The 57,671-nt window shown below is 43.7% G+C and carries 43 protein-coding genes; 33 read left to right on the plus strand and 10 right to left on the minus strand.

The genetic code is table 11. The features are described 5' to 3' along the window. Positions 1–805: glutamate synthase subunit beta (locus ACI882_RS12330; RefSeq protein ID WP_411748506.1), on the minus strand; the 805-nt coding region annotated here is incomplete at its 3' end. 11 nt (positions 806–816) lie between these two features. After that, the gene (gene gltB, locus ACI882_RS12335) at positions 817–5,433 is read right to left on the minus strand and encodes a glutamate synthase large subunit (protein ID WP_411744874.1); all 4,617 of its coding nucleotides are present in this window, start codon (positions 5,431–5,433) and stop codon (positions 817–819) included. 490 nt (positions 5,434–5,923) lie between these two features. Here gltB and ACI882_RS12340 point away from each other — a divergent pair, with 490 nt between their 5' ends. Beyond that, positions 5,924–7,279, plus strand: a complete 1,356-nt coding sequence (locus tag ACI882_RS12340) for a hypothetical protein (protein WP_411748507.1) — start codon at positions 5,924–5,926, stop codon at positions 7,277–7,279. A gap of 55 nt (positions 7,280–7,334) precedes the next feature. Here ACI882_RS12340 and ACI882_RS12345 read toward each other — a convergent pair whose 3' ends face one another. After that, positions 7,335–8,327, minus strand: coding sequence for an AraC family transcriptional regulator (locus ACI882_RS12345; RefSeq protein ID WP_411745983.1), 993 nt, complete (start codon positions 8,325–8,327; stop codon positions 7,335–7,337). A 139-nt stretch (positions 8,328–8,466) separates the two neighbouring features. On the opposite strand from ACI882_RS12345, the gene ACI882_RS12350 reads away from it, so the two are divergent. The 18 genes from ACI882_RS12350 (at position 8,467) to ACI882_RS12435 (ending at position 26,335) form a co-directional block, all read left to right on the plus strand. Further along, the gene (locus tag ACI882_RS12350; RefSeq protein ID WP_411745984.1) at positions 8,467–9,828 is read left to right on the plus strand and encodes a flavin-containing monooxygenase; all 1,362 of its coding nucleotides are present in this window, start codon (positions 8,467–8,469) and stop codon (positions 9,826–9,828) included. Next, positions 9,825–10,757, plus strand: a complete 933-nt coding sequence (locus ACI882_RS12355) for a bile acid:sodium symporter family protein (RefSeq protein WP_411745985.1) — start codon at positions 9,825–9,827, stop codon at positions 10,755–10,757. Before ACI882_RS12350 ends, ACI882_RS12355 begins: the two co-directional genes overlap by 4 nt. Further along, positions 10,754–11,674, plus strand: a complete 921-nt coding sequence (locus ACI882_RS12360; RefSeq protein ID WP_411746852.1) for an SDR family oxidoreductase — start codon at positions 10,754–10,756, stop codon at positions 11,672–11,674. The genes ACI882_RS12355 and ACI882_RS12360 overlap by 4 nt, the downstream gene beginning before the upstream one ends. A gap of 5 nt (positions 11,675–11,679) precedes the next feature. Further along, positions 11,680–12,552, plus strand: coding sequence for an SDR family NAD(P)-dependent oxidoreductase (locus ACI882_RS12365; RefSeq protein ID WP_411745170.1), 873 nt, complete (start codon positions 11,680–11,682; stop codon positions 12,550–12,552). After that, complete coding sequence (locus ACI882_RS12370; protein ID WP_411745171.1) at positions 12,545–13,288, plus strand: sulfite exporter TauE/SafE family protein; 744 nt, start codon at positions 12,545–12,547, stop codon at positions 13,286–13,288. Before ACI882_RS12365 ends, ACI882_RS12370 begins: the two co-directional genes overlap by 8 nt. Positions 13,289–13,421: 133 nt before the next feature. Continuing rightward, entirely contained in the window at positions 13,422–13,730 is a 309-nt protein-coding gene (locus ACI882_RS12375; RefSeq protein WP_411745172.1) for a hypothetical protein, read from the plus strand. A 457-nt stretch (positions 13,731–14,187) separates the two neighbouring features. Then, complete coding sequence (locus ACI882_RS12380; RefSeq protein ID WP_411745173.1) at positions 14,188–14,754, plus strand: hypothetical protein; 567 nt, start codon at positions 14,188–14,190, stop codon at positions 14,752–14,754. Positions 14,755–15,906: 1,152 nt separating this feature from the next. Beyond that, positions 15,907–16,500 (plus strand): hypothetical protein, encoded by a 594-nt coding sequence (locus ACI882_RS12385; protein WP_411745174.1) that lies wholly within the window; start codon positions 15,907–15,909, stop codon positions 16,498–16,500. Positions 16,501–16,725: 225 nt separating this feature from the next. Continuing rightward, the gene (locus ACI882_RS12390; RefSeq protein WP_411745175.1) at positions 16,726–16,995 is read left to right on the plus strand and encodes a hypothetical protein; all 270 of its coding nucleotides are present in this window, start codon (positions 16,726–16,728) and stop codon (positions 16,993–16,995) included. Positions 16,996–17,459: 464 nt separating this feature from the next. Beyond that, positions 17,460–18,311 (plus strand): ABC transporter ATP-binding protein, encoded by an 852-nt coding sequence (locus tag ACI882_RS12395; protein ID WP_411745176.1) that lies wholly within the window; start codon positions 17,460–17,462, stop codon positions 18,309–18,311. Continuing rightward, positions 18,308–19,351, plus strand: a complete 1,044-nt coding sequence (locus ACI882_RS12400) for a FecCD family ABC transporter permease (protein WP_411745177.1) — start codon at positions 18,308–18,310, stop codon at positions 19,349–19,351. The genes ACI882_RS12395 and ACI882_RS12400 overlap by 4 nt, the downstream gene beginning before the upstream one ends. A 1-nt stretch (position 19,352) precedes the next feature. Continuing rightward, on the plus strand, positions 19,353–20,426 hold the full coding sequence (locus ACI882_RS12405) for a FecCD family ABC transporter permease (protein ID WP_411745178.1): 1,074 nt from the start codon (positions 19,353–19,355) through the stop codon (positions 20,424–20,426). 15 nt (positions 20,427–20,441) lie between these two features. Further along, the gene (locus ACI882_RS12410) at positions 20,442–21,341 is read left to right on the plus strand and encodes a sucrase ferredoxin (protein WP_411745179.1); all 900 of its coding nucleotides are present in this window, start codon (positions 20,442–20,444) and stop codon (positions 21,339–21,341) included. Positions 21,342–21,400: 59 nt separating this feature from the next. Then, complete coding sequence (locus tag ACI882_RS12415) at positions 21,401–22,243, plus strand: hypothetical protein (protein ID WP_411746796.1); 843 nt, start codon at positions 21,401–21,403, stop codon at positions 22,241–22,243. 12 nt (positions 22,244–22,255) lie between these two features. Continuing rightward, positions 22,256–23,212, plus strand: a complete 957-nt coding sequence (locus ACI882_RS12420; protein WP_411745150.1) for an ABC transporter substrate-binding protein — start codon at positions 22,256–22,258, stop codon at positions 23,210–23,212. A gap of 65 nt (positions 23,213–23,277) precedes the next feature. Then, entirely contained in the window at positions 23,278–24,243 is a 966-nt protein-coding gene (locus ACI882_RS12425) for an ABC transporter substrate-binding protein (RefSeq protein WP_411745149.1), read from the plus strand. Between the two features lie 87 nt (positions 24,244–24,330). Then, entirely contained in the window at positions 24,331–25,293 is a 963-nt protein-coding gene (locus tag ACI882_RS12430) for an iron-siderophore ABC transporter substrate-binding protein (RefSeq protein WP_411745148.1), read from the plus strand. Between the two features lie 85 nt (positions 25,294–25,378). After that, positions 25,379–26,335: an ABC transporter substrate-binding protein gene (locus ACI882_RS12435; RefSeq protein ID WP_411745147.1), complete on the plus strand. Its 957-nt coding sequence runs from the start codon at positions 25,379–25,381 to the stop codon at positions 26,333–26,335. Positions 26,336–26,365: 30 nt separating this feature from the next. On the opposite strand, the gene ACI882_RS12440 is transcribed toward ACI882_RS12435, so the two are convergent. Beyond that, positions 26,366–27,844 carry a pyridoxal phosphate-dependent decarboxylase family protein gene (locus ACI882_RS12440; protein ID WP_411745146.1) on the minus strand — a complete coding sequence of 493 codons (1,479 nt, stop codon included), beginning with the start codon at positions 27,842–27,844 and terminating at the stop codon, positions 26,366–26,368. A 236-nt stretch (positions 27,845–28,080) separates the two neighbouring features. Between ACI882_RS12440 and ACI882_RS12445 the strand changes: the two genes are divergently transcribed. From ACI882_RS12445 to ACI882_RS12465, 5 genes are all read left to right on the plus strand, one after another. Further along, positions 28,081–30,489 (plus strand): GH36-type glycosyl hydrolase domain-containing protein, encoded by a 2,409-nt coding sequence (locus ACI882_RS12445; protein ID WP_411745145.1) that lies wholly within the window; start codon positions 28,081–28,083, stop codon positions 30,487–30,489. A gap of 176 nt (positions 30,490–30,665) precedes the next feature. Beyond that, positions 30,666–31,892, plus strand: coding sequence for an AGE family epimerase/isomerase (locus ACI882_RS12450; protein ID WP_411745144.1), 1,227 nt, complete (start codon positions 30,666–30,668; stop codon positions 31,890–31,892). Positions 31,893–31,934: 42 nt separating this feature from the next. Next, positions 31,935–34,391 (plus strand): GH36-type glycosyl hydrolase domain-containing protein, encoded by a 2,457-nt coding sequence (locus ACI882_RS12455; RefSeq protein WP_411746361.1) that lies wholly within the window; start codon positions 31,935–31,937, stop codon positions 34,389–34,391. A gap of 112 nt (positions 34,392–34,503) precedes the next feature. Beyond that, on the plus strand, positions 34,504–36,588 hold the full coding sequence (locus ACI882_RS12460; RefSeq protein WP_411745279.1) for a methyl-accepting chemotaxis protein: 2,085 nt from the start codon (positions 34,504–34,506) through the stop codon (positions 36,586–36,588). A gap of 176 nt (positions 36,589–36,764) precedes the next feature. Next, positions 36,765–37,766, plus strand: a complete 1,002-nt coding sequence (locus ACI882_RS12465) for a LacI family DNA-binding transcriptional regulator (protein ID WP_411745280.1) — start codon at positions 36,765–36,767, stop codon at positions 37,764–37,766. A 52-nt stretch (positions 37,767–37,818) separates the two neighbouring features. On the opposite strand, the gene ACI882_RS12470 is transcribed toward ACI882_RS12465, so the two are convergent. Both ACI882_RS12470 and ACI882_RS12475 read right to left on the minus strand, forming a co-directional pair. Continuing rightward, a complete protein-coding gene (locus tag ACI882_RS12470; RefSeq protein WP_411745281.1) occupies positions 37,819–39,444 on the minus strand; it encodes an ABC transporter substrate-binding protein in 1,626 nt (541 codons plus the stop codon). Between the two features lie 69 nt (positions 39,445–39,513). Beyond that, the gene (locus ACI882_RS12475; RefSeq protein ID WP_411746360.1) at positions 39,514–41,721 is read right to left on the minus strand and encodes a glycoside hydrolase family 9 protein; all 2,208 of its coding nucleotides are present in this window, start codon (positions 41,719–41,721) and stop codon (positions 39,514–39,516) included. 300 nt (positions 41,722–42,021) lie between these two features. On the opposite strand from ACI882_RS12475, the gene ACI882_RS12480 reads away from it, so the two are divergent. The 4 genes from ACI882_RS12480 (at position 42,022) to ACI882_RS12495 (ending at position 46,627) form a co-directional block, all read left to right on the plus strand. Beyond that, positions 42,022–43,230, plus strand: coding sequence for an extracellular solute-binding protein (locus ACI882_RS12480; RefSeq protein WP_411745152.1), 1,209 nt, complete (start codon positions 42,022–42,024; stop codon positions 43,228–43,230). Positions 43,231–43,407: 177 nt separating this feature from the next. Beyond that, entirely contained in the window at positions 43,408–44,400 is a 993-nt protein-coding gene (locus ACI882_RS12485) for a carbohydrate ABC transporter permease (RefSeq protein WP_411745153.1), read from the plus strand. Between the two features lies 1 nt (position 44,401). Continuing rightward, on the plus strand, positions 44,402–45,256 hold the full coding sequence (locus tag ACI882_RS12490; protein ID WP_411745154.1) for a carbohydrate ABC transporter permease: 855 nt from the start codon (positions 44,402–44,404) through the stop codon (positions 45,254–45,256). 30 nt (positions 45,257–45,286) lie between these two features. Continuing rightward, entirely contained in the window at positions 45,287–46,627 is a 1,341-nt protein-coding gene (locus ACI882_RS12495) for a GH1 family beta-glucosidase (protein ID WP_411745155.1), read from the plus strand. A gap of 51 nt (positions 46,628–46,678) precedes the next feature. On the opposite strand, the gene ACI882_RS12500 is transcribed toward ACI882_RS12495, so the two are convergent. After that, entirely contained in the window at positions 46,679–47,542 is an 864-nt protein-coding gene (locus tag ACI882_RS12500) for a PA4780 family RIO1-like protein kinase (RefSeq protein ID WP_411745156.1), read from the minus strand. A 149-nt stretch (positions 47,543–47,691) separates the two neighbouring features. Next, positions 47,692–49,398, minus strand: a complete 1,707-nt coding sequence (locus ACI882_RS12505; protein ID WP_411745157.1) for a DUF3592 domain-containing protein — start codon at positions 49,396–49,398, stop codon at positions 47,692–47,694. A 167-nt stretch (positions 49,399–49,565) separates the two neighbouring features. Between ACI882_RS12505 and ACI882_RS12510 the strand changes: the two genes are divergently transcribed. Beyond that, the gene (locus ACI882_RS12510; RefSeq protein WP_411745158.1) at positions 49,566–50,240 is read left to right on the plus strand and encodes a YoaK family protein; all 675 of its coding nucleotides are present in this window, start codon (positions 49,566–49,568) and stop codon (positions 50,238–50,240) included. 67 nt (positions 50,241–50,307) lie between these two features. Here the strand turns inward: ACI882_RS12510 and guaD are convergent, their stop codons facing one another. Further along, positions 50,308–51,594: a guanine deaminase gene (gene guaD, locus ACI882_RS12515; protein ID WP_411745159.1), complete on the minus strand. Its 1,287-nt coding sequence runs from the start codon at positions 51,592–51,594 to the stop codon at positions 50,308–50,310. A gap of 751 nt (positions 51,595–52,345) precedes the next feature. On the opposite strand from guaD, the gene ACI882_RS12520 reads away from it, so the two are divergent. The 4 genes from ACI882_RS12520 to ACI882_RS12535 are packed head-to-tail and all read left to right on the plus strand — an operon-like array spanning position 52,346 to position 56,995. Further along, positions 52,346–53,890, plus strand: coding sequence for an ABC transporter ATP-binding protein (locus ACI882_RS12520; RefSeq protein WP_411745132.1), 1,545 nt, complete (start codon positions 52,346–52,348; stop codon positions 53,888–53,890). Further along, complete coding sequence (locus ACI882_RS12525) at positions 53,887–54,984, plus strand: ABC transporter permease (RefSeq protein WP_411745131.1); 1,098 nt, start codon at positions 53,887–53,889, stop codon at positions 54,982–54,984. The genes ACI882_RS12520 and ACI882_RS12525 overlap by 4 nt, the downstream gene beginning before the upstream one ends. Beyond that, on the plus strand, positions 54,984–55,910 hold the full coding sequence (locus ACI882_RS12530) for an ABC transporter permease (RefSeq protein ID WP_411745130.1): 927 nt from the start codon (positions 54,984–54,986) through the stop codon (positions 55,908–55,910). Before ACI882_RS12525 ends, ACI882_RS12530 begins: the two co-directional genes overlap by 1 nt. Positions 55,911–55,930: 20 nt before the next feature. Then, positions 55,931–56,995, plus strand: a complete 1,065-nt coding sequence (locus ACI882_RS12535; RefSeq protein WP_411745129.1) for a BMP family ABC transporter substrate-binding protein — start codon at positions 55,931–55,933, stop codon at positions 56,993–56,995. A gap of 50 nt (positions 56,996–57,045) precedes the next feature. Here ACI882_RS12535 and ACI882_RS12540 read toward each other — a convergent pair whose 3' ends face one another. Continuing rightward, a complete protein-coding gene (locus tag ACI882_RS12540; RefSeq protein WP_411745128.1) occupies positions 57,046–57,606 on the minus strand; it encodes a phosphoribosyltransferase in 561 nt (186 codons plus the stop codon). Positions 57,607–57,671: the final 65 nt, after the last annotated feature.

Below are 57,671 nucleotides of genomic sequence, written 5' to 3' on the forward strand. Positions count from 1 at the left end.
CCATGGCGAAATGCACGCCTTTCGCATTACGCCCCAGCACAGGTAAGTCACGCGGAACGGTAGCGCCTGTTGCAATAACCACTGAATCGAATTCATCTGCTAAACGCTGCATCGAAATGTCTTTGCCGACTTCCGTATGGGTGACAAAGTTGATGCCTTCTTCAGCCATAATTTGGACACGGCGCTCAACGACTTCTTTTTGCAATTTCATGTTTGGAATACCGTACATTAACAAGCCGCCAATTCGGTCTGCTCGTTCGTATAGGGTAACCAGATGACCGGCACTGTTTAGCTGAGCAGCGGCGGCTAATCCTGCTGGACCAGAACCGATGACGGCCACGGTTTGTCCTGTCCGTTGTTTCGGTGGGTTTGCAACGACCCAGCCTTCTGCAAAACCACGTTCAATAATAGAAACTTCATGGTGCTTAATAGTCACGGGATCTGCGTTAATGCCGAGCACACAGGAACCTTCACATGGCGCGGGACATACACGGCCGGTGAACTCTGGAAAATTATTGGTTTTGTGTAAACGCAGCAAGGCTTCTTTCCAGCGACCACGGTAAATTAAATCATTCCATTCTGGAATCAGGTTATTCACAGGGCAACCTGCAACCGCAGGCGCGTATTGTGATTTACCTGACATACAAAAAGGCACACCGCAGTCCATACAACGCGATGCTTGTTCTTTAATGTCTGCTTCAGACATGTGCTCATGCACTTCTTGCCAATCAATTAACCGCTCTTTTGCGTCACGATCTTCAGGTAGCTGACGTGCAACATCGATAAAACCTGTTGGATTTCCCATCGTTTCTCCCCTTATGCTGTCGCTTTCGCTGTTGGTTTAGGTGCCTTTAAATGCTCGATGTGCATATCGAACGCCGCTGACGAGACTTCGTCTTCGGTTTGGTATTTACCTGACTCACGTGCGGTTTGCATGAACTGCTGAATACGTTTGTAATCCACCGGCATCACTTTCACAAATTGCGTCAGCGCGGTTTGCCAATCGGCTAGTAATGTTTCGGCAACATCGGAACCCGTTGCGGCCAAATGTGCCGCCACTAGAGTTTTAAGTTTTGCGGCATCTTCTGTTTCAACGGTTTCTATTTCGACCATTTCCATATTGCACTTGCCGGCAAATATATTATCCGGGTCGAGTACATAAGCCTCACCACCGGACATTCCCGCGGCGAAGTTCCGGCCCGTGGGTCCGAGGATAACCGCACAACCGCCTGTCATGTATTCACAACCGTGATCACCAACACCTTCAACAATCGCCGTTACACCTGAATTTCGCACACAGAATCGTTCACCCGCTCGACCACGAATAAAGGCCGAACCACTGGTTCCCCCAAAGAATGCGACGTTACCAATGAGAATATTTTCACTCGGCTTAAAAGGCGCTTTTTTATCTGGATAAACCACTAACTTACCGCCCGATAATCCCTTTCCGAAGTAATCGTTGGCATCGCCTTCTAATTCAAAACTAACGCCCTTTGCCGTAAAGGCAGCAAAGCTTTGCCCGGCAGAGCCATGAAACTTCACGTTAATCGTATCTTCAGGTAAGCCCTCAGCGTGATAGCGTTTGGAGATTTCATTTGAAATCATGGCACCGACAGAACGATCCACGTTACGTATGTCATAAGCAAGCGAAACTGGCGTGGCGTGTTCAAGTGCATCGGCCGCGTCTTTAATCATTTGGCGATCAATAATGTCGTCAATTAAATGCTTCTGACCTACAGACTGATACAGAGTATCTTCTTCGTTTAGCTGTTCCGCTTTAAATAAAACCGGGGCCAAGTCTACTGTCTTGAATTTCCAATGATCAACATCACTACGCGGCGTTAGGCATTGCGATTGGCCGACCATTTCATTGATCGATTTAAATCCGAGCTCGGCCATTATTTGACGTAAGCCTTCAGCCATCATGGTGAAGAAGTTAACAACATTTTCAACTTTGCCTTGGTAGCGATCACGTAAGCGTTTATCTTGAGTTGCAATACCCGCAGGGCAGGTATTCAAATGACACTTGCGCATCATGATGCAACCTTCAACAATTAATGCCGCGGTGGCTACGCCCCACTCTTCAGCACCTAACAAGGTAGCGATGGCAATATCGCGTGGGGTTTTCATTTGGCCATCGGCTTGAACGGTAATGCGCGAACGTAACCCATTTTGCACTAAGGTTTGATGCGTTTCAGATAAACCCAATTCCCATGGTAAGCCTGCGTGTTTAATTGAGCTGATCGGTGATGCACCCGTACCGCCGTCGTGTCCGGCGATCAACACCACATCGGCATAGGCTTTACAGACACCAGAGGCGATGGTACCGACACCGGCTTCTGAGACGAGTTTCACATTGACTCGTGCATCTCGGTTGGCGTTTTTTAAATCAAAGATGAGCTGCGCTAAATCTTCAATAGAATAAATATCGTGATGCGGTGGTGGCGAAATTAAACCCACGCCGGGTGTTGAACCACGCGTACGTCCAATCCAACCATCCACTTTATGACCCGGTAACTGCCCGCCTTCACCCGGCTTTGCGCCCTGCGCCATTTTAATTTGCAATTCTTCAGCGTTGGTTAAGTAGTGACTGGTCACACCAAAACGACCAGAAGCTACCTGTTTAATTTTAGACAGCATATTGTCGCCGTTTTCTAGCGGCGTGAAACGAATCGGGTCTTCGCCGCCTTCGCCAGAATTAGACTTCCCACCAATGCGATTCATAGCGATGGCTAAGGTGGTGTGCGCTTCCCATGAAATTGAACCAAATGACATAGCCCCAGTGGCGAAACGTTTGAAAATGTCCTCCACTGGCTCAACCTCTTCGAGCGGTACCGAAGGTCGATCAGACTTAAACTTCAATAACCCTCGTAGGGTGTACAATTCTTTCGACTGATCATCCACATTTCGGCAATATTCTTTAAACTGCTCGGTGCTGTTTTGCTCAGTAGCGTGCTGCAACAAGCGAATCGTCGTCGGGTTAAATAAATGGCGCTCTCCATCATGCCGCCAAGCGTATTCACCACTCGATTGCATCGCAGGCTCCATGAAAATACGATCTTCTAACGGATAACCCTCTTGATGTTTCTTTAATGCTTCCGTGGCAATTTCGTCTAAACCAATACCACCTATACGCGTCACCGTTCCGGTAAAGTATTTATCGACGACGTCTTGCGCAATTCCTAAAGCTTCAAATATTTGCGCACCTTGATACGACTGTAGGGTTGAAATACCCATCTTTGAAAATATTTTTAGTAGGCCAGAGTTCACTGCTTTTGCGAAACGATAAAATACCTCGGCGTTCGTTAAGCTTTCATCAATAGCGCCTTCATTACGTAACTCCATTAATGTTTCTATCGCGAGGTAAGGGTTAACCGCAGAAGCGCCATACCCCAATACCGTTGCAAAATGGTGTGTTTCGCGAACATCGCCAAACTCACCCACAATGTCGCAATCGGCTCGCATACCCATTCGAATTAAGTGGTGATGTACGGCTGCTGTAGCAAGCACAGAAGGAATAGCTGCATGATCGGAGTCGACGTCGCGGTCACTGAGTAACAGAATTTGATAACCACTTTCAACAGCGTCTACGGCATAGCGACAAATTCGCTCAACCGCTCGCTCTAGCTCTCCTGGTTTACCTGTAGCTCTAAACGTTGTTGGCACTGTCTTAGTTTGGAAATGCGCATGATCAATGTAACGCAGTTTCATTAACTGTTCGTTATCAAGAACGGGATGCTTAATTTCCAATTTATGACAATGTTTAGGTGACTCTTCTAACAGGTTTAAATCACCGCCAATGTAGGTGCGTAGAGACATCACCATTTCTTCACGAATAGGATCAATAGGTGGGTTCGTTACTTGCGCAAACAACTGCTTAAAATAATGCGATAAATGCTGTGAACGATCAGATAATATAGCAAAAGGTGTGTCGGTACCCATCGAACCGAGAGGTTCTTTTGTGGTGCCAACCATATCGGCCAGAATTAAATTTAAATCTTCGGTATTGTATCCAAACGCGCGTTGACGCTTTTTCAAATTATCCAGATACGGGTGCTCAACTTTTACCTCAGGCGTTGGCAATTCATCTAAGACTATTTTCTCTTGATTAACCCATTCCATATAATTCTGACTTGAGCAGATATCGTATTTCACTTCTTCATCAGAAAGAATTCGACCTTGTTTCAAATCACAGATAAATATTTTACCTGGCTGTAAACGGCCTTTTTCAACCACCTTCGCTTGATCAACAATGAGCGCGCCTGTTTCAGAACCCATCACCACCATGCCATCGTCGGTGACTAAATAACGCGATGGGCGTAAGCCATTACGGTCTAAGGTAGCACCGATCATATTGCCATCGGTAAAGGAAATAGACGCTGGGCCATCCCAAGGTTCCATAATGCAGGCATAATATTCATAAAAGGCGCGTTTAACGGCATCCATATCATCTTGTGTTTGCCATGCTTCTGGCACCACCATCATCATCGCTTGCGCTAATGGCCGACCTGACAGGACCAGTAGCTCAACCATCATATCGAGATTGGCTGAGTCAGACATGTCGCGGTCATAAACCGGTAACAACATATCCATTTCTTCACTGGTGAAGTTAATTGATTCAAACAATGACTGCCGTGCTGCTAACCAGTTAATGTTGCCTTTCACCGTATTAATTTCGCCGTTGTGTGATAAGTAACGAAACGGCTGCGCTCGACGCCAATGCGGGAAGGTATTGGTTGCAAAACGACTATGAAACATAGCCAGTGCTGAAACGGTGCGCTCATCTTGCAAATCTAAATAATATTCACGAACTTGCGCGGTGGTTAACTGACCTTTATATACAAGGGTGCGTGAAGACATGGACGCCACATAAAAATCTTCTCCAATTTCAGTGACCGTTTCATAAATAATATGGGTAGTGTAGTTACGTAGAACGTAGAGTTTACGCTCAAACTGTTGCTGTGTTTTACAGCTAGTGTTGGATACAAAGACTTGTTCAATTTGTGGTTCTTGGGCAGCGGCAGCTTTGCCGATCATGCTGTTATCTGTCGGCACCACACGATAGCCCAGCAGCGTTAAGCCTAGTTTACTGATGTTACGTTCTAATATAGCGCGACATTCCTCTCGCTTAGCATCATCGGCAGGGAAGAAAAACATACCGACACCGTACTCACCGTAAGCAGGCAGCATGATGTCTTGTTTGGCCATATCGTCAGATAGAATTTCATGAGGAATTTGTATCAATACTCCCGCGCCATCACCACTGTTTACATCGACCCCGGTACCACCGCGATGCTCCATGGTGGTCAACATGGTCAATGCATTCTGAATGACATCATGCGATTTACGACCTTTTAGATTAGCCACAAATCCGATACCACAGGCATCACTTTCAAATTCAGGGCGATATAAACCCTTATACTGATTTTTCATGTTTTTCTTCCAATCTGATTCTTACCTATCCATATAAAAACTGGATGTCTGGTCTGGGAGATGCGTCGCATTTATGAAAAGACAACGTTATTTCTCGAAACTGAGATATTAAGGATTCATAAGCTCGTGGCAACGTTCTATTTGGGGTTTACCCGACTCATATCACTAAAAAGTGAGCTATTTTTTACGTAAGTGGGCGAAAAAAAACATAACCGTCAAGTCAGCAACAACCCGCTACTGCCCTAACACCCACTAAAAATGGGCGCTTTTTGTTTTTTGAAAATGCCAGTTAAAGGTGTAAGCCCCAAGTAACAATTCAGTAATTTGCTTGGCATTCTTTAAGTGATAATTTTGCTAAACAATATTGCCATATTTGCAGATACCCATAAAAGCGGTTAAATTCGCCCCTGACTAGAAAAATGAACTCTATTTACAGTCGTATGACTTTCAAAACATCACAAAATACATAACCCCTCAATGAGAGAATTCCATGTTTAAAAAAGTACTGCTCACAATAATAGTTGGCTTAATGACAACGACGTTGTCGGCCTTCGAAGCCGACCAACTAAATAGAGTCAATCTTGTTAACAACACAGACTCTGAGCTTTGGTATGTATTTATCTCCCCTGGAGACAGTGAATGGTGGGGCCTTGATGCGCTTATTTCTGAAGGCACGTTCAAAGATGGCGATGTTCTGAGCTTCAACATACTCTACCCGGACGATGAAAATTACTTCGATATTATGGCCATTGATGGAGAAGGTAATGCCTTTGTCCTTTTCGATTTATTGATTAAAGATGGCGAAGAAGCCAATATCACTCTCGACGCAAGTATGCTTGATGAAGATATGGACGAACTTTCATTTACTCAAGTTAACATCGAGAACACCACCGACAACGAGATGCAATATGTCTTCATTTCATCCAATGACTCAGCAATGTGGGGGATTGATTTCCTCGGTGTCGAGCAAAATTTAGGTGCCTATGAAACGCTGAATTTTCTTGCCCCTATAGTAGAAGGCATTGTCACTTATGACATTATGGCTATTTATGAAGATGATAATGAATACACTGAATCATTTGACATAGACTATGACGAATTAGATAACGACAGCGTTTACACTCACGCGATATACATCGATAGTGATTACTATGATGATAGCGATGACTACGACGACTCATACTTTGATACCAGTGAATTAAATAACATCAGTATTGTTAATAACACTGGAACAGAAATTGTTCATGTTTTCGTCTCTCCTGGAGACAGTGGCGTGTGGGGCCTTGATGCCCTCGGTTCAGAAATCACCTTCGCAGACGAAGAAACATTGAGCTTCGACTTACTGTATTCAGACTACGCAAATCACTTTGATATTATGGCCGTTGATGGAGATGGTAATGCCTTCGTTCTTCTCGATAAGCTGATTAGCGATGGCGAAGAAGCGAATGTTATTCTCGACGCCAGCATGCTTGAAGAAGATAAAAATGATATGACATTTGCTGAAATCAAGATTGAAAACCCGACCGTCAATGAAATGCTGTATGTCTTCATATCGCCTAGCGATTCAGAAAGCTGGGGTATTGATTTCATGGGCACCGAGCAAACATTGGGGGCTCATAGTTCGCTGAACTGGGCTGTTCCTCTGTTAGATGATGACTCGATTTATGACGTTATGATCATCGACGACGAACGCAACAGACACATTGGTGAGCTAAAAATAGGCTGGGAATTCGATGAAGACAGTCTTTACACCTACACGATCGGCGAGGAGTTATCAGAAGATGAGTTTGAATATTTTGAAGCACCAAGTAGACCTCGAGGTTCAAGACCTAGAAGAGGAGATTAAAATAACTGTTTAAAATTTAAAGGCTTAATTTAAATAGTTTTAACCAAACTGAAGGCTACTGCTGCTGGGCTTTAAACTGCGTCGGCGAGAGCCCTGTCCAGCGTTTGAAGGCTTTAGAGAATGCACTTTCGTCGCTAAACCCTAAAGTAATAGCGATGGCGTACAAGGGCGAATCTGTTAAGAACATACTCTTTGCAATAATACTGCGCACGTCGTCAGCAACACTGCGATAAGTACAACCTTCATGCGATAAAAGCCGGTTTAAATGCCGACCGCTAACGTGCATAGCATCGGCCACCTGGTCCTTTGACCAATCAGGGTGCTTATTCAATATCATCGAGACTTTTTTGGAGACTTCGTCTAATTTAAATTGTTTCAATTTATCATCGGCTAACTGTCGCATTTGTTGATTAACCAACGTGTTAGCTTGCATCAAGGGTGTTTCAAGATGTTCGCGGCTAAACACGATGGAATCTACTGCTTGGTCAAAATAAACCGGGCAACCTAATTGCTGGTAACGCAAGGCGTCACCTATGACTGGGTGTGCAACATTAACCGCTATCGGGTGCGCATGACCACCGGTTAAATATCGACTGAGAGTAACCAGAGCTGAAAGAACCGTTTCAACTCGCTCCTCCCTAACAGCCTTATAAAATGGCGAGTAAATAAGTTGCACACCCTTAGGCGTTTCTGTCGATAAAAACTCACCGCCCTCACTGACTAGGGGGTTGTATGTAATCAATGCATCTAGAGCATCTTCTAGGGTATCGCAGCTTAATAACAAAAAACCGATCAAATCTAAGCTACCTGGCTGGATAGTCAGGCCAATCTCTAGTCCAAAGCCGGGCTTAGTGTTTTCGGCCACCAGTGATGTCCAGATTTCGTCTTGAACAGCCATAGGAATGCGGTCTTCACCTTGGTAGTGACTTACCCTTTCAAGCACTGCGTTGGGTATGGCAATGCCCTGCACTTCCATTGCTCGTATGACCGCGCGGGTGAAGTGTTGTGTGATGGTTGGCTTATTGCCATTACTCTCTTGTCGAATCATCTGTCTCTTAATAACCAATCATGGTCTCAAATAACCAATTAGTAATAGGATAGTATAGGTATAGTGGCTGGACACAAGAATAACAATAATCATTTCTATTATGAGCACCACGCCGTGCCCATGATGTTTAGGAGAGAGTATGTCAATACAACACTCAATAGAACGACCCTATGCCGTTATTGGTGCGGGGCCAATGGGCTTATGTACTGCAAAACAACTGTCACAACTAGGCTTGCCTTGGATTGGCTTTGAGCTCAATAAAGGCGTAGGCGGGCTCTGGGACATAGAGAACCCTCACAGCACCATGTATAAATCGGCTCATTTGATCTCATCAAAGCGTAAAACAGAGTTTGCAGACTTCCCAATGGCTGAAGATGTGCCAACTTACCCAAGCCACCACCACTTAAAAGCCTATTTTAATGATTATGCCGATCATTTTAACCTAAAGGCAAACTACCGCTTTAACACCAAGGTATTGGAAATAACCAAACAAGCTGACGATCATTGGATAATTAAAACCTGTGACGCCAATGATGCGAATAGCATTCAAAGTTTTGATTGCGCAGGTGTACTTATTGCCAATGGTACCTTACACCAGCCAAGACGCATTGAATCACCCGGTGAATTTGCGGGCGAACGCATTCACAGTGCTCATTACAAATCGGCTGATATTTTTGCAGACAAACGCGTGCTGATTGTTGGGTGCGGCAACAGCGGTTGTGACATTGCTGTTGACGCTGTGCATCGAGCTAAATCGGTTGCGATGTCAGTGCGCAGAGGTTATTACTTTTTACCTAAGTTTGTTTTGGGGCGGGCGATTGATACGCTCGGTGGCGCTGTTAAGTTACCGATGAAGTTAAAACAAATAGTCGATGGCTTAATCATCAAAGCCTTAATTGGTAAACCATCGGATTACGGGCTGCCTAACCCAGATTACAAGCTGTATGAAAGCCACCCTGTTGTGAACTCAATCTTTTTGCATCACATTGGGCATGGTGATATTGCCCCAGTCGGCGATATTAAAACTGTGAGTGGCAACACCGTAACGTTCAAAGATGGCAACGAAGCTGAGTTTGATCTCATTGTGGAAGCCACCGGCTATGATTTGCATTATCCCTTTATAGACCCAGCCTATATTAATTGGCAAGGCGCTGCACCGTCATTGTTTTTAAATGCCTTTAGCCCTGTTGAATCAAATATCTTCGTGATGGGCATGGTCGAAGCTGCAGGCCTTGGCTGGCAAGGTCGGGATGAGCAAGCTAAGTTAGTCGCCCAATACCTTTTTCATAAAAAAGCACAGAACAAAATTGCCGACACCTTTGATCAGGAAATCAAAGAGCATTACCAAGAACGCTTCTCAGGCGGCCTACGGTATCTACAACTCGACAGAATGGCCTACTATGTACATAAAGAAACCTATTTAGCGCAGTTAAGTAAGTATCAAAAGCTGCTAGAAGTAGACGACATTCAATTAAATAATGTGGAAGTAGCCAAGGTATGATTGATTCAATAGAGAATGTACAAATCGCCTTTAACCCCGCCAGCCTAATTGCGTTAAACGGTATACTTGCATTAATGATGTTTGGTGTTTCTTTGTCACTCACCACCAATGACTTTGTGCGCATAGCAAAGAACCCTATTGCACCTATTGTTGGTTTGGTCGCTCAATTTATTTTACTGCCTGCACTGACTACACTGCTAGTTTGGTGGTGGGATATTCATCCGCAACTTGCCTTGGGGATGATTTTAGTAGCTTCTTGCCCAGGGGGAACATTTTCAAATTTAATGACCTACTTGGCAAAAGGAAATGTTGCGGTTTCGGTTTCTATGACCGCGGTATCCAGTTTAGCTGCTACCGTTATGACGCCTTTTAACTTTTTCTTTTATGGAAACCTCAACCCACATACTTCTGACTTGATAACGGAAATAGCCATTTCACCAATGAGTGTGTTTTTATTGACCTTTTTAGTATTAGGCGTACCGCTAATTTTAGGTATGCTTGTTGGCAGTAAGTTCCCTAACTTCAAGACCAAAAGTGAACGGCCGTTTAGAATATTATCATTAGTCGTATTACTGGCTTTCTCTGCCATTGCTTTTGGCAGCAATATGGAGGTTTTCTTAACCTATATGGCGAGCTTTGCCGGTTTAGTCATGTTGCACAATGCATTGGCTTTGTTGATAGGCGGCGGTGCTGCACGGCTTGTTAGGTTAAACCGACCTGACCGTAAAGCCGTTACCTTAGAAGTCGGCATTCAAAACTCGGCAATGGGTTTATCTATTTTATTTACCTTCTTTCCAGAATATGGCGGCATGCTAGTCATTACCGCCTTCTGGGGCGTTTGGCACTTGATAAGTGGCTTAGCCTTATCTTTTTATTGGTCCAAAACCTCTCACCGAGATTTTCCTTCTGCGAAGGAAAAAACACTATGAAAGTACTAATAACAGGCGCTTCTGGCTACATTGGTCAACTAGCGGGTGCTCAACTTACGAAACAAAATATCAAAACGATAGGGCTCGACATTCATGTGCGTGAAGACAGTCCATTCCCTATTTTTAAAATGGACATTTTAAACCCTGAACTAAGTACCTGGCTGAAAGAAAACCAAATTAGCCATGTTGTCCACTTAGCTTCGCTATTGCAGACAACAGGTGATAGACAACGCGACTTTGAAATAGATGTCGGTGGCACACAAAATGTTTTAGATGCTTGCATTGCAGCTAACGTTAAACACATAACTGTTACTAGCAGTGGCGCTGCCTACGGGTATTACAAAGATAACCCAGAGTGGTTAACTGAGAGTGATACGATTCGCGGCAACTATGAATTTCCATACTCTTGGAATAAGCGCAAAGTAGAAGAGATGCTGGCGGAGTACGGCAACAAGCACCCAGAATTAAAACAACTGATACTTCGCCCCGGCACAGTACTGGGAGCAAAAACACGCAACCTAATCACCAATTTATTTATGAAAAAACGCATCATGGCGATTCAGGGCTCAGACTCACCCTTTGTGTTTATTTGGGATCAAGACGTCGCCGCTATTGTCACCAAAGGTGTCATGGAAACAAAAGTCGGTAAATTTAATTTAGCAGGTACCGGTGCCTTAACCATTGGAGCTATTGCTAAAAAATTAAATAAACCACTATTAATGCTTCCTGCTTGGCTGATAAAAACAGCTTTGTTTTTCGGTCACAAAGTTGGGGCGACACAGTACGGTCCTGAACAAATTGATTTTCTACGCTATCGCCCTGTGCTTGATAACTCCGCTCTGATTAATGAGTTTGGTTACCTGCCTGAGAAAACCAGCGAAGAAGTGTTTGACTTGTTTGTCGATAACCTAAAGTGAAACCAATGCCAAGCGTAAATAAAAATACAGATAACCATGTAGCCGTCGTGACGGGCGCAGCAGCGGGGTTAGGCTGGGCTTTGGTTCAGCGGTTGCTTCAAGATAGCTGGCAGGTCTTGCTGATTGATAGGGATGAGCAGTTGTTGCACTCTCGGTTAGAAGAATGCGAGCAGAGCAGAGCAAATATTCATATTCTTGCCGTTGACCTATTAGAGCCCGATGCAATCTTTAAAGTAAAATCAGCCGTAGCAAATACCTTCGGAACCATAAACTTACTCATAAACAACGCCGGTATTACCCACCGATCTCTGATAGACATTACTGACACTGAAGTGTTCAAGCGCGTAATGGATCTAGATTACCGAGTGCCCGTTGAACTAACGCTGGCATTAAAGCCATTGATCTGCGAAAAACAACCAGGACAACAATCGGGTGTTATCAATATTGGTTCTATGGCCGGGTGGATGCCCGTCGTAGGTCGGGCAGGATATTGTGCTGCAAAATCTGCATTGAGCCAGTTTTTTGAAACATACCGAGCCGAACAGCTGTCAACCGACCCGCATATTTTAATGGTCTACCCGAGCTTTCTAGCGACAGACATTGAAAAGAATGCACTTGGCCATGATGGCAAACAAGCGCAACACCAACGAACGTCCGTCGGTCATATTACCAGTGCAGAATCGATGGCGGACCTAATTATTATAGCGTTCACCTTACAAAAACCTAGGTTATTCCCAGATAAGTTTACCGCAGCATCGGCAATGCTTTATCGGCTTAGTCCAAGCTTTTTTATGAAGCTAATGAAAAATAAATTTTCGGATGAATTATCAAATGGTAGAGCACAGATAACTTTAATGAATGGAGCAAAGCATGATTGAGTCGATCTATTGGCTAGCCCTTGCCATCGCTCTAGCATGGACCATTGAAGCAGCGACCGGCTTTGGAAGTATTGTTATTGCCCTTTCAATAGCAGCCTTATTTTTACCCATTGAGCAAGTAGTCCCAATTTTGGTGGTGTTGAATATCACAATGACAATCCCGATGGTCATTAAATATCGCGATCAGATAGATTGGCCTATTTTGCTTAAATCTATTTTACCCTTGATGAGTGCGGGTGCCATTACTGCTTTGTTGCTGGCACCCTATGTTGATGGCCGTTGGTTGCCTATTGGCTTTGCTTTGTTGGTACTGTGGTTCTCTTCTCGTTCATTGCTTATGCTATTAAAAACGTCTACCTCTCCTAAGCCGAATCGACCCTGGCAAACTAAAAGCTTGATTTTTTTAGCCGGTATTACACATGGTCTGTATGCCTCAGGTGGTCCTTTGCTGGTTTATAGCTTGAGCGGTAGTCGTTTAAGTAAGAGCCAATTTAGGACCACATTGATAACCGTTTGGGCAAGCTTAAACACCCTAATGGCCATCTGGTTTATAGCAACCGATACCATGACCAAATCAACTTGGGTCTCCATTTTGGTATTAATACCTATTGTGTTCATCGGTGCGCGATTAGGGGCTTGGTTGCACCACAAAGTGGATGAGCAGAAATTTAAGTTAATGGTGGCCGTTCTATTGGTGTTGACTTCAATTTTGCTAATCATTAAACAAGTATCGTGATTCGACCTTCGCAATCCACAACCTCTAGCTTGAGTTAAAAAAACCGCAGCCTACCATGGGTACGCACTTGGGCTAAGTTCAATTCAGCAGCGACCAAGCCGATACAACATCAACCAATGTTGAGTCGAGCAGCTTGTCAGCAAATAATAATATAGGCCTGAACGCGGCGGGCAATACTGAAATAATTGGCTCCAACCTATCCGCCGATGCAGATCAAAACTATAGTGGCGATGTAAACATTTCCGCTGGTGAAGATGTTCTCATTGCTGAAAGTTATGAAAGCGTTAACTCCGCAACATCAAACACGGAAGGCACCGCTACTCTTTCTGTGTCAGTGACGAACCAAGTGGTGGAAGTCGCTAAAGCCTATGAAAACTTAGAGGCCGCCGACGAACAGTTTAAAGAGATTAAAGAAGACTACCGTCAAAACCTTTGGCCGTGAAGTCACGCATGCCCAAATTACCCAAGGCACCCTGAATGATCGAGGCGATGACGGGCTGAATGAAGGCTATGCACACCTCGTGGGAGACTCCCCAGAAAGCAATTACGGTTTTAGTTTCAGTAACAATGATTTCGGGTCCTTAAATACAGGTAACACTAATAACCATGTCGGCAACACAAGCTAAGAACTGCTGCAAGCAATACCGCTGACTTTAGAGAAAGTGTGGCCGCCAACCCAGACGCAGTTGATTACTGATAAACCTTTACAATTACACCGAACTAATTACAGGGCCAAACGGGGAGCATTTAGTCGTGTTGTTTCAAGTGGACCTAATGATAAAGGACAGTCAATAGTGATATTTCTAGTGACAATGATTTTAACTATGGCACTATAATTTACTATTTCGGGGAGATGATTCACTCTTCGTAACCAAAATCTACTAAAAATGGACATTACATTGACAAAATTAGCATTAGCAACAATTTTTCTAACTCTTTTGGCGGCTTCCACTTATGGTTTCAACCTAGCTTCGGACAACCCTGATACTCTGATCGGTAGCAATTCTAAAAGCTATGTCTTGAATGGAATTAGTCTCGATCTAACTCTAAAGCAAGTAAAGAAACTAGTTAAAAAAAATGACTCAATGAGGCTAGTCAAAGACAAGTACAACAAGAATTTGTATCACATTTATAGTGACATTGACGAAGGGAGTAAGAACATTGCGGCCATTTCTTTGCTTTGGGAAAATACCCGAGAAGAGATGATTAATATTTCAATTTTTCCAGAATATAAAGGAAAGTTAAATTATAACTTTGAACGATCTCTTACTTTAGATGCCGTTAATAATCGATCCTTTATAACAAAATTCTTTGGTAATGAAAGTAGACGGGAAGTAACTTTAGACTTGCCAGAGTTAGAGATGAAACACACATCAATTTATTATGATGACATTGGGGTTAAGGTTGTATTTAGACAAACATCAAAGGGTAATTCGGTAGTTTTGGGTCTTTATCGCACTAAATAAATAGCAAGGTGAGCGACTATGACATAAGGGTTGAATCTGGAGCTGATAACGACCAAAGCAACAGCGCTAACAACTTTGTGACAAATGGAAGCTTGCGTGTCAACATCGATCACCTTAATGCCTCTTCTGAGCAAAATACCTGCCGCTTCATCGCCCAATCCCTACAAATAGGTTTTGTCACTTCTTTAAGCTTCACTTGGGGCAGCGCTACAAGGCAATGGCGTTAGTTCCCTAACGCTAAATGACCCGAATTCCCCAGCTGAACAAAAAACAGTTGGCTGTTGAAGCTTGCATAAGGACTTATGCCTAAGTTTGCTACTTAAACATAGCCACCAGCGAAAACCTAAGCGGCAGTGCACAAGACAATGTCGGCACCACAGGCGTAAAGTTCGTCATAAGCACTGCAAACGATCAAAGCGCTACCCTCGGCTCCCTTGGTAGTGGTTCAGTTTCTGACCTATCAAATGCCACCAATGAAACCGACAGTACTAGCGATTTAAACCGCGATGCTGAAAACACCAACCTTGATTTATACAGCACGGAAACGGGGACTAGCGTGTCGGGTACCTTGAAGTGATTGCAAGTACGTTGAATTAGCGGAGTCGTTACAAAAATCAGATTTAACACCTGAGCAGAAAGAGACCATACTCAACCAAATTACCGATGCGGTCTTGGCCAACAATGCCCAGTTTGCAAACCTAGACAAATCAAAAGGGGATCCGCTCTTAGTAGCAGACCAAATGGAGCCTTAGCACTTGAATTTGCCAAGTGTCAAACAGACGACTGCCGGGTTCAAGTAGATAAAAAATATAAAGAAAAAAAGCGACGCCAATGTCGCCTTCATTCTCGAACAATGCGCCTATGCAGGCGCATCCACAGGCAATTGTTCGAGTGTTGTTAACGAACAAAACAATGCCATCGTCGATCTGCAAACGGGCGAGACTTATGAGCAAATCGCCGCACAAAGTGCTGAAGAACTCACGGATGCAGAATGGGATGCAGTAAGCGACGTTCTCAATAAATACCACGAAATTGACGTAGGAGACGCAACACTTAGGGGGCAACTGGCCTCAGGTGCGCTTGTAGAAGAAATAGCCGCCAGCTACAATATATCGCCACCGCTCAAGCAAACACTATTAAATAGAGATAAAAATGAAACCTTTTGCTGTCACCCTACTAATTTCAATACTATCAAGTGCAGTCGCTTATGCTGACGAATCACCAAAAGAAGCAATACAAAACTCGAGCCAAAATTCAACTGTTGAACAGGGTAAATGGTCGAGGCCGATCAGAGTTCAAAGTGAATGGGAGCAATACCAGACATACGCTTTACCAGCAGGATTCCTAAGCAATATGGGGTTTGGGCAGAAAGCTACCTGTGCGATAGCTCTTATGAAGAGCATGTCGATTCGAGACCAAAGTTATCAAGACTTCGTCGATAATAAAGAATTAGTAGAGAAGCATAACGCCGTTTTAAGGGCTGTTATTGACGATGGTTTATCCATTCTCAGGAACTCACATTCCTATTTGACTGATCAAGAGTTAAAAGAAATGGTCTACCAAAATCTAATGCAAACTGAAGCTAGCTTAAATGCAACACTGTCTTTTTTAACGTTGGCAGCCAAGGGTCAAGTAGAGAATAAAAATAAGCAGCCAGCAATCGGGATTGCTACTGCTGAAGATTATAAAAAACTTTATGTGAATATTAATTGCGCGGACATTCTTCAATATGACTTAGCTAAGTAAATAGGTTCGTTGCATTGAATATCTCGTTGAAACTAATACTATTTCGCATAGTTGTAATAATAAAGGATCACTCCATCCACTTAGAAACCCGAATTAATGAGTCCGAAAGAAACTGGAGTGGGTTAAGCACCTGTGTCCAATTCGGCACTAGACCAAAACAATGATATATTTCAAAAAAAACGTACTCTGCTGGCCAAGTGATCTACACCAAATTAAGGACATAAAATGAAAGAAGATCCACAAGAAATTAGCGGTGAACTCTACTCTGAATGCTATGAAGTTTCTAAAGTCGCAACGCGTGAAGCATTAAAGGGTTATGATTTGTCCGGTGTTAATCGAGATGAATTAGTTCTTGAAACCAAGAAGAATAAGAAGTCCCTGACCTATAAGCTTTTTGCGACAGACGTCTTTAGTAAAACACTGATTGCGACAATCAAAGTGAACATTGAGACCAAGGCGTCATCGGTTAAGGTAACCAATCTGAATAAAATTTAGCCTCATTTTCGGATGTAGATAGAAAGGCCTATGTCGCTATAAAAGGGCCTGCGTTGTCTTACTAACTCACAACAATCAAACTCCTGACTTTAAATACTTAAGCGCGTTCAGCCATGCCATTGGCGCTACTCATTTTATTAACAATACCCATAACTGGAGCAGCCAAGATATTTCTCTTCGTCGGTTTTATGATCTGGGTTTCGTTCTCGGTCATAACCAAGGTAACTATTATCAAATAGCCTAACAAAAATTACTAAGTGAATTCCGCTGCAAATAATGAAGCTATATTTTTCAGCAACCCACAGCACGAATACACCCAACAACTCGTCACTACGGCTTTTGCTTATTAATCCATTGAAAGATTACAACCTACCCCTTAAACCCAAATTAGATCTCCATCTTGCTTGCAAATGATAATCATTGTCATTACTATTCGCATCAAATTTAGTTTTGAGTGATGCAGCATGAGCAAGGCATATGACACCCAAAGCCCCTCTAAACGGTTAACGGCGCAACACTTAACTGTGGGCTATAACGAAGCCGCCATCCTAAACGATGTTGATTTCCAAGTCCCCGATGGGCAAGTTACCGTTTTGGTTGGCCCCAATGGCAGTGGAAAATCGACACTGCTCAAAGCATTAGCTCGTATTCTTACACCTCGCCAAGGCCAAGTATTGTTAGATGGTCAAGATATTCATCATAGCAAAACTCGCGAAGTCGCCCAAAAACTAGGCTTATTACCGCAAGGGCCAATCGCACCTGAAGGCTTAACGGTTCGAGAATTAGTTGCGCAGGGTCGCTTTCCGCATCAAAACATTTTTAGGCAATGGTCGGGCGAAGACGAACGAGCGATTAACGATGCTATGGCTGTCGCGAATGTTACCGAGTTTGCTGATCGTCCCGTTGATGACTTATCTGGAGGCCAGCGCCAACGTTGCTGGATTGCTATGGTCTTAGCCCAGGAAACCGATCTTATTCTGCTTGATGAGCCGACAACCTTTTTAGATTTAAAGGTGCAAGTCGACCTTATGAATCTTTTGGTTCGGCTGGCACATCAAACCGATAGAACGCTGGTAGTGGTCCTGCATGAGTTAAATCTCGCAGCGGCCTATGCCGATCACCTTGTCATGATGCGCGACGGAGCCATTGTGCAAAAAGGCTCACCTGATGACATATTCTCCAGTGCAAATTTAAAAGCGGTGTTCGATCTTGATGCTCATGTTATTCGAGATCCACATTCCCACCGACTCATTTGCGTACCTGCGTTAATGTCAGTTGTTAACCAAGACGTTGAGGTGGGTGTCAGCATCGCATGAGCACTCAAACTAACCTTGCGCCTAAAAACACGTCGGTACCGTCAAATAGTGCATGGCTAAGACTCAGTGCTGCAATACCCATTGTTATTGCCGTTCTCGCCCTGGCTTTTGGTTGGCACATTGCGGTGGGCGCGAAATCACTTCCACTCAGTACCGTTGTTGATGCACTCATGCATTACGATAACACTCTATTTGATCACATGATCGTACGTGACCTACGTTTACCGCGCGCAATCATTGCCGTGCTGGTTGGTGCAGCGTTGGGCGTTTCGGGCGCATTAATGCAAGGGGTGACGCGTAACCCTTTAGCCGACCCTTCCATTTTAGGTTTAATGACAGGCGCCTCCTTTGCGGTGGTCATGGCCATCGGTATTTTTGGCTTGGTTAGCCCATTGTTATTACCTTGGGTTGCTGCAATAGGTGCATTGATCACTGCGTTAATTGTTTGGCTCATTGCGCAATGGGTGCCCGGCGGAGCTACGCCACTGACCTTAACACTCGCTGGTGCAGCCATCACCGCTTTCTTAGGAGCGCTGATTTCAATTGCACACTTAATGGATCAAGAATCTTTCGAGCAGCTGCGGGTTTGGTTAGTGGGTTCTTTGGCAGGCGGTCGACTTGACGTATTAAAGGTAACGGCCCCCATCATTATCGCTTCGCTTATGTTGGCCTTAGCTCTGTCACGCAAGGTCACTGTTTTAGCAATGGGCGATGACGTAGCACGTGGTTTAGGTGTGCAAACCGGTTGGTTAAAAGTACAGGTGCTCATCTGCGTTGTCATGCTCACGGCCAGTACCGTTGCACTCGCCGGCCCTTTAGGTTTTGTTGGCTTGGTTATTCCACATGCGGTTAGATTATTTGTCGGTTCAGACTACCGCTGGATTGTGCCCTATTCGGCTTTAGTCGGCGCAAGTTACCTTCTCGGCGTGGATATTATTGCCCGCATTGCGCTTCGCCCACAAGAAATCGCCACGGGTATTTTGACGGCCATGGTAGGCGCTCCTTTGTTTATTCATTTAGTTAGAAAGAAGGCGAATTAAGATGATGTTTCTCGATTCTGCTCGCCCAACTGGCTTGGTCATTCGCTTCTTTAATGAGCGCTTCTCATTACGCTTGCCCATTGCTGCGTTACTTATATTTGTCGCTTTAACATGTTCCACTGTTTTATTAATGGCGATCAGTTTAACGCTGGGCAGTTACGACATCAGTTTAACTCAGGTTTGGAACACACTACTCGATCGCTCAGTAGATGATCAAATAACTATTGTCGTTTGGGAATTTCGCTTTCCTCGCACCTTGGTGTCGGCGCTGGTCGGTGCCATGCTGGCACTCTCTGGTGCGTCGCTACAAAACGTCACTCGCAATGGCTTAGCCGATCCATCCTTAGTCGGCATCTCACAAGGTGCTGGGTTGGCCGTTATTTCACTAACAGTTCTTTGGTCAGAATACAGCGATCAATGGCGATCATGGGCTGCCTTTGGGGGGTCGCTCGGTATCGCAGGTTTGATCATGATGCTTAGCTGGAATAACCGTAACGGCAGCTCTATTCGTTTTATCTTAATGGGCATTGGTGTGGCTGCCTTTATCAGTTCAATCACATCAGCATTAATGACTTACGGGCAAATTGAGCGGGCTATGTCAGCGTTGGCTTGGTTAAGCGGCAGTATCAACTCTGCAGGCTGGGATGAAGTTCAAATGCTGGCTATTTGGTTCATCGCTTTGCTGCCATTGCTATTAGGCTTAAGCCGCTCCATGGCCGCATTACAAATGGGTGAAGCAACCGCAATCGGGCTCGGCGCATCCACTAAATGGTTACGTATTGCATTGATCAGCGTCTCGGTAGGTTTTGCCGCCATCGCAACGGCTGCGGTTGGGCCCTTAGGTTTTGTCGGCCTTATTGCACCGCATGCCGCGCGTCGCATCTCACGTAGCGGTGTAGGGTTGCATCTAATGATCAGTGCGGCCATCGGTGCCTTCACGGTTACGCTAGCGGATTTATTAGGTCGCGTGCTCTTTGCTCCGGTGCAAATTCCCGCAGGTTTAGTCACTGCCATTATTGGTGTTCCCGTATTCGTCTTTTTACTTAGCCGATCACAAGCAAAAAGCACAATTTAGTGTTGAGGTATTTATATGACTGATTTTTGTGCTCAATATAGTCGGCAGGTTAATGAACCTTTAGCCGGCACCGGCGGCCACCCACAAAGCAATTTATTATTGAGCTGGCCAATTGGCGATTGGACTCGAACATTCCATCAAGCCAAAAGTATGACGAATGTTGTTTCAAAATATATATCTGATCTAGTGGGCAGTGGCCGTAGAGTGAACCTAATTGACCACCCAGATCAGCCGAAACATTGGCATCGCGCTTACCTTATGCCAGAACAGCGCGCGTTTAAAATTCCAACTTTTGAACTGGAAGACTTTTTAGCTGCGTTTCAATCGGCACAGTCTTTAGAGGCATGGGAGACCGAGCCCGTAGAACACAAAATTGTCCTCTGCTGTACCCACGGCATAAAAGATAAGTGCTGCGCAAAGTTCGGTAACGCCAGCTTTAAAGCACTGGATTTTGCCGTGAAAAAAAACTGGCTTGGGCATTTTGAAGTCTGGAAAAGTAGCCACTTAGGTGGCTGTCGACTTGCCTCTGCAGCGGTCGTGTTTCCCGCTGTGCGCAAATATGGACGTATCGAAGCGAATCATACCGTTGCACTTTTAGAATGTGAATATCAAGACTTACCTTATCTACCCTGCTATCGAGGCAACGGTGACTTAACACCTCGCCAACAAATTGCAGATATTGAAGCTCGAAAGACACTTGCTTCACAAGGCATTCAACCTTTCTCTATGCAGGTAACTTCAGAGCACGAACAAGAAGACCAAACCACGGTTGAGTTTCAATGGCAAAGTGACGGCAACCAAGGCCAAGTAAGTATCAAATTGCAACCGTTAACAATAAGTCGATATGGCACTTGCTCAGATATCACAAGCCAATACGAACCGGTAACCATTAGGACGTGGCAAGCCGCTAACTGAAATTCAAATTGAGAGCACTTAACAGGCTCGACAATAAATTTTTTTCACAGAGACAACTCATGACAATCTTTACCGAATCAAAAAACTCACTCATTGATAATGCTTTAATTCGAAATGTCATGGAAGAGATTAACTTGTCGGTAACTAAAAATGGTCAGCAGTTCTCAACATTAAATCAACTCGCACAACCGAGTGACATCACTCGCCAACTGGCCAATCAAGCGATAGTAGAGCCGAGTGCGGATGCTCGAACCCAAGGGGCTTATTTAATTAATCAATTAAGTTGGCGATTAGTCAGCATTGTGTGCTTTTTAGATTTAAGCCAGCTCAGCCTTAATGCGCTTTGGAACGGCCGCATTGGTGTTTTAGATGCATGGCGCTTTAGTGATCTGGACGGCGAAACACAACCCTACGCCACTTATGAGTGGCACTTAGACGAACTAGAACCTTGCACCCAACCATTAGCAGCGGAACAACTCGGTAAACAGCTCATTGAAATTATGACGCCCTTTATAGCTGAAGTTCATCATCAAACACGATTCAGTAAAGCCGCTCAATGGCGACTATTAACGGACTCTATAACTGCTGTTTATCTACATGCGGGAAAGCAATTCAACACCGTTGAAGAGGCCAAGGCCAGGGCCTCTGACATTATTGAAAGCACAGGAAAACCGTTAGCCAATGCCCAATGGCACTTTAAGGAGTTTAACGTCTCAGCTCAGAGCAGCCCAACAGGTGAAACACTAAAGGAATGGTTTCGAATTCGCGGCGGTTGTTGCCGCTATTACACAACAGAAGCAGGAAGATACTGTAGCACTTGCGTGCATTTAGATGAAAACGAACAGCAGCAACGTTTTGAAAACTACTTATTTACTCTTGCAGTTAACGCTGCCCCAAATTAACCGGAAAATAAAATGAATAAGAAATTAGTAATACTATGTATAGCACTTGCAATCGCAATGCCACTACAAGCAGCAAGCACGAAATCTATCGTAGATGATACCGGCACAAATGTTGAGATTCCAGAGGAACCGATGCGAATCGTAGCGTTACATGACAAAGTTCTAACAGTTCCTTTGCTTGAGCTAGGTGTTAAGTTGGTGGGTAGCCATGGTCGTGGTGAAACAGAAGACAGTGCCTTTATTCGATCTAGTCGCTCTATTACCGGTATAGATTTTGATAATTCTGATATCAAATGGGTTGGCAACTTTCCAATCGATATTGAACGAGTGGCAGCGCTTAAGCCAGATCTGATTCTCGTTACTGACTGGCAACCTTTAGATATTGATCAACTTCGAAAAATTGCGCCAACGGTCTTAATAGATCAATCGAAGCACGATGCGTGGCAGATTTATGACATCCTTGCAGAAATTACAGGTACGGTTGATAAACTAACGTTGATGAAGCGTCGTTATGCAGACCAAATTAAATTAATAAAAACAGTCATCGACACTGAAAACACAATGGTATCCACCATTCATGCAAACAAAAAAAATCTATTCGCTTACAACCTTTATGGAAATATTGGCAAAGTACTGATTGACGCCGGTTTTCAACGTCCGAAAATTATCACTGACATTCCGATGCTGGAAAGTAGAAAGTTTTCGGCTGAATCGCTCCAGGCATTTGACGCTGATTTTATCATCACCACCTATGCTTCCACAAACAATGACTATCCGGCCGATGTACAGCGTTACTTCGAAAATATAATGCCGAATTATTGTCAGGTATTACATGCCTGCCGCGAAGGGCAAATGCTTTTGGTTAGCCGCTCCCTTGGAGGAACAACTTCCTACTACGCACTCGGTGCAGTCACTTATATGATCCTCTCAGAGATCGGAGGCAAGGATTTTATCCCTATGGTTCGCTAAAACTTATCAAAGCATACAAATTTAATTTTAAGTTGGAAAACTTTAAGGTCATTGGATAGATAGATATGAAAAAAATTATAACCCTAACACTAATCTCTGTTGCAGTTGCAACTACTGCCACGGAATACCCATTTAGTTTTGAGCATCAATACGGTACCTCCGTAATCGAAGATCAACCACAACGTATTGCAACAATTGATTACGCAGGCACAGACAATATTCTTGCTCTTGGTTTTCAACCGCTAACCTCACGCTACTGGTTTGGTGATGACCCAAATGGAATTTGGCCCTGGGCACAACCATTACTCACTGAAGAACCAGGAATACTACTGGGTGATTTGAATTTTGAACAAATCGCAAGTACCAATCCAGATGTTATATTCGCGATTAGATCTGGTATTACCGATAAAGATTATCAACAACTAAGCCGCATAGCCCCCGTTATTGCAGTTCCAAAAGGCTACGGTGATTATGAGCTTAAATGGGATGAACGTGCGCGCATCATTGGCCAAGTATTAAACAAAGAAGCCGAAACAGAACAAAAAATATCGGGCATAAAAAATAAAATTTCATCGGTGGCTAAAGCTCACCCTGAATGGGCTGAGCATGATTTCTCAATGGCCACTTATTGGAATGGCAGTATTGGGGTTTATTCTGACAGTGACAGCAGTGTCGCATTAATTAACCAGCTCGGGCTTTCAATTGCACCTGAAGTCACGGCGATATCCAAGCCAGGTGAGTTTTACATAAGCATCTCTGCGGAACATCTTGCCGATCTCGATAGCGATGTTTTGTTCTGGTTTGCAGATGCTGAACCATTAGCTAGTATCCGTGCACTCGGTGTTTACGATTTAATGCGCGCACCTAAAGAAGGTCGAGAAATCATTTTGAAAACTACGGATCGGTTAAATGGTGCAATGTCCTATGGAACCTTACTTAGCCTTCCCGAAGCAATTGACCGGCTCGTACCCGCTATCGAGGCGGCTATTGATGGCGACCCAACAACTCTAGCAAACAGCGTTGAAAACTAATACCGAACATTTTACGCGCCCAGAAAACAAAAGGAATTCGGCTTTATTTCCTGAGCCGATAACCCCGTGATTAAATTAGGAGCAAACATGAAACACCTACTCATAATGTTAGGCATTATATGTTCGACAACGATGTCACTTCATGCTGATGAGTTCCCGCTAACCATCAAGCATAAATTTGGAACGACGGTTATTGAAGAACAGCCAACTCGAATAGCATCGGTTGACTTTACGGGCGCGGACGACCTCCTGGCACTTGATGTTCAACCCGTCACAATACGATATTGGTACGGTGATTACAAACGCGCAGTTTGGCCTTGGGCGGAGCCATTGTTAAAAGACACACCTGAGATATTGCGTGGTGACTTAAACATTGAACAAATCGCATCAACAAATCCAGATGTGATAATCGCGCTATGGTCAGGTATTGATCAAGCGATGTATGACCAATTATCGTTGATTGCACCCGTTGTTGCAGTACCCAAAAACGTCGGCGACTACGCCATGTCATGGGATGATCGAGCACTATTAACGGGTATCGCAATCGGTAAACAAAACCTAGCGATCAGCCTAATTGAAGGTATCAATAACCAATTGGCCGACATTGCGAAAAAGAATCCAGAATGGGTAGGAAAGACAGCCACCATGAGCAACGTTCGTTCTGATAATATTGGCATTTATTCTCGTCATGACATTCGCGCACAGCTTCTATCAAAGATCGGTTTCTCAGTTCCCAAAGAAATTGATTCGTTAACGGAAGGCGAAAACTTTGTTGTAAATATCAGCTTTGAAGCAATTGAACTTCTTGATGCTGACTTAGTTGTTTGGATGGCTTATTCAGGGTTTGACGATATTTATAAGCTGACGGGTCGCCCTTTTCTAAATGCGGCAAAAGAAGGTCGAGAGATTTTCATGGGCGACCAACTAGCCAGCGCCCTCTCTCATGCCTCTCTCTTATCTTTGCCATTCGCCATTGAGCAATTGGAACCAATGATCAAAGCAGCTTTAGATGGCGACCCTAACACCCATAAAGACAATCGAAATGATTAGTCCCTTAAAATGTTTTAACTTTTTACCTTACGCTCTTGTTGAGATTTTAACTTAACGAAAGTTCACCTTCTTATTAGGAGTCAGCATGAAACAACTGATAATATTTTTAAGTGTCATTTTTACAACAGCCATGTCGCTGCAGGCAGCAGAAACCCGAACGATTATTGACGATACCGGGGCATCAGTTGAAATACCGGTGAAACCGCTGCGCATCGTTTCGCTACACGATAGTGTTTTGACGGTACCATTACTAGAACTGGGCGCTGAAATTGTTGGCAGCCATGGCCGAGTCGATACGGAAGGTAATCCGTTCATTCGCTCTAGCCGATCGATTACAGGTCTAGATTTTGACAACTCAGCTATTGAGTGGGTCGGAAACTACCCTGCGGATATTGAACGTATTGCTGCTTTAAAACCTGACTTAATTTTAACCACGGCTTGGCAATCTTTAGAGGCAGAGCCGCTACGAAAAATCGCACCAACTATTTTAGTTGATTACACGAAACGAAATGATGAAGAGATATTTGACCTATTAGCCGACTTAACCGGCACGACAGAAAAACTGGCACTCATGAAGCGTCGCTATGCCGACCAAATTGCGTTGATCAAAGAAGTCATCGATACCGAAAATATTATGGTATCAACGATTCATGCAAATGAAGGGCAGTTATTTGCTTTCAACCCTTATGGCAATATTGGTAAGGTTCTAATTGACGCAGGCTTCCAACGTCCTGAAATTATTAAGGCCATCCCAGAGGGTGGCAACCAAAACTTTACTGCTGAAGCGTTACAAGAGTTTGATGCAGACTTTATTATCACGACCTACCGTTCAACAGCCGGTGATGGCCCTCAAGATATTCGCGATTACTTTAAGAGTGTCGTGCCGCAATATTGCCAAGCATTGCATGCGTGTCGTGAAAAGCAAATGTTATTAGTTAGCCGATCGCTCGGATCAACAAACTCTTATTACGCCCTTGGCGCAGTCACTTATATGATACTTTCTGAAATTGGTGGCAGGGAATACGTACCGCTGCCACGATAGTTCAACACAAGCAAAAGTCGGATCAGTAACCTAAAGCGGTTGCGCACTGTTAATCATTGCATCACCAATCGCCAACACGGCATCGACTAACGCGCGCCCATGCTCAGCTTCGGTTCTCGCACCAATAAAGCAGGGCCGAATTGCAAGGGCTCCGTTTACACGTGTTGTACTGGGTAGATGTATGTTGCCGCGGATGAGCTGGCGATGAAGTTTTTGATTAAAGGCATCTAAGTCCTTTATTTTTGATGATGTGTATCGGAAGCAACAGATTGATAATTCTGGCTCACCAAGAAGCTCTAGGTTTTGGTGGGCCGTTACTCTTTGCGCAAGCTCGGTTGCCATATCATTATGCCGCTTAATGCGTTCGCGCATGCCTTCTACACCAATCTCTTTTAACATGGCCCAAACTACGACGCCACGACTCGGTGAACTCAGCTCAACTCCATAGTCAAAGTAAGGCGTACCGAAGTGATCCATGGAGTGCTCCGACGTGACAGTAGCAACGTTACTTGCTTCAACGGATTGATCGACGGTGCCTTCCAAATAGTCCGCGGGCTCTTGGGTGAAAGCGCGGGCCAAAAAGCTTCGATCTTTTACGAAGGTAGCACCCACACCAATGGCGGCACCCAACCACTTATGAGGGTCAACTATGATTGAATCAGCGTATTCCAAGCCTTCATATTTTTTCGCTAAACGTTCATCTAACACGCCGGGCAACCCATAGGCTCCATCAATGTGAAACCAAATATTATGCGCTTTGGCAAGCTGACCCATTTGCTTGATTGGATCTATTGCGCCTCGATTTGTGGTGCCTGCATTAGCGACTATGGCTATCGGCAATTTGCCTTCGGCTAAATCTTGTTCCAGCGCTTTTTTTAACGAATCAAAATTGAGCCGCCCTGCATAATCAATATCTATACTTCGAACACAGCGACGCCCGAGCCCCAAAACCCCTGCGGCTCGTTGAATGGTGTGATGGCATTCAGAGCTTGCGTAGATCACCACGGATTTACTGACACCCTCTGCGGCAGGGTCTATTCCAATCTGCTCAAAGGCATGTTGTCTAGCGCCTCCTAGGGCGACCAAGTTTGCAACAGAGCCACCACTAGAAAAAAGACCTTGCATACCTTTTAAGCCAAACATTTGAGCCAACCACTCTAACGCAAGCCCTTCTAAAAAGTTAAAAGCGGTTTGCATATATCGTTGTGGGGAGGCGATGTTTGCTGAGGTGGCGGCTAAGGTCGCCGCGGTGGTTCCGCCGGTCGTGATATATGAAGTAAAGGTCGGCTTTGATACCGCAGAGCCATTAGGGATTATTTGTTCTGTGAGTAATGACACCACCTGTTCTAAACCAGCACCTTTGAATGGCACGGGTTCGTTTAAAATTGATCGCCAATTCGCACTCGGGTGGAGTGCATCTGGGTGCTCATATTTAAGATACTGGTCTAATGCCTTACCAATTTGCTGGAGGTTCTCGGTTAACTGCCTAGTTTCGGCCTTATCCTTCATGCTCATCCTCTATTAATCTAGTTGAAAAAGATCGCGCAATATTAGGCTCTTCCTCTCATATTGGGAATGCTCTTAACTTAAGAGCGCCATCTAAAGCTAAGATTTATTGATTTGACCCCTTGTCACGGCATCTCTCTATCCGTATTGTAACCGGTTACAGGAAAGTCAATTAACAACCTTTCAATTCTAGCAACCCTGGAGCGCAGAGTCGCTAAACCAGAACTTTCGGAGAAATTATGGACAACTACGGCTATTTTGATGACAAAAATAAAGAATATGTGGTGACTGACCCTAAAACTCCGATTAAATGGACCAACTATGTGGGTACGCTTAACTTTGGCGGTCTAATGGATTGCACCGGTGGGGCATTAATTTGCAAGCAAGACCCTGCGTTAAACCGTATGACCAAGTACATCGCGCAAATGCCGCAGTCTGACTTTAAAGGCTCAACCATTTACTTGCGTGTTAAAAGCGCGGCCGGTACGACTGTGTTTTCACCATTTTTAACACCAACACTTAAACCTCTAGATTCCTTCGAGTGCCGTGTAGGGCTTAGTTATTCGCGCTGGGTGGTTGAAGCCTATGGTATTCGTGCAAAAATAACGGCATTTGTGCCGCAAAGCGCAGAAGTATTGTTACAAGATATACAAATCACCAACATCAGTGGCGAGCCGCTTTCTGTTGATGTTATTCCGGTTTATGAGTTCTCACACTTTGATGCTCTTAAGCAGCTGGTCAATGCCGACTGGGTACCACAAACCATGACAGTGAAGGCCCATAAAGAAACAACTGGCCATGTCATTTTAGAGCAATATGCTTTTATGAAGCGAGATGTGGCGGTTAACTATGTCACCTGTGATCGTGCGGTTGATTCTTTTGATGGAGATCGTCGGCAGTTTTTAGGAGACAATGAATTCGGTTCTTGGGCGAATCCTCTAAGTTTAGCAAACGAACACCTCAGCAACTCTGAATGCGATCGCGGCGATAACATTGCGGCATTGATGATCAAACTAGGCAACTTACAAGCCAATGAAACACAAAGAACAATTACCCAGTTAGGCCAAAGTACTACAGTGACTAGCGCAAGACCGAGTATCGATAAATACCGTGATCACAAAGCCGTTGATGCTGCGTTAACAGAGCTAGCCGATTTCTGGTCTAACTATTTAGAAACAATGGTTGTCGATACACCCGATGAAGCAATGAATTCAATGCTGAATATTCATAACCCTCGTCAATGTCATACGACAAAAAACTGGTCGCGTTATTTATCGTTGTACCAATTAGGCTATGGTGCGCGAGGCATCGGTTTCAGAGACTCCTCTCAAGATTTGATCGGCGTGATGTCTCACATGCCGGAAGAAGCGCGCGAGTTTTTAGAGCGTTTATTATCTGTGCAAAACCCAGATGGCTCTGCGATGCACCAATATTTCCCGTTGACGATGGAGGCCAATGAAGGTGACAGCCGAGAAGAAGAACATATGCCAAAATACTACGGCGATGACCATCTTTGGGCTGTACTTGCTTGTGCTCAATACATTAAAGAAACAGGCAATGTTGACTTTTTGGATAAAGAGATTCCTTTTTATAGCAAAACGTTACCGCCAAAAGAACGGGAGCTAGGGACAGTATACGAGCATTTAAAGCGTGCACTCGCGTTCACTTTTAATAATGTCGGCCAGCATAAACTGCCGCTGCTAGGTTTCGCAGATTGGAATGACACAGTAAATCTTCCGGCTGGGGCCGAGAGTTTATTTGTCGCAAACTTATTTGGCACTGCAATCAAAGAGCTAGTTAACATTACTGAATTTATTAACGACAATGCCACCACAGATCTTCTAAACCATTATCACCAGACAATGAAACAACGTGTTAATGATACTGCATGGGATGGCGATTGGTGGGTTCGTTATTATACTGCTGAGGGTGAACCTATCGGCTCTCATAAAAATACCTATGGCAGTATCTATACCAACGGGCAGAGTTGGCCTGTTATGTCTGGGTTTAGTGAAGGTGAACGTCGCACGCAAAGCTTGCAATCGGTTTATGACAAACTAAACACCCAGTACGGCATTAAACTCTCCGGCCCTGGCTATAACGGTTACGATGATAACTTAGGGGGTGTATCCACTTATCCTCCTGGCGCGAAAGAAAACGGTGGTATCTTTTTGCACTCAAACCCTTGGGTGATGATAGCAGAAACCATCGAAGGCAATGGCGATAGAGCATTTGAATACTACAATCAAATAAACCCTGCTTTTCATAACGACAACATGAAGGTATTTGAATCTGAACCCTACTGTTATCCGCAAAACATCTTAGGTGATGAGCATAAACAATTTGGTATGGGTCGCAACGCATGGTTATCAGGTACCGCCTCTTGGACCTATGTCGCGGGCACTCAATACATCCTTGGTATTCGCCCTACTATTAATGGCTTAATTGTTGACCCCTGCATTCCAAAAGACTGGCCTAGTTTTTCCGTCACACGAAAATTCAGAGGTGCAACTTATGAAATTCACGTCAAGAACCCCAATAAACGCAACAAAGGCGTGACAGTGCTGAGCTTAAATGGTGAGAGAATCGAAGGCACACTCATACCGATTCAGCCAAGCGGAACTCATACAATTACGGTAACACTTTAACCAACCACTGTTACATTTTCGGGCGCTTCGGCGCCTTTTTTTTGATCTAACGCTATAGAACCCCAAATAGTTGCACTTAACGAACCTGTAACCGTTTACAATTGAATCATTTTCCGGTTAAATCAGCACTCAAGCGTTTACCAATATAACTACTGAAAACGGTCTATAAGGGTTAAATGAGTTCAAATTATTCCGAAATACCCTGTTTTTTAGCCAAATTCGCTGAAAAACAGGTCATAAATAATGTCTTACCCTTTTGGCAAGCTAGAGCGCTTAGCCCAAATGGGGGGCTTTATGGGGCCGTTTCAGAACATGGCGTTGCTGATAAATCAGCACCCGTAGGAGCTATTTTATTTGCCCGCACCCTTTGGTCTTTCTCACACGCCTATGAAAACACCGGAAATGTAGAGTACTTGACCACAGCCAAAGGTCTTTTCTCGACATTTAAAAATAACTTTGTTGATGAGCAATATGGCGGAGTGTATTGGTCCACGGATGCTGATGGTTCACCCTTGGAAACCCACAAACACTCGGTTGCACAGGCATATGCCCTATTCGCGGCATCACTTTTTTATCAAATCAGCGAAGACTCTGACGCGTTAAAACTTGCTCAGCATCTAACTTCGTTCACGCAAACGTATTTTTTACGGCTCGATGGAACTTATTTATCCCAGCTCAGTAGAGACTTAGAAGGTCATTACCATGAGCAAAACGCACTCATCGAAACCTGTAACCAGTTACATATGCTCGAAGCCGTCACGCAATACATCAAAAGCACTCAAGACATGGCGCTAAAGGCCCATTTAGAAGAGTTGGTGGACATGTTCTTGCTCCGAATATTTCCCGCCCAAGACCATTTAGCTTTACGCTTCACGCAAAACTGGAAACCGAGTGGAAATGAGACATCGTACGGTCATAATTTTGAGGCGGGCTACCTAGTTTACCTAGCGTGCGAAACATTAGGTGACGATATCCGGTTAGCAAAAGTTCAAAACCAATTATTACGGTTAGTTGATTTCACCGTTGAACATTGCAAGCATGCCAGTGGTAGCTATAAATACGGTATAGATATTAAAGGCAGAGCACTCAAGACACTTTTGTGGTGGCCACAAACAGAGGCATCAAATGCCTTATTGTTAGCTGCTAAGCTTACCCATAAGCAAACTTACATCGACGAATTAAAAGCTCTTTGGGTCGCCATAGAAAAGCACTGGATAGACCATCAGCATGGTGAGTGGTTCAGTGTATTAAACTTCAAGCTCGAACCCGCTGGCAATAAGAACAAAGTCGACTTTTGGCGCTGTAGTTATCATACAACTCGCGCCTGCTTTCACTTTGCCCGCGAAAATCAAAAAGAAAACATACAATCAACCACCCGCCTCATTACGCCGAGTATTGGTTGATATTACCGATTGACAATTTCAAGATAAATTAGAGACTTAATTATGACTAACCAAATACAAGACAATTCATATGGTTATTTCGATGACAACAATAAAGAGTATGTCATCACGACGCCAAAAACACCTTACCCATGGATTAACTACCTAGGTGATACCGATTATTTCTCGCTCCTGTCTAATACCGGCGGCGGTTACAGCTTCTATAAAGATGCAAAATTTCGTCGCCTCACACGATACCGTTATAACAATGTACCGGTTGATACAGGCGGCAAGTACTTCTATATAAAAGATGGTGAGGAAGCATGGTCTCCAAGCTGGAAGCCACTTAAAACTGATCTAGATGAATACGAATGTCGTCATGGTATGGGTTATACCCGCATACGCGGCCAGAAGAACTCAATCAGCAGTTCGGTTTTGTTTTTCGTCCCACAAGGCGAGCAACTTGAAGTTCAACAAATGACGCTGACCAACCACGGCGACACAACAAAAACGATCAAAGTGTTTTCGTTTGTCGAATGGTGTTTATGGAACGCTGAAGATGACATGACAAACTTCCAACGAAACTTCTCCACCGGTCAAGTTGAAGTTAAAGACTCGGTAATTTATCACAAAACAGAATATCGCGAACGTCGTGACCATTTTGCTTTCTATGCAGTGAATGCGCCCATTCAAGGTTTCGATACTTCGCGTGATGAATTTTTAGGTGATTACAACGGTTTCGAGGCTCCACAAGTTGTCAGTAACGGCCAACCAAACAACTCTATTGCTCATGGTTGGTCGCCTATTGGCTCTCACTATATTGAAGTGACGCTGGAGCCAGGCGAAACAAAAGACTACGTTTTCACCCTAGGCTACGTTGAAATGCCACAGGATGATAAGTGGGAAGCTCCTGCTGTCATCAACAAAACAAAAGCGTTAGCAGCTATTGCACGCTTCGATACAGTTGACAAAGTCCAAACGGCCTTCAATTCACTTAATCAGTATTGGGAAGAATTGCTAAGCAAGTTTATTGTTGACTCTGATGATGAACGCTTAAACCGAGGTGTCAACATTTGGAATCAATACCAAAACATGGTGACCTTTAACATGTCACGCTCAGCATCGTTCTTTGAGTCAGGCATTGGCCGTGGTATGGGCTTCCGAGATTCAAACCAAGACTTAATCGGCTTTGTACACTTGGTTCCAGATCGCGCTCGGCAACGAATTTTAGATATTGCTGCCACTCAGTTTGAAGATGGCTCTGCATATCACCAATACCAGCCTTTAACCAAACGCGGTAACGCTGCCGTTGGTGGTAACTTCAATGATGACCCAATGTGGTTAGTACAATCGGTCACGGTTTACGTGAAAGAAACGGGTGACTTTTCAATTCTCGATGAGCAGGTGCCTTACGACAATGATGAAACCAAGTCGACCAGCCTGTTCGAGCACTTAACTCGCTCATTTAACTTTATTACTCGCAACCTTGGTGAGCATGGTTTGCCACTCATTGGTCGTGCTGATTGGAACGATTGCCTTAATTTAAATTGTTTCTCTACGGATCCAAACGAAAGTTTCCAAACAACAGAAAACAAAGAAGGTGGTCGAGCAGAATCTGTCATGATTGCTGGGCAATTTGTACTGTTTGGCAATGACTACGTTGAACTCTGCAAGCAGCTGGACAAAAAAGAGGAAGCCTCACGAGCTCAAATGTATATTGATTCAATGGTTGGCTCAATCAAAGAAAACGCTTGGGATGGTGAATGGTTCTTGCGTGCTTATGATGCATTCGGTAAAAAAGTTGGTACTCATGAAGCCAAAGAATCGAAAATATTTATTGAGTCTCAGGGCTTTTGTACAATGGCCGGTATCGGCTTAGAAGAAGGTTTAGTTGATAAATCCCTAAATTCAGTCAACGAACACCTCTCATGTGATTTCGGTATTGTTTTGAACTACCCAGCCTTTACCGAGTATCGAATCGAATACGGTGAAATTTCAACCTACCCACAAGGGTATAAAGAAAATGGCGGCATTTTTTGTCATAACAACCCATGGATTATGATTGGTGAAACAGTACGAGGCAATGGCGATTTAGCATTTGAGTACTACACTAAAATAGCGCCAGCGTATCAAGACGATAAAGTTAAGCTACACAAAACAGAGCCTTACGTTTATGCACAGATGATTGCAGGCAAAGAAGCCGCTACGCCAGGTCAAGCGAAGAACTCTTGGCTTACGGGTACAGCTGCCTGGAACTACGTTGCTATTACGCAAAGTATTCTAGGAATAAAACCTCATTACAATGGTTTACAAATAGATCCATGTATTCCTAAAGTTTGGCAAGGGTATGCCGTTAAAAGAGTTTATAGAGGTGTGACTTATAACATCCAAATTAACAACCCAAAAAATGTGAGCAAGGGTATCGCATCTATTACTGTTGATGGGAAATCAGTAGAAGGCAATATTTTGCCACTGTTTGATCAAGGTTCAAGTCATGAGGTAATTGTTACTATGGGTTAAGATAGCCATACCCCTCTAAGGAATGGAGCCTAAGAAATAAGGGAGTAGCCACCTAGCGGCGACTCCCTTTTAATGTTTTATTCTTTACACTTTTGAGGGTCAAAAGATACTTATGTCCATCATAGATAAATCAAAAAAATATTTTACAATTCCGACCAGCTTAGTTGCAAAAATCTCGCTAGGCTTTGGCCTCATTGGCATGCTCTTTCTAGTTAACCTCATAAATACAATGGTCGATGCGAACAAAACCGAAGAGGGCTTAACTCGAATGGCTGACGAGTCCATCCCAGTTTTTACACAAATGTCTGATATTTCAAGCACGGCTTCACAGTTAGAGCCACTTATCTTAGAGTTGTTAGAATCTACTTCTTTAAATCAGCTTTCTACCTTTAACGAAAAGATTAACGCTGAAACGAAAGCACTCAAGACAACTTTAGCAACGGCGAACACCCGCACCTTAAGCGCTACGCTTGAGGCTGCAATAAAAAATGATCTAGATGAAATAGAAACGCTTGCAAATGACATTGTATCTGCAATAGGCGGTATAGCCGCCCAACAAAAAAACGTCATCAATATCCAAGACTTAATCAAGCAAGATATTGAACAACTTGATGAACAAAGAAGTACTTTAGATTCTCTTTTGTCAGATATTTTATACGAACTCGATGACGACTATGTTATTAGTTTAATACAGGAGTTTCGTGCCTCGATGAACGAGGGAATGCTATACATTGAAAAGCTTAAAGCCTCGTCAAGTCTAGATGAGCTTGAAATATTTAATGTTACGATTGAGCGGTGGGCAAGAGACCATAAAACCGTTTTACAGGCGTTGCCCCTACGTGCCGGAGAAGACCCTGATGTCTATATCAACCTCATAAGGGCTCTAAACCAAACCACAGACAGTATTATGCTGTTGGTACAAGGTGAGTATATTAATAATGATTATCAAAATGGCTTACAAGAATTCAAAACACAACAGGTGTCACTCGCCCAACATCAACGTCAGTTGTTAGCGAATTTTCGTCAAACATTAGACAATCTTTTAAATCACGCATCACTGCTTATTGATATTGGCTTTAATGATTTAACAGATTCATCCAATCAAATACAACGCAGCTTAGATACCCAGCGCACAATGGGGTACTTTTTAGGTGGCACCGCTCTCTTGCTGATCATGCTCATTTCAATTTATTTAACCCGGTATTTCAAGAAAGCTATTTCTATCGTACAGAATGACTTAATGAGTTTGGCTAAAGGTGAGCTTTCAAAACCTAAGCCTATTCAAGGCACAGATGAATTCAGTAAAATTAATGAATCTGTTGGCCAGCTATCAAACAGCCTTAGGGATATTGTCGGTGGTATAGGCGATGCAAATACGAACATCAATAAGAGTGTTGAATTGGTCTCTTCACAAGCCTCTGACACTTTAGAGTTTGTTGCGGGCCAAAAACAAGAACTCGACATGGTCGCCACCGCCCTAACTGAGATGGCCGCGACGGCTAGTGAAGTCGCCAGCCATGCCAGCTCAACACATGAAAAAATAACCACTGCTGGAGAGCTCTCTAAGACTGGACGTGAAAATGTCACCAGCAGCAAAAATATGATTGATCAAGTCAGCTTACAATCAACAGAAGCGAAAGCTGTCATTGACTCGCTCAACGTTGGGGTGCAAAGCATTGCCACCATACTAACAACCATTGGTAGCATATCCGAACAAACAAACTTACTTGCACTTAACGCTGCCATTGAAGCGGCACGCGCTGGTGAGCAAGGCCGTGGCTTCGCCGTTGTAGCCGATGAGGTTAGGGCATTAGCGGGACGCACTCAAGCGTCTACTCATGAGATTCAAGCGATGACTGAAGGCATGCTAAAGGAGTCTGCCCGAGCGGTCACAGTTATGGAGCAAAGCGGTGAACTGGTCAATCGCAGTGTGTCCAGCGCTCAACTTGCTGACGATACCATAGCTCAGTTTTCAATTATCATGGAAGAGGTACTCGATCTAAGCCGACTTATTGCAACGGCCTCAGAAGAGCAAGCCTCGACGGTAAATGAGCTGAACAATAACGTTCACCAAGTTTCTGACTTAGCCGAACGAACACATCATTCGGCAGAATCGTCTCAAGCAACCAGCCATCAATTAAGATCACTTGCGTCTGACCTGCAATTAAAGGTATCACGCTTCCGCATAATACCTTGATGCGATTCGGCAGCCTTGTTGCTGACAACATAGGGCTGCCGCTGTAACGACTCATCCTTCATAATCATTTGTATTCAGTCTATAACCTCGATAAAATCCCCGGCTCCCCCAAATTTGACTGGAAATACACCATGTAACCGGTTACAGTCTATTCTTCGGTACAAGGTAAAGTATTTATGGCCACCATTCGCGAAGTATCCAAACTAGCTAACGTTTCTGTCGCAACCGTTAGTCGAGTAGTCAATGGCAATAAATGGGTGTCCGACACCACTCGCGAGAAAGTTCTCGCCGCCATGGGGGAACTGGGCTACCAACCCAACTCATTCGCTCGTTCTCTAGCAACCAACAAATCTGAAACAATTGGTATGGTTATTGGCGATCTAAGCGGCCCATTCTTTGGTGGCATGATGAACTCTGCTGAAAACGCCGTCCGCAAAGCCGGAAAACATCTTATTGTTACCAGCGGTCACGATACGATCGAAAGCGAACTAGGCGCTATCGATTTCTTATTACAAAGACGGGTCGACGGCTTAATTTTGCACTTAGATGTGCTGCCAGATGAAGACATTATTCGCTTAAGTGATAATAGTCACGTACCTATTGTCTTAGTAAATAGGCATATTTCCGAACTAAGCGATCATTGCATTTCTGTAGATAACGACACAGGTGGGTACTTAGCAACTCAACATCTTATTGATTTAGGCCATACTTCTATTGCCTGTATTACAGGGCCCCTTTATAAAAAAGACGCTAGAAATAGGCTGGCGGGTTATCGGCGAGCAATTGAACAAGCCAACCTAACTTATGACGATAATTTAGTTGTTGAGTCTGACTATACGGAACAAGGAGGCAAAACCTCTATTGAACGTTTAGCCCGGCGTAAACTGAATTATAGTGCAGTTTTTGCTCACAATGACCATATGGCCATTGGCGCCATGAACATGCTTAAAAAGCAGGGTAAAAGTCTTCCTGATGAATGCAGTATTGTTGGCTACGATGATATGGTGATGGCACGGTACGTAGAGCCTGCGTTAACGACTATCACCATCCCGGTCAACGAATTTGGGACTCAATCTGCACACCTAGCCTTAAAACTTGGCGGTGAAGAAATGGATGACATTACCTATAAGTTTGAACCTAAGTTAACCATCCGCCGATCGACTTGCCGACGAACCTAGCTGACTATTCAAAACAGTTGATCGAGGATCAACTGTTTTATTGAAGATTTATCTAGTCAACTGGCCGTAAGTTCAACACATGAATAAGCCTCTCAGGCGTGCCCTTATGTACTTGCGGCCGAACATAGGGGTTTGACTCAGTGACCCAACCGGTAAATTTCTTATCGCTGTATTGATACCATATTGGATTTGCAAATAACCCCACGACAGGAACGTTTTCGGCAACTTCCATTTGTATATTTGAGATAAGCTCATGTTGCATCTGTGTATCAGGCGTTAGAGTATACTCTTTTAGCCACCGCTCAATTTTAGTCGATTTAAACTGGTGCATCGCCTGACCATCAATTGCCCCTGGAACCATTAGTTCTGAATTGAATATTTCAGAATAAATTTTCCATGGGGTAATGCCCGGGTTGGTCCACATAATGTAAATGTCAAAGTCACCGGTAGGTATTCGCTCAAACCACTTTTGTTCGTCCATTGAAGCCACATAAGCGTCTATGCCAATCGCTTTATAGTTATCCACGATGGTGAACACAGAGTTTAGCCAATCTGTCCAGCCACTTGGAACCGCGATACCAATACGAAACGGCTCTCCGTTGGGTAAGTCTCTAACTCCGTCATTATTGGCGTCTACGTAGCCTGCTTCATCTAAAGCTTTCTTAGCAGCCTCTGGGTTATATTCCATCAAATATTTATAAGGTGCCAATTTAGTTTCATCATACCACGCCTCATATAAAGGGCCTGTACCTACTGGCCAATGTGTTGGGCTAGTTAGGCCGAATGTATCAACATTTCTCAATTTGGCGCGATTGATTGCCATGCTCAAAACACGACGAAATTTAACATCATTCATGGGTGCTTTTTGAGTATTAATTTGCAAGTTAGTATTGGCACCTGGTGCAAGCCAATACTTATTAGTCTCAAGGTATTTAGAGAAGTTATTAACGGGATCTTGAATACCCTCTCCCAACCAATCAATTTTACCTCGACGAGCCGCGGCCCAAAGTTGTTCATTGCCTGAATAATGTGGAAATTTCAAACAATCCACTTTAAGCTGATCTGCTTGGTAGTAATTTGGATTACGACATATTTTAAAATAGGTGGTCTTAAAATGTGTCACCTCAGTAAATGGGCCAGTACCAACAGGCTCTGCATTTGCAAAGTTAACAGGGTCATCTACATTTTCAAAAATGTGTTTTGGCAATGGGTAAAGTCGGCCTATAATTTCATGTGCTAGGGCGTCCTTCCTAGTTAAATAAAACTTCACAGTGGTTGCGTTAATTTTTTCCGCGCGATCAACCAAGCTAGTAATATTAATTCCGTAGTTCGGATGTAGTTTCGCGTAATCCACAGTAAAAACAACATCATCCGCACTAAAGCTATTTCCATCTGACCACTTTACTCCTTCCCTTAAAGTGTATGTTATAGACTCTAAGTCTTCACTGATCTCTACACTCTTAGCTAAGCGAGGAAAATTTTTATCTGGGTGCCAAACATTAAAAATCCATAGAGGCTCATAAACGAAATCCGTCGCATAAAAAGAACCAATTGTCGATTCAAATGGGTTAAAATTTCTTACAAACCCATTAGTATGGGTTGGAATCAATGTTAAGTCATTAGATGCAAATGAAACATTACACAACAGTAAAACGGCTATAAAAAAACGATTCAGCATTTCTATACTTCCTCAAACTAAGAATAAATTAGATTTCAAATGTCCATTTTATCTTTGCATTCCTAAATGTTACTTGGCCACCAACAGGCTCATATACGAAGCCCACGCTGCTTGCCAATTAATGGCAACCTCGTTTGTAGCCCAAGAGTCTTGGTGATCAATGTAAACTTGCATCGGTGCTTTCTTAAACAGCGGAGCGGCAGCGACATCACCCTTTAGCTCGACTGAGTTAGGCCCGCCTACCAACAAGCCATATGGTTTTGGTGTCGCCTGAGATAAGAGAGGCCTAAAGTGTGGTCGCTGTGCATTAAAGCGACTGCTTCCGGTTGTAAAAATTATGCCGTGCGGGTTTAGACCAAAGAACCAATGGCTCATCTTATAGGCTGCATCCCAATAGATGCCCTCATTGGTTAAAGATTCCAACCAAAGTAGCTCACTGCCTAAGGTCGCAATCGTGCCATTACTACCCCAATCAAACCCATTACCACTGCCGGCAAATATCAAACCATAAGGGTTGTCTTTTTGCTCAGCCACTAGTCCACTGAATTGTTCAATGACTAGCGCTTTTAATTCTTCATGAAACGGCTCATCTAAGTCCTGGCTAATAAACAATGCGCTAAACACGGAAAGAAAATTAACATTCATCCAATCAGGCGTGGGGTCAGAAAATCGCGGTAATTTCGCCAAGACACGTAGCTCGTCTTTTATTTCCTTAGGTAATTTACCATCCAACCACGCATTAGACACACTCATTAAAAGTCGTTCATCTCGGTCAATTTGATCACTGTAAGGTCCACCATATTCATCCCCATCATATCTATCATCAATCATGATTAGCATCGGGTTTTGCTGCAAAAACTCACTCGCCGACGTTGCGACTTGTTTGAAGCGGGAGGCTAAGGCTTGATCTTCAGGTAACGTACTCAAACTATAAACATGAGCCGCCAAATTCATAACCGCAGCGACATCAGCCGTGGCAGTTGTACTGATCGGCATAACATATTTCGGTTCTTTATCTTCGGATGGTTTAACGTTATTACCTGGCCAATTTTGACTGGAAACTTTATGGTAAACCGCACCATCGTCACGCTGCATTTTCTCAAGAAACAACAGCTCAGGTAGCACGAGTTCGAGCAAAGCATTACGCTCATCTATTCGTCGATTTAACGGCGAAATTTCTAGTTCAAAGGCTGCATCATTAGCAATGTAAGAAAGCAATAACAAATATACTGAAAAGGCACCATTAACAGAGTAGCGACCATAGTCACCGGCATCGTACCAACCACCATAGACATCTATCGTTTCTTGACTACCAAATACCATCGCAGCTCTGTCTTGCTCATGCGCACCCTTGTAGGTCTCCATATCAAACCAATGGAAGGCGCCTAAGGCTGCATCCCGGTGCTTCTTATACTCTGATAGCGAGTTACGAATTTGAAATAAAGCTGTCGTATGTTGGGTTCGTTTAACCGTTTCAGGAATGATCAATGTCGTAAAATCTGGATTTTCAATGGCTAATTCAAATGCATTGATGTCTAAGCCACTGTCTTTACTTTTTTCACCACGAATTAATGTTGTTGTGGTTTTAGAACCATTATTGATTGCAGTGGTAAACGGGAGTTCGTCGGCTTGCAAATCATCTTGCCATTCAAGCACAACCGGCTGAGGTTTGTCATTAAGGTACCCGAGCCTATTGAATCGAATCAAATATGGTCTGGGCCGAACGTCTTCTTCTGGTAGAACTTCTATAACAACATTACTAACAGTCATTGCAAAATTATCTGCACCGGCCGTCATAAAGGAAATAAATTGCACGTCAGTAATCGATTTGTCAATTTCAAAAACATAGGTGCCAGTTTGGGCAGGAACGAAGCCTTTACCATCGTCGCCATAGAGCTTGGTAAATTGAAACTCTCCATTTTCTAACGTCGCGGCCGGTAGCTCTGTACCATTTACCTGGAACTGCATGAGCCGGTGCTCCCAAAGCGGAGAGGTACCTTCACCAACGGTTACATCAATACTGATTGTTTTATCGCCATAAGGCAGTGTTATTGCAGAATCAACTTTAAAGGTTTCAGCGTCATCAAATGGTCCTGCATCAGGTGATTTATCAAAAATCCTAAAACCTTTATTACCTTTTATAAGCTCGCCGACTAATCGGTCTTTACTCCAACCAGGAACGGGCGCACTTAAAAACTCGACAGAATATGCTTCCGAGGCTGCAACAGCGATACACGGCAGCAACATAACTAGAAAAAATGCACTTAGACGCTTCATGAGGTCACCTTATTATTATATTTACCCCCTCCATTGTAACCGTTTACAGTGTAATTATGTCAACGCTTATATTTTCTAAATTTTAATACATGCTTAGTTGTTGATTATTAACGAAAAATGGCCTGTTTAGCCTATTTAGATGATTTAGAGCATGTTTCACCACCGAAAATTAGTTGACAGAACAAGTCCAGACTCATAATCTTACCTGTAAGCGGTTACAGCAGTTGATTTGCAGTAACGTTTGACCAAACTAATGAGTTTCACAAAAGCAAAAAAACAACAATTAGCGGAGAAACAGCTATGAAAATGCAATTAAAAGCAGGCGTTGCAGCACTAACACTGGCAGCAGCGACTTCATTTGCAGCGGACATTCGTATCGACGGATTCCCTGACTACGACTCTCAACTTAACCTAATCACACCGAGCTTGACTCAACATAATGTTGAAATGCTGATGAACAACCACGGTGACCATCACAATAAATTGAAAACTAACTTAGCAACGGGTAGTGGTGCAGGTGACGTTGTATTGATTGATGTGGGCTTTATTGGGTCATTCGTTAATGCTGGCGGGTTTGTCGATTTGACTGACTTCTACAAAGACATCGCGGGCAACTACGCTGACTATGCAGTGCAAGCAGGTAAAGGCAATGACGGTAAGCAGTATGCGGTACCTGTCGATTTAGGTCCTGGTGTTATGTACTTCCGTCGCGACTATATGGAAGATATGGGCTTCGATTTAGACGAAGTTATGACTGACTGGGACACCTACCTAGCTTACGGTGAAGAACTTAAGAAGAAAGATATTCTATTAATTGGTAACGCAAGCGCCATCGCTGTTGCCTACTACCGTTTTAACGTTGGTAAAGGCGAAGGCTTATACTTCGATGTCGACGGTAACTCGTTAGTGACCTCTGACCGATTTGTACGCGCTTTTGAGCTGGCTAAAGCAGTTCGTGATGGCGGTATGGACGGTAATATATCTGAGTGGACTGAAGATTGGTATGCAGGTTTCCGCGAAGGTAAATTTGCAACACAGATGTCTGGTGCTTGGCTATTAGGTCACTTACAAAACTGGATGGCACCTGAAACTTCAGGTAACTGGGGCGTAAGCCACTTACCAGATGGAACCTATGGTACTTGGGGTGGTTCTTACCTAGCAATACCTCAGCAAGCTAAAAATGTTTCAGCGGCATGGGACTTAATTGAGCACATGATTTCTGCTGAAAACCAATTGGCTGGTTTCAAAAATATTGCTGCATTCCCTGCGCACACTGGTACTTATTCAGACGCATCATTTGATGAGCCAATTGAATTTCTACGCGGTCAGAAAGCACGAGCTTTATGGGCTGACGTAGCGGCAAACATCAACCCGGTTACGCCAATGAACGGTGACCTTATCGCTGAATCTTTAGTTAACGTTGCTCTAGATAAAGTACTTAATGATGGCGTAGATATTGAGAAAGCATTAAGCGATGCAGAGAAACAAATTAAGCGTCGCGTTCGTTAATCTAACTACCTTCGGGTAAAGATATAACTATAACTATGCTTAACTGGCCGCCGTATAAGCGGTGGCCATACCTCTCTTAACAACCACCAGCTCAAAATTCGTTTTTACTGTTACTGAATTAGCAACATGTTTAAATGCATCTAAAATATTTAACCAATGACATAGCCGAGATCTGTTATGAACAGTGAAATAGCAACAGCAACAACTTCGATAGAAACTAGCCGTCAGGACAAGTGGCGAAAGTTTTCTGAAAAAGTCACGCCTTATGGCTTTTTATCTCCTTATATTCTGATCTACGGTGTATTTGGTGTTTTTCCTGTATTTTTTATGATTTACCTTTCTTTCCATATGTGGAATCCCGTTGAAGGCTTAGGCTCTATGGAGTTCGTTGGATTGGAAAACTATGTATTGTCTTTAACAGACCCTACACTATGGCAGTCTTTATGGAACACTCTGGTGATGGCGGTTCTTTCTGGTACGCCACAACATTTAGTTGCTCTACCATTGGCCTACTTTCTTGTGATGATGGGCCCAAAAGTTCGACACTGGTTAACAACGGCTTACTTTTTACCCTACATTACTTCAACCGTTGCCGTTTCCATGATCTTCTACGTTATGTACTCGAAAGATTCCGGCATTATTAACCAAGTCCTTATCTATTTGGCAGATGCCTCTTGGAGTTCATGGCTCTTTGGCGGATTAAAAGACTCCTTGCCTTTAGGTTGGGTACAAGAGAACAGTCTTATTCGCTATTCAACCTCTTTTGTTGTTTTTTGGAAATATGTCGGCTTCAACACGGTTATCTACACCGCAGGCTTAGCCACTATTTCAAATGATCTATACGAAGCTGCAGAAATAGACGGTGCAAACTCTTGGCAGCGCTTCCGCCATGTTTCTTTACCACTGCTGCAGCCTTTTATATTCTTCGGTGTAACACTCACCATTATCGGCAACATGAACCTATTTGATGAACCTTATGTATTAACGCGCGGTGGTCAATTTGCGCAAACAGCGGGTAAAACCATTTCAAACTATTTATACCAAATTGCATGGGAATGGTTAGACATGGGCTCAGCTGCGGCAATTTCATGGATTCTCTTTCTTATCATTGGCATTTTCACTGGTGCATATTTCTATTTATTTGGGCGCAAAGGATTAGGGGGCGAATAACATGACTAACTCTCAAGCAACGTTTATCGTAAATTTATATCGTGGTGCTGGAAAGATTGCTGTAAGGGTCTTCCTTGGCTTATTCGCCTTTATCACTATTTTCCCTTTTATTTGGTCTGCTATTTTGGCGACACATGATCGTACCACCATGTTCACAGGTGGTATTAATTTCAGTCTTGGCGACAAAGTTATTTCGAATTATGAAAACTTACTTAAAATTATGGATTTCTGGACGGGAATGCTAAACAGCATATCTATCTCGGTAATTGGAACCGTCGTTTCGTTGGTGTTTTGTTCGATGGCCGGTTATTCGCTCGCGGTCTTTAAATTCAAAGGTAAAAATGCAATCTTTGCTATCATGATCGGTTCAATGATGATCCCTCCGGTATTAACATTGATTCCATATTACATGGTAATTTCCACGATGGGCTTAGCGAACACACACGTTGCCGTTTGGCTTCCGTTCACCATTAATCCATTCGGTATTTTCTTAATTCGTCAGTATGTTGTAGCTTCAGTTCCAAAAGATCTGCTTGAAGCGGCTAAACTTGATGGTGCCAGCGCCCTAAGAACTTATTGGAGCATTGTTGTGCCATTACTTCGCCCAGGCTTAGCGACTTTGGCTATTGTACAATTCGTATTCTTATGGAATAACTTTTTACAACCACTCGTCGTCTTAAACAGCCCAGATAAAATGGTAATTACTCAAATGTTACGCAGCGTTCAAGGGGTTCCTAATACACCTTGGGGTGCCGTGATGTTAGGCACCACAATTTCCATCTTACCGTTGCTGACTATCTATATGGCCGCCAGCAAGCAAATGATTGCCGGTTTAACCAGCGGTGCAGTTAAGTAATAATTCAAAAAATATAAAGAGAGTTTTAACGTGGCATTTATTGTACCTAACAACAGCCGTTTACATACACCAGAATTCACCTTTGGTGTTGCTACGGCTGCATTTCAAATTGAAGGCAGTAACCGAGCTGATGGTCGGACTGAATGCATCTGGGATCGCTTTTGCGCGACCCCAGGTAAAGTTCTAAATGGCGACGACGGGTCAGTTGCCTGTGATCATTATCAGCGCCTTGAAGAAGATTTAGATTTAATACAATCTTTAGGTGTTGACGCTTACCGTTTCTCTATTGCTTGGCCACGCATTGAGCCTAAACCAGGAGAATGGAATAAAGCCGGCTTCGAATTCTATGAGCGCGTAGTCGATGGTTTAGTCGCCCGAGGCATTAAGCCCTATGCAACACTGTACCATTGGGATTTACCACAATACTTACAAGACAAAGGCGGCTGGATAAACCGAGAAACCGCTTATTCTTTTGCACGATACGCGCAAGAAGTCGTTAAATGCTTGGGTGATAGAGTTGTTTCTTATGCAACCTTTAATGAACCATTCTGCTCAGCTTATTTAGGCTATCGGTGGGGAGTACACGCACCGGGCCTTAAAGATGATCGCTTAGGGTTTCAGGCTGCTCATCATTTATTACTTGCCCATGGTTTAGCAATTCCGTTGATGCGGCCGTTTGCTCCAAACGCTCAGCACGGAATCGTATTGAATATCTCACCTTCTTTTCCAGCTACTGATAGCCCTGCTGACATCGAAGTAGCAACGTTAGCTAACGATGATAGCAACCATACTTTTTTACGGCCGTTACTTGAGGGTGACTACCCTGTATCGGTTTTTAAGAAGCACCCCCAGTGGATGCCGACTCAGCTAGACGGTGACATGGATATTATCAGTGCGCCGCTAGACTTTCTTGGCATCAACTATTACAGCAGTAATATTGTTAGGTGTAACGAACAGGGTGAAAAGGAAATCGTTGAACAAAAGGTTCCAAAAACTGATATTGGTTGGTCGATTGTACCGGATGGCCTGACAAGGGCTTTGGTGGAATATAAGCAAACTTACGCTAACTTACCGCCCATTTTTATTACTGAAAATGGCGCTGCGGATAATACAGGTTGTGTCGATGGTGTAATAAAGGACACGATGCGAACAGATTATTATCAACAACATTTATTGGCAGTGAATAACTGTATTGAGCAAGGGGTAGATATTCGAGGTTACTTTGCTTGGAGTCTTATGGATAATTTTGAATGGGCTTACGGCTATTCGCAGCGCTTTGGCATTGTTCACGTGAATTACGAAACTCAGGTTAGAACACTCAAAGACTCAGGTAAAACTTGGCAGGATTTTCTGTTAAATAGATTGGGGTAGTTAGTGTACGTTTTGCCGGGCAGTTGTATCAAGCCCGGCTTTTTTCACCTTTTAATCTTCATCATCACCCAATAAACGCTGCAAACGTGCGCGCTCTTCTTCTGCCTCTTCTAGCACTGCTTTAATTTCATCAAGAACAGAATCTACGTCAGGGTCTTCAGTTGGACCGTCAAACAAACCACTCAGAGGTGTGTCAGGTTTGAGCTCGCCTTCACTAAAAAGTGCCCACATCTCTTCGCCATAACGAGTGTCTAGAATTTCTGCTGCGAATTGCCCATAAAAACGGCTAATGTTAGTCACATCGCGCATAAACATAGCTTGCGCATTGTTGTTCGCGGCAGCGTCTACCGCTTGAGGTAAGTCGATAATGACTGGACCATAATCATCGAGCAAGACATTAAACTCTGAGAGATCTCCGTGTACCAGACCTTCACATAACATCAACTTGATGTAATGCATCATGACCTCATGGTCTTCTAAAGCTTGCTCTTCGGTCAAAATAACATCATCAAGACGCGGAGCAACGTCTCCGGCATCATCGCAAACCAGCTCCATGATGAGCACACCATCGACACAGCCAAAGGTCTCAGGCACACGAACACCTGCTTGAGCTAAACGAGATAAGGCGTCTACTTCAGCGTTTTGCCAAACTTCTTCTTGCTGTTTGCGGCCATAATTAGAACGTTTTTCCATGGCACGGGCGCGACGACCGCTACGCACTTTGCGACCTTCTTGATATTGGGCCGCTTTTTTAAAGCTTCGTTTGACCGCATCTTTGTATATTTTGGCGCACCGAATGACACCACTGCAACGGACAATATAAATATCAGCTTCTTTTCCACTCATCAAGCGGCTAACTACTTCGCTGATCAGACCATCATCTACAAGGGGTTGTAACCGTGCTGGTACCTTCATGTTTGCCTTTTCATAGGATATTAGGTTAAACGTTAACTGCAGTAAAAATGCGCCTAACTGAGCATTCTAGCATTGTTTTCTATGGTTGATCACCGTTTAGCGGTTTTCTCACTTGTTTGAGGTTTACTCTGCCTACTCTCCAATAGGAATCAGGGGCGATTTAGTATCTGATTGAACCGATCCACTATGGCTTGCGCTGAGTCGTCACCTTCTATTCTATCAACTAACTTAAACTTTTCACCCTGCTTATTTTTGGCTTCGATAGCGAAAAAGTAACGCTTGGAGCCATGGCTGCTTTCCCAACGAGTGGCCTTGCCAATAGAAATGCTGTCAAGATCGGCCACCGCAAAGTGCTTTAGCTTTTTAATGAGCCCCATAAAAGAACTGCGCCGAAAAACACCATCAGAACGTACCATAACTCGATGCGCCGTTAGCATGGCAACAACACTGTGCAGCATGACAGCCAAGCCAATCGGCGCAAAAACAATGGGGAAAATGATCGGTGCTCCCGCTATGTAGACACCAATGCCCGACCCTAGAAATATACTGCCAAATAATATTGATGCCAAACGGTCGCCTAAATAGGAAAAACGTGGAAACCGTAATTCAAATTCATTGCCACGATCATCAGCATTTAACTGATCAATACGATCTATGGTCAGCTCGATTATACCAGGGTGGTTAATTGCCAGGTATTGGTGAGTGTGCGCTGGGTTTTCAATGACGACAACGGGTACAGTAAATGAACGCTTAAACGTCGAACGGGATATCTCTCCTTCTACAGCAACTCGCCAAATGTAACGATGACTGCCTTCCGTCGATTCAGGTAAACCTTCTGGTATATTAAAGTTAAATCGAAGCAGCGTTTTGTTATTTTTCGCCCGCTCTAGGTAGGCAATGCCTTCCTCGTGCCAACGAGTTTGTTCAACGGTTGTTGATTTACCATCAGATGAGCGTCTGGTATAGCGGTGAATACAACTCAACGACACTTTAAAACGCTGGTGACTATCGTATTCTGTATTGATACGAACCGTTGCCCCTAAGTAGCCACCAATGGCAGGCGGAAATGGCGCCAGCACCAGTGGGCTTCGACCCAGCTTTTTGAGCCGATAGCCCTCCCTAACAGTCGTCAACAACAAGCCAAAACCAACGATAGGGAAAATGAGCGCAAGGAGGATAAGCTTATTGCCATTTCGTAACTCATCGCCCAGTGCAAAAATAACCGGGGCACTCATTAAATTTACAACGAGTGTTATACCCACTAACACCCATACCGTCGTGCGAGCTGATGAATAAATGTGATCTGATTGTGCCTCTTGATGCACTCTTTTTCCGTTTCTTTTTAACCGTTTGAGTGCGCTAGGTTTTTCTATCATTGAACCAACAAACAGTAATCCACCGGCACCGCCAAAAATTATAACAAAGATCATTTTAAAGCCAATTAGGCTCCAACGAATGTCTGGATAAAGAAGCGCTGATTCTGGGTTTTTGGGGTTCACAAAGGCAATCGTTGTGCCATTTGCCGACTTATGTCGCTTTAGCTCGGCTGCGACCCTTGATTGCCAGCTGCCTATGTTGTCATAACCGCCATTAATACCTACTCGATTAGCACTATAAGTATAGCCCTGAAACTCATATTGATAACTCGCTCTAGCTTGATAAGTTGTACTATCGCCCGTACTGATATCTAATGAAGCGGTTAGCAACGTGGCAGGTACTTGCGTCCAGTTAGCGGCAGAAACGCCAAGGTATAAAGTTGGAATGACACTCATCAATAGGAAGCCCAACCCTACCAATAAAAACGGCAATGAAAATAATGTCAGCGCCCAGGTGGGTTTTCGAAACTTTAAAGCCATGCAAATCATCCCTGTATATAGAACTATCCATTCTATTGTGCAATGCATCTATCGCCAAGGAAAACTCTCGCTCGGAATCAGACGCATTCTGTAAATTGACAAAGCCTTTTCTAGGATTGATGATACCTGTGTCTGCCAAACGCATTCGTAACGAGCTAAGGAATCATGTGATTACAAAATTACCCCGATGGGTAGAATACGGTTCTTTCATACTCGCCATGGTGGCAGGCCTTATTAACTCTGTCGGGTTATTGGGTTTTAAGCATCAATCAATCTCGCATTTATCCGGCACTGCTACTCTACTTGGCACTGGGATCGTCAACTCTTCCGTAAACGATGGAGTTCATTTAGTGTTCATTCTGCTCAGCTTCGTTGTGGGTGCGGCTATCTCGGGGTATTTTGTCCGCGGCGGCGCATTACAACTTGGCCGTAATTACAGCGGCTTACTCTATTTAGAAGCTCTGTTTCTTTTTAGCGCTGTTTACTTTCTTACCAAAGGTTCTATTAATGGGCATTATTTAGCCTCAGCAGCATGCGGCCTCCAAAACGCCTTGGCGACAACCTACAGCGGCGCCGTTGTCAGAACAACACATCTTACGGGTATTTTTACGGACCTAGGAATAATGCTCGGCGCTCAAATTAGAGGCGAAGAATTTGATCGCCGTAAAGCCTTGTTGTTTATCCTAATTATTACTGGGTTTATTTTTGGCGCGGCTGTAGGAGCCTATTTATTTAATACGTTAAGCTTCCAAGCGCTGTTCGTACCAGCCAGCATCTGCTTACTACTCGCCTTGTCTTATTCTGCGTATAAAGCAAAAGTAAGGCATTCAAACGCGCACTAAAGAATAAAAAAGCCCAAAACCTTTTGATAGAATTTCGGGCTTTTTGAAATACAGTTTAGTTTTGAGATTAGCTTAACTTACCCATAATATAAGTATCGGCAACTGCGCGATCATCACCTAACATCATTAGCGCAAACAATTTATCGTGAAGCGTATTGGCTTGCTCTAGCCGACAGGCCATAAGTGGAGTGGCGTTATAATCGAGTACGGCAATATCTGCTTCACAGCCAACATTAAAGTTACCAATCGTCCCTTCTAAGTCTAAAGCACGCGCTCCACCTAGCGTGGCCATATATAAGCCTTCAAAAGCAGAAAGCTTATTGGCGTTTAGCTGCTGAACTTTATACGCTTCATTATAGGTTTGAAGTAACGAGAAGCTTGTTCCTGCGCCAATATCGGTTCCCAAGCCCACTTCAACATTATGCGCTTGAACCTGCTTAAGATTAAACAAGCCAGAGCCAATAAATAAATTTGATGTTGGGCAATGCGCAATGGACGAACCATGATCATGCATGCAGGCCAGCTCACGATCACTTAAGTGAATTGCGTGAGCCAAGACACTGCGACGAGTCAGCAAACCAGCATCCTCATAAACACCGACATAATCTTTTGCATCGGGGTATAGCTCAGCAACCCATTTACATTCATCCGTATTTTCAGAAGCATGGGTATGCATGTATACCGTAGGGAATTCTTTTAACAGAGCACTCGCCGCCGCTAACTGCTCAACACTCGACGTGGGCGCAAAGCGAGGTGTTACCGCGTATTGCAAGCGATCGACACCGTGCCATTTTTCAATCAAGGCTTTACTGTCTAAGTAACTTGTTTCAGGTGTATCTTGTAACGAGTCAGGACAGTTACGATCCATCATCACCTTGCCGGCGATCATCCGCAAGTTCTTGGCTTGTGCAGCCTTAAAGAAAGCATCAACGGACTCAGGATGCACGGTACCAAAAACTAAGGCCGTGGTAGTTCCGTTTTTAAGGAGCTCATCTAAAAAGAAATTAGCCATTTTATGGGCATATTGATAGTCGGCAAATTTTTCTTCAGCTGGGAATGCATGTTCAGTTAGCCACTCTAAGAGCTGCTCACCATAAGAGGCGATCATCTCCGTTTGCGCAAAATGCACATGGGTATCGATCATCCCAGGGATAATGAGGTGATGCGTGTAACGCTTGACCTCGGCATCTGGGTATTTCGGCAGAATAGTAGACTCTTCACCCAAATCTACCACCTTGCCTTGCTCAACAACCAAAGCACCTTGCGCAAAATAGCGAATAGCCTGATCCCCTGCCTTGGCAGGGTTATCTATGAAATCCAGTACGTTGCCACACAGTATTAACGGTTTAGCCACAAAAAATGCCTCTTTCTCAAATACAAATAAACGCGATCATAGCATTACCTGACTTATAGGTCAGGTAATATTTGGAGTATATATGCACTTCTGCCTCAGGCTACGCTATTTCTAAAACCCTATCATCACCCTTTTCATTGCATGGGTCTAACTATCGTAATTTGAACACCTGAACTGGGATACTAACTTAAAGTCAAATTTGAACAGTGCTAGAGCAAAACCAATTATTACAACTTCTAATTATCCGCTTAGAAATTATTCATAACCAAACCAACCATTCAAGAAAAATATCAGCCTTAAGTTTCATACTTCAATTTAAAAAATTTAAATTTGGCGCAATTCAAACGCCATGTTTAGTTGACCAGTTAGACATGAAAACCAACAGAAAATCTAAAGTTTTTATCTTCATGTAAAACGCAATTCATAAATCTAAAGTTCGGCAACCTATTTAGGCAAAAAACGAAACAAATTAATTTATTTTAAGCTTTAAGGGTGCGTAGCAAGTGCAAAACACTTAAACTTGCCACGATTTTTTATCAAACTGGCGATTGGGTGTATTCAGAATACTGTTTAGTCGCAACGACTCATGCCAAAAATAAATCTAAGCTTTAATCAAAATAAGCTTCGAAATTAATTTATAAAGTAGAATGTGAATCGACTTTGTATCTACCCCACAACAAGCTGACTCCTTGGTCAGCTTGATAATTAAAATCCGAAACCGTAGCTTATTTTTTATGGTGGAACAAAATACATGTCACTGGCAAAAAATACTGAACGATTGAAAATGGTCGGCGTAACGAAATGTTATCCGGGTTGCATTGCAAATGATGCGATCGATTTAGTCATCGAACACGGAGAAATTCACGCCCTACTTGGAGAAAATGGCGCAGGTAAAAGCACCTTAATGAAAATCTTATACGGTGTAACTAAGCCAGATTCAGGGCAAGTATTTTGGAACGGTAAAGAAGCAAAAGTTACTTCGCCAAAAGTTGCACGATCACTCGGTATAGGAATGGTCTTCCAACATTTTTCTTTGTTTGAAACGCTCACCGTTAAAGAAAATATTGAACTAGCATTGGGTGACCAGTCAGGCCCTAGCAACACTCTTGGCCAACGCATCAAAGATACCTCTGAAAAGTACGGCATGCCACTAGACCCTAATCGTCGTATTGCAACTTTATCGACCGGTGAAAAACAACGGGTAGAAATTGTTCGCTGTTTACTGCTTGATATTCAGCTGCTTATTTTAGATGAACCTACCTCTGTATTAACGCCACAAGAAGCAGACCGATTATTCGAAACGTTAAGATTACTCAGCAAAGAAGGCTGCTCCATTTTATTTATTAGCCACAAGCTCCATGAAGTGACCAGCTTGTGTGAACAGGCGACTATATTGCGGCACGGCAAAGTTACCGGAGACTGTAAACCAAAAGATGAAACGCCAGCCAGCATCGCCCGTATGATGGTTGGAGAAGACACCCCCATCAGCAATGACACCCATCGAGCCGAAGGTAAGGCTGTTTTTCTAGATGTAACAGACTTATCAATCCGTGCGAAAGACACCTTTGATGTCTCGCTTAAAAACATTTACTTTCACGTTAAGGCTGGCGAAATTGTAGGTATTGCAGGTGTTGCAGGTAATGGACAGGAAGAACTACTAAGAGCATTGTCAGGTGAAGAACGATACCCATCAAAAAGCATTTGGTTCGGTGGTGTATCTGTAGATAAGCGCTCTCCATTATTTCGCCGCCGACAAGGTATGAGCTTTGTACCTGAAGATCGCCTTGGGCGAGGAGCTGTTCCTGATATGGACCTTTGTAATAACGCGCTACTTACCAGTTACGATTCAAATTTAACCGCTAACGGCTTTGTCAAAAAAGGTGCCGTCGCTAGCCTAGCGAAAAAAATCATCGAAAAGTATAACGTGAAAGCATCATCCGTACACTCGACAGCCGCTAGCCTTTCAGGCGGAAACTTACAAAAATTTATTATTGGCCGTGAAGTTGAGCAACAACCAAAACTGCTAATTATGGCTCACCCCACCTGGGGCGTTGATGTTGGTGCGCAAGTCGCCATTCACAATACTATTTTTGCCCTACGTGAACAGGGCTGTGCTGTCTTGGTAGTCTCTGAAGATTTAGATGAGCTTTATAAGATCAGTGATCGTTTAGGTGCCATTTGTGATGGCGAAGTTTCACCTTTTTTACCGACCGATGAACTTCCTTTAGCTCAGCTCGGACAATGGATGGCTGGCGACTTTGAGCAGCAAAGCACCGCTCTAGAGGAAACCGCATGATCAAATTAACTCCGCGCCCTACTGTTTCAAATTTTTGGCGCTACGCTTCTCCTATCTCCGCGGTCATTTTTACGCTATTAACAGGGTCTATACTGTTTGCTGCTCTTGGCGAATCTCCTGTTGAGGCGTTATTCGTTTATTTCATCAGCCCAATATCAGACTGGTATGGTGTGAGTGAGCTGTTTGTCAAAGCCATTCCTATTTTACTCTGTGCCTATGGCTTAGCACTGTGCTTCAAGGCATCCGTTTGGAACATAGGTGCTGAAGGGCAATTGTTGGTTGGCGGCATCACGGCTTCTGTTGTTGCCGTGCAGTTTGTTAATTCTGATTCAAATCTGGCAATGCCATTAGCAATCATCGCGGGAATTCTAGGCGGGTTACTTTGGGCGGGGATCGTCGCATTCTTAAAACTTAAAATGAACACCAATGAAACCTTGACCACCATCATGATGAACTACATTGCGTTGAACATCTTGCTGTGGTCTGTACATGGGCCTTTAAAAGACCCAGATGGCTTTAACTTTCCTGAGAGTGCTTTGTTTGGTGACAGTACTTTATTGCCCATTTTATTCGATGGCACTCGTCTACACCTAGGGCTCTTGTTTGTGTTATTTGCACTCGTTGCTACTTGGGTTTTTATCAGCAAAACCTTTATTGGGTTCCAAATCCAAGTCATTGGCCAAGACAAACCTGCCGCAAAAATGGCAGGTTTTAGTCATAAAAAATTAACTTGGTTAGTCTTAGTCATTAGTGGCGCCTTAGCAGGCTTAGCAGGTGCCAGTGAAGTCATTGGACCAATAGGTCAGCTCGTGCCTCACATATCTCCAGGTTATGGCTATTCAGCCATTATCGTTGCTTTTCTAGGTAGACTTCATCCGGTCGGCATTACTTTAGCGGGTCTTTTAATGGCGCTTATTTATATGGGTGGTGAAATGGCTCAAATAAGTTTGGGCTTACCCAATGCTATTACGGGCGTATTCCAAGGCCTAATTTTATTTTTCTTGCTGTCGAGCGATGTGTTTATTCGCTACAAAGTAAAATGGCAACTGCCTTATCGCGCCCAACCAAGTGCTGCCATAGTAGGAGAGAAGTAATGGATATTGAACTCATCAGTAATATCTTATATTTAACCATTCGTACTGGGACCCCTCTCTTGCTTGTTGCCTTAGGTGAATTGGTCGTTGAAAAAAGTGGCGTGCTCAACCTCGGTCAGGAAGGCATGATGTTAATGGGCGCCGTGCTCGGGTTCTTAACAACTTTTATCACCGGCAGTCTATTTTTAGGCTTCGTTGTCGCTGCAGGTGCAGGTGTTTTTATCTCTGTTGTCTTTGCCTTTGTCGCGGTCACTTTAAATGCGAACCAGGTGGCGACCGGGCTCGCACTGACTATTTTCGGTACTGGTCTATCTGCATTTATCGGCTCTTCGTATGAAGGAAAAATCATCGAGGCATTACCTACTCTTTCAATTAACTTTGCTGCAACTATTCCTATAATCGGTAAGGCCTTATTTGCCCAAGACTTAATGGTTTATTTCAGCTGGTTCATGTTTTTGGCGGTTTACCTATTTTTCCGTAAAGGCCGTGCAGGACTCAACGTACGCGCCGCAGGCGAAAACCCAACAGTTGGTAGCCATTTGGGTTTACCGGTGCTTAGAATACGCTATTGCTCAATTATGTTTGGTGGCGCAATGGCCGGTCTAGCTGGCGGTTATTTATCATTAGCTTATACACCAATGTGGACCGAAAACATGACCGCAGGCCGGGGTTGGATTGCATTGGCTTTGGTTGTCTTTGCTAGCTGGCGTGTTGGCCGACTTATGCTTGGCGCCTACCTTTTTGGCTTCGCTAGTATTATGCATCTTATTATTCAAGGATTTGGCTTATCCATTTCCTCCAACCTTTTGGCAACCCTACCTTATGTTGCCACTATCGTTGTTCTGGTTTTTTTAAGTAAAAACATTGAGCGACTAAAACAGTTCGAACCGATGGCACTCGGCAAACCTTGGCACAAATCACACTAATATTTATTTGGAGATAGACGATGAAGAAAATGTTAAAAACTCTCGGATTGGCATTTGCGCTGACAACTGCAGCCTTAAGTAACGCTGAGCCGCTTAAGGTTGGCTTTGTTTATGTTAGTCCAACAGGTGAAGCAGGCTGGACTCTCACCCATGATATTGGTCGACTTCATTTAGAAGAAACCTTCGGTGATAAAATAGAAACGACTTTTGTTGAAAATGTTCCGGAAGGCGCAGACGCAGAGCGTGTCATTACGCAGTTAGCAAAAAGTGGCCACGATATTATCTTCACTACGTCATTTGGCTACATGAATGCCACGTTAAAAGTCGCAAAAAGATACCCAAACATCAAATTCGAACACGCAACCGGGTATAAGCGCGCCGATAACGTTGCAACTTATTTCGACCGTATTTATGAGGCTCGCTATTTAACGGGTATGATTGCCGGTCACATGTCTGAAACAGATGTTATTGGCTATATTGGTGCTTTCCCAATCCCTGAAGTTATTCGAGGCATCAATGCATTTACTCTAGGCGCACAATCAGTCAACCCAGACATCAAAGTTAAGGTTGTTTGGATCAACACTTGGTTCGATCCAGCTAAAGAGCGCGAAGCTGCAGATAGCTTAATTAATCAAAAAGCGGATGTTGTAACGTTCCATACTGATTCACCAGCTGCAGTTCAAGCAGCGCAGACGGCTGGCGTTTATTCAATCGGTTACCACTCAGATATGACTGCTTATGGAGAGAAGTCTCATTTATCGTCGTCAGTACACAACTGGAATGAATACTATGTAGAGCGCATTCAAGCCGTCATGGACGGTACTTGGACCTCTACTGATACTTGGAAAGGTATAAGTGCAAACATGACTGACATCGCACCTATCAGTGCGGATGTACCTGAAGAAGTTGTGGCTCAAGTTCTGGAAGCGAAGGCTATGATTGCTTCTGGTGAGTTGCACCCATTTAAGGGACCTATTATTAATCAAGCGGGTGACATCGTTATCCCTGCGGGCCAATCGCTAGATGATGGCGCTCTTTTGACCATGGATTACTATGTTTCAGGTGTTGAAGGTAAGTTAAAGTAGTTTGACTGCAGCGCCTTTTAGGCGCTGTTTTAACCCACTTAGCCGATGTGTTAAATAAAATCGGCTAAGTACGGTTTATGCTCAATAATTTCTTCGCGAGTAAGCCCCTTCATTTCATACGGAAATACCAACCAATCATCCGTACTGTGCAAGCAGTAGTCGGGTCTTAATTCAGTACGCTGAAAATCATTACGCTGGAACAGTGTTGCCACCTTAATTTCATTTGGCATATTGCGCTTCAGTTGGTATTGGAGGCGCTTTATCGTTGCATTGATACTTTGACCTGTGCTGAATACATCATCCACAATTAGCAAACGATCTTCAGCGTTTAAGTTTTCAATTAGGTATTGGGTACCATGAATTCTAATGGTATCTGGCTTTTCAACCATCGATTGATAACTCGGTAAACCTCTGTAAGAGGTTCGGATAGAGATATGGTCGGTATTTACACCTAAGGTTTGCAGACATTCTTGTACATAGATACCGACCGCGCTGCCGCCACGCCATAAGCCAACAATAAAGGTCGGCCTAAAACCACTTTCATATATTTGCACACCTAAACGAAAGGAATCTTCTATCAGTGTATCTTCATCTAAAAAGTGTTTTTTCATAAGGTTCTCTTTTACTGAATCTAACATTGGCAGTATGATGAGTATGGAATTGACAAGAACTTATT

The sequence above is a fragment of the Reinekea sp. genome, assembly GCF_046710285.1.
Classification (GTDB): domain Bacteria; phylum Pseudomonadota; class Gammaproteobacteria; order Pseudomonadales; family Natronospirillaceae; genus Reinekea.

What these genes read in the sequence shown, in the direction of transcription:
- gltB (WP_411744874.1), bottom strand. Translation starts at nt 5,433, where the DNA reads ATGAAAAATCAGTATAAGGGTTTATATCGCCCTGAATTTGAAAGTGAT.
- ACI882_RS12340 (WP_411748507.1), top strand. Translation starts at nt 5,924, where the DNA reads ATGTTTAAAAAAGTACTGCTCACAATAATAGTTGGCTTAATGACAACG.
- ACI882_RS12345 (WP_411745983.1), bottom strand. Translation starts at nt 8,327, where the DNA reads ATGATTCGACAAGAGAGTAATGGCAATAAGCCAACCATCACACAACAC.
- ACI882_RS12350 (WP_411745984.1), top strand. Translation starts at nt 8,467, where the DNA reads ATGTCAATACAACACTCAATAGAACGACCCTATGCCGTTATTGGTGCG.
- ACI882_RS12355 (WP_411745985.1), top strand. Translation starts at nt 9,825, where the DNA reads ATGATTGATTCAATAGAGAATGTACAAATCGCCTTTAACCCCGCCAGC.
- ACI882_RS12360 (WP_411746852.1), top strand. Translation starts at nt 10,754, where the DNA reads ATGAAAGTACTAATAACAGGCGCTTCTGGCTACATTGGTCAACTAGCG.
- ACI882_RS12365 (WP_411745170.1), top strand. Translation starts at nt 11,680, where the DNA reads ATGCCAAGCGTAAATAAAAATACAGATAACCATGTAGCCGTCGTGACG.
- ACI882_RS12370 (WP_411745171.1), top strand. Translation starts at nt 12,545, where the DNA reads ATGATTGAGTCGATCTATTGGCTAGCCCTTGCCATCGCTCTAGCATGG.
- ACI882_RS12385 (WP_411745174.1), top strand. Translation starts at nt 15,907, where the DNA reads ATGAAACCTTTTGCTGTCACCCTACTAATTTCAATACTATCAAGTGCA.
- ACI882_RS12390 (WP_411745175.1), top strand. Translation starts at nt 16,726, where the DNA reads ATGAAAGAAGATCCACAAGAAATTAGCGGTGAACTCTACTCTGAATGC.
- ACI882_RS12395 (WP_411745176.1), top strand. Translation starts at nt 17,460, where the DNA reads ATGAGCAAGGCATATGACACCCAAAGCCCCTCTAAACGGTTAACGGCG.
- ACI882_RS12400 (WP_411745177.1), top strand. Translation starts at nt 18,308, where the DNA reads ATGAGCACTCAAACTAACCTTGCGCCTAAAAACACGTCGGTACCGTCA.
- ACI882_RS12405 (WP_411745178.1), top strand. Translation starts at nt 19,353, where the DNA reads ATGATGTTTCTCGATTCTGCTCGCCCAACTGGCTTGGTCATTCGCTTC.
- ACI882_RS12410 (WP_411745179.1), top strand. Translation starts at nt 20,442, where the DNA reads ATGACTGATTTTTGTGCTCAATATAGTCGGCAGGTTAATGAACCTTTA.
- ACI882_RS12415 (WP_411746796.1), top strand. Translation starts at nt 21,401, where the DNA reads ATGACAATCTTTACCGAATCAAAAAACTCACTCATTGATAATGCTTTA.
- ACI882_RS12420 (WP_411745150.1), top strand. Translation starts at nt 22,256, where the DNA reads ATGAATAAGAAATTAGTAATACTATGTATAGCACTTGCAATCGCAATG.
- ACI882_RS12425 (WP_411745149.1), top strand. Translation starts at nt 23,278, where the DNA reads ATGAAAAAAATTATAACCCTAACACTAATCTCTGTTGCAGTTGCAACT.
- ACI882_RS12430 (WP_411745148.1), top strand. Translation starts at nt 24,331, where the DNA reads ATGAAACACCTACTCATAATGTTAGGCATTATATGTTCGACAACGATG.
- ACI882_RS12435 (WP_411745147.1), top strand. Translation starts at nt 25,379, where the DNA reads ATGAAACAACTGATAATATTTTTAAGTGTCATTTTTACAACAGCCATG.
- ACI882_RS12440 (WP_411745146.1), bottom strand. Translation starts at nt 27,844, where the DNA reads ATGAAGGATAAGGCCGAAACTAGGCAGTTAACCGAGAACCTCCAGCAA.
- ACI882_RS12445 (WP_411745145.1), top strand. Translation starts at nt 28,081, where the DNA reads ATGGACAACTACGGCTATTTTGATGACAAAAATAAAGAATATGTGGTG.
- ACI882_RS12450 (WP_411745144.1), top strand. Translation starts at nt 30,666, where the DNA reads ATGAGTTCAAATTATTCCGAAATACCCTGTTTTTTAGCCAAATTCGCT.
- ACI882_RS12455 (WP_411746361.1), top strand. Translation starts at nt 31,935, where the DNA reads ATGACTAACCAAATACAAGACAATTCATATGGTTATTTCGATGACAAC.
- ACI882_RS12460 (WP_411745279.1), top strand. Translation starts at nt 34,504, where the DNA reads ATGTCCATCATAGATAAATCAAAAAAATATTTTACAATTCCGACCAGC.
- ACI882_RS12465 (WP_411745280.1), top strand. Translation starts at nt 36,765, where the DNA reads ATGGCCACCATTCGCGAAGTATCCAAACTAGCTAACGTTTCTGTCGCA.
- ACI882_RS12470 (WP_411745281.1), bottom strand. Translation starts at nt 39,444, where the DNA reads ATGCTGAATCGTTTTTTTATAGCCGTTTTACTGTTGTGTAATGTTTCA.
- ACI882_RS12475 (WP_411746360.1), bottom strand. Translation starts at nt 41,721, where the DNA reads ATGAAGCGTCTAAGTGCATTTTTTCTAGTTATGTTGCTGCCGTGTATC.
- ACI882_RS12480 (WP_411745152.1), top strand. Translation starts at nt 42,022, where the DNA reads ATGAAAATGCAATTAAAAGCAGGCGTTGCAGCACTAACACTGGCAGCA.
- ACI882_RS12485 (WP_411745153.1), top strand. Translation starts at nt 43,408, where the DNA reads ATGAACAGTGAAATAGCAACAGCAACAACTTCGATAGAAACTAGCCGT.
- ACI882_RS12490 (WP_411745154.1), top strand. Translation starts at nt 44,402, where the DNA reads ATGACTAACTCTCAAGCAACGTTTATCGTAAATTTATATCGTGGTGCT.
- ACI882_RS12500 (WP_411745156.1), bottom strand. Translation starts at nt 47,542, where the DNA reads ATGAAGGTACCAGCACGGTTACAACCCCTTGTAGATGATGGTCTGATC.
- ACI882_RS12505 (WP_411745157.1), bottom strand. Translation starts at nt 49,398, where the DNA reads ATGGCTTTAAAGTTTCGAAAACCCACCTGGGCGCTGACATTATTTTCA.
- ACI882_RS12520 (WP_411745132.1), top strand. Translation starts at nt 52,346, where the DNA reads ATGTCACTGGCAAAAAATACTGAACGATTGAAAATGGTCGGCGTAACG.
- ACI882_RS12525 (WP_411745131.1), top strand. Translation starts at nt 53,887, where the DNA reads ATGATCAAATTAACTCCGCGCCCTACTGTTTCAAATTTTTGGCGCTAC.
- ACI882_RS12530 (WP_411745130.1), top strand. Translation starts at nt 54,984, where the DNA reads ATGGATATTGAACTCATCAGTAATATCTTATATTTAACCATTCGTACT.
- ACI882_RS12535 (WP_411745129.1), top strand. Translation starts at nt 55,931, where the DNA reads ATGAAGAAAATGTTAAAAACTCTCGGATTGGCATTTGCGCTGACAACT.
- ACI882_RS12540 (WP_411745128.1), bottom strand. Translation starts at nt 57,606, where the DNA reads ATGAAAAAACACTTTTTAGATGAAGATACACTGATAGAAGATTCCTTT.